The organism is Streptomyces sp. NPDC005752 (assembly GCF_040630715.1).
In the GTDB taxonomy this organism is placed as follows: domain Bacteria; phylum Actinomycetota; class Actinomycetes; order Streptomycetales; family Streptomycetaceae; genus Streptomyces.
Genome location: NZ_JBEXYB010000016.1, coordinates 113,131 through 158,927, shown reverse-complemented (window position 1 = coordinate 158,927; position 45,797 = coordinate 113,131). Strand labels below are relative to the sequence as shown.

The following is a 45,797-nucleotide window of genomic DNA, read 5'->3' as shown; positions in this document are numbered from 1 at the left end:
ACCCCGCCTGGCTCCACACCTACAATCACCACCGCGGACACACCGCACTCAAGGGCCAACCACCCGCCAGCCGCGTCCCCAACCTCACAGGGCAGAACACCTAGTGCCCGCCGAGCGGCGGCCCGCGAATCACGGGCCGAAGGTGGCTGCCCGCAACAGGGACGCTCTGATCGCCGCCGCGCGGGAGATCTACGCGGCCCACGGGCTGGATGCTCCGCTGTCCGCGATCGCGCGTCGCGCGGGGGTCGGGCAAGGCGTCCTGTACCGGCACTTCCCCGACCGTGCGGCCGTGGCGATCGCCGTCCTGGAGGAGAACGTGCGGCAGATCGAGCAGGCGGCCGCGGCCGAAGGCGCGTCGTTCGACGACGTCCTCGGCGTGCTGACCTGGCACCTGACGGGGTCGGCCGCGTTCCTGGGCCTGTTGCACACCAACGGGGCCACCGGCCACGCGGACGCCCTCGCCCACGCCCTGGTCCTGTCGGGCAGGGTCGAGGCCGCTGTGCGGCAACACCTGCCGAAGGGGCACCGGCTGAGTGCCTCGACCGACCTCATGCTCGCCGTCGCCATGGTCTCCGGCGCCGTCAGCGGCCCCACACGCGAGGTGCGGGAACGCCGTGCGGTGGCGGCCTGGCGGATGCTCGGCGTCGAGGTGGGGCCGGTGCGGCCCTTCGAGGGGTGAGGAAGCGGCGCCGGAGTGGGGTGTCAGCCGCCGTTGGACTGCCGTACACCCTTCGCCAGCGCGTCGAAGGTGTACAGGAATCCGCCGGCCGGCCCGCTGACGGTCATGTACGCCCTGGTCCCGCCGGGCGTGATCGCCACGTTCGTCGCCGACTCGAGCCCCTTGGCGCGGGCGGGGACCTCGATGGTCGCAAGGCGCTCGCCGTGCCGGTCGTACACGACCATGGCCGCCCGGCCGTGCAGCGCCTGATAGATGTTTCCGGCCGCGTCCACGGCGATCGAGTCGGTCTGGGCGATCCCGCCGTCCACGCGTACGGCGGTGTGCTTGGAAGCCACGCCACCCTTGCCGTCGAGGCGGAGGTAGGAAATCCGATTCTGCGTGAGCTCGCTGATCCACAACCCCTCGTAGTCGGCGTCGAAGGAGACACCGTTCGTCGAGGCCAGCCCCTCGGCCAGAACGGTCGACTCCTTGCCGTCCCGCTCGATCCGCACCACACGCCCGTGCGCGTCGCCCGTGGACAGGCCGCGTGAGTCGCTGACGTACAGGTTGCCCTCCTCGTCGAAGGCGATGTCGTCGGGGTTCATCCGCGCTCCGTCGACGTCCCCGGAGAAGAAGGTCCGCGGGTCGCTTCCGTCCGGGGCCAGGCTGACGACCTCACCGTGCGCGTAGTCGGTCAGGTAGAGGCGGCCGTCGTACGGGCTGAACTGGGCCGAGGTGTAGGCCCCTCGGGCGTCCGTGTGAACCGCCTGTGACGTCCTCTTCCTCACGTCCACGCGGATGACTTTCGGCTTCCCCGCAGGGGCGGTGACGTCGACGACGAGCAGCTTGCCGGTCCCGTCGAAGGTCGGGCCCTCCAGCAGGGTCATCCCGGTCTCCTCGTGCACCTTCGTCAACTGCATGACCTCGTGGGCGCGGATGGTCCTGTCCGCACCGGCGACTGCGGGTGTGCTGTCGGCGGGGTCACCTGTTTCCGTACCGCATCCGGTGAGGACCAGCGTGCCGACGGTGGCGAGCACCGCGAGGGACCGGACCGGGATTCGTCGCATGGGGGGATCACTCTTCCTGTCTGCGGGGGAGCCCGTCGGCCGAGAGGATCGCGTCGCCCGCACGGGGGCGCGGATGCGCCCTGCACGTCTGTCATGGTTCGTCCGTGCCGCAACCGGACAGCTCTGTCCGGTAGTTGTCACGGTAGCGGACGGCCGCTGGATCCGGGCCGCCGATCGATGGGCTCGATTTCGCGGTGTGACGACAGGTCGGTGCTGCGGCAGGCAGGAGGAACTCGCCGCACCGGGGCTCACCCACGACCGCCGGACGCCCCGAGCGGATCAGCCGCGGACGGCCGGGCTCGTCGATCAGTGGGAGTGCCGCTCGGCGGCCCCGCGTGGAGTCGGCGATCCGTCATCAGTGCGGCGCCGCAACAGATAGGCGCCGGCGCAGGTGACCAGGACGGCCATGCAGGCGATGAAGATCAGCCCCGCGTCCTGGAGGCCGATGTGACTGGACAGGACACCCACCCCGATCACCGGCAGGGAGATGCCCGCGTACGCCACCACGAACAGCGCCGAGATGACCGCCGCCCGCCGGTCCGCGGGTGATGCCGCGGCCACCTGGGACAGGGAGGCCCTGAAGGCCAGCCCCTGGCCCGAGCCGCCGATGAGCGCGCTCAGCACGACCAGGGGCAGCAGCTGCCACCACAGGGCGGCCGCGAGCAGTGCCAGTCCGCCGAGCAGACCCGCGCAGCCCAGTGGCAGCGACCGCCGTTCCCCGATCCTGCCGACCACCGACTGCCCCGCGATCGAGGCGAAAAAGGCCAGTGCGACGATCAGCCCGCTCACCGCGCGGTTGTCCACGTCCAGGAACTGGGAGAGCAACGCCGGGCTGACCGACGTGAACACCCCGAACAGCGCGAACCCCACGAAGGACGCGAGCGCCGCCGGCCTGAACACCGCCCGGACCTCCGGCGGCAGTCCCGGCCGCTGCGGCCGGACGGTGTTCAGAGGCTGCCGCTCGCCCACGGTCTCCCGCAGGCGGAACAGGACGACCGCCGAGACGGACAGCAGCGCCAGGTGCACGACGAACGGCAGGTGCAGCGGCCAGGGCGCGTACTGAGCGAGGACCCCGGCCAGCAGCGGGCCGCAGCCCAGGCCTCCCATGTTGGCCGCCGTCGCCACGAACGAGGCCCTGGGCGAGCCCCTGCCGGGCGCCAGTTCCATGACGTACGCCGTGGCCGCCCCGGTGAACAACCCGGCCGACAGGCCCGACATGAGCCGGCCCGCGTAGAGCCAGCCCAGGGCGCTGGCGCACAGGAAGCAGATGGCGCTCGCCGCCGCGCAGGCCAGGCCCCACAGCAGCACGGGGCGTCTGCCCACCGCGTCGGAGGCGTTTCCCGCCAGCAGCAGCACCCCGATGACACCGAAGGCGTACACGGCGTACACCACGGTCACCGTCAGCTCGGAGAACCCGAGCTCGTCCTGGTAAAGGCTGTAGAGGGGCGTCGGCAGAGTGGTCCCCGCCATGCACACCGCGAACACCGCCCCGCTGAGGTAACAGGGGAGCCAACCTCGGCGATCAGGGCCACCGTCCATGCGCCCGACGCTATCCCGCGGACGCTCCGTGGGACCGGAACGCCTCGCGGCGCGAGTGCCGGACGGCTCCCCGACGGACAGACCCTCCAGGCCACTTCGCGCAGCTTCGCGAGCCTTCTTCTTCGGCGACCGCTTCCCCGGGCACTACGAGGCCGCAGACCGGAGGATCCTCCGCCACCTCACTGTCCGCAGCTGCGCCGGGCCAGGTACCGCGACTCCTGGTGCGCCCGGCGCGGACCGGTGTGCCTCCTCGTGCGCGCGGGCTGCTGGGTTTCGGTGTCGTCCTGGGGGACGTTCAGCAGGAGGGGCCCGAGACCGATGCCCGCCGGAAGGACGTACAGAAGTCCGGCCAGGTGTGCCCGGGTGAGGTCATGAACTGCGGCGGTGCTGTGTGCGGTCGGTGCCGCGCAGTCGCATGACCACGTACGTCGCGACGGCCGCGACCACCAGGACCAGCACGGCCTTGGAGGCGAACCCGACGTAGGTCTCCACCGCCTCCCACCGGTCGCCCAGCCAGTAACCGGCCATCACCAGAACGGAGTTCCAGATCAGGCTGCCGAGCGTGGTCAGCATGACGAAGACGTGCAGAGGCATGCGCTCCACGCCGGCGGGGACGGAGATGAGGCTGCGGAAGATCGGCACCATGCGGCCGAAGAAGACCGCTTTGGTGCCGTGCTTCGCGAACCACTCCTCCGTGCGTACCAGGTCGGAGGCCTTCACCAGCGGCAGCTTCCCCCAGAGGGCGTGCATGCGCTCGCGCCCGAAGGCCATGCCGATCCAGTAGAGGACCACCGCTCCCACGACCGAGCCGAGCGTGGTCCAGAACAACGCCGAAGCCAGGCTGAGGACGCCCTGTCCTGCGGCGAACCCGGTCAGCGGCAGGATCACTTCGCTCGGCAGCGGCGGGAAGAGGTTCTCCAGGGCGATGGCCAGACCGGCTCCGGGGCCGCCCATGGTGTCGACGAGTCCGGTGGCCCAGCCCGCGATGCCGCCCGCGGGTTCCTTCGGCAGAGCCGGGTACGTGAGATGCATGTGAGGCTCCAAGCCGCCGGTCGGTCACTCCGGGGCATGTGCCCCGATCACCCTCCACGTGAGGAACCACGGTTGGGCGGTCGGTACAAGGATGCCCGCCCGGTACGGTGCGGCTTTCCGCGGGCCCGGCCTCCGGGGAACCGCACGTGCGGGGCCGTCGCCCGCGCGGTTCCGGGCTCAGTTGCCCGCGACGTCCTTCACCGAGACCGCCACCGGCTTGCTCCCGCTGATCAGTTCCAGCGTCAGGCCCGCCGTCGCCGGGGTGTCCAGCAGCTCCATCAGCACCGCCGCCACGTCGTCGCGGGGGATCGGGCCACGGCCCGTCGAGGCGGCGAGCAGGACCTGGCCCGTTCCGGCGTCGTTCGTGAGCATCCCGGGGCGCAGGATCGTCCAGTCCAGACCGCTCATGGAGCGTACGTACGCGTCCGCCTCGCCCTTGGCCCGCTGGTAGATGTCGAAGACCTCGTCGCCCGTGTGATCGGGGTCGGCGCCCATGGAGGACACCACGACGTAGCGCCGCACGCCCGCCGCTTCCGCCGCGTCCGCGAAGAGCACGGCCGCTCCGCGGTCCACCGTGTCCTTGCGAGCCGAGCCGCTGTCCGGGCCGGCCCCCGCCGCGAAGACCACGGCGTCCGCCCCTCTCAGGACCTCCGCCGCCTCCTCGACGGACGCCGATTCGAGGTCGAGCACGACGGGTTCGGCACCTGCCGCTCTCAGATCCTCGCCCTGCTGAGGGTTGCGGATGACGCCCACCGCTTCGTCACCGCGCGCGGCGAGCAACCGCTCGAGCCGCAGCGCGATCTGACCATGTCCACCTGCAATGACAATGCGCATGCTTCCGACCGTACGCCGCCGTGCGCGCTCCCGCTCAAGGCCCGCCGCCGGGGCCCGGCCAGGGGCGTGCCTGACGGGGGAGATCGAGAGCGGCCGCGGCGGCTCCGGAATCGCGGTACTCGCGTACGGCGCTGGTCCGCGCCACCACGCGCCCTCGGTGCACCACGATCCTGCTGTACGCGAGGGAGAGTGCCCCGGCCAGACCGTCCCCGCGCACGGCGAGCAGCTCGGCGGGGAAGCCGGCCTCGACGCGTACGCCCGGCAGGCCCAGTGCCGCTCTGGCGGTCCCGGAGACGGCGTCGTAGGCGTGCGCGGGGTCGAGCCCCTCCCGCGAGGCCAGCAGATACGCCGCCTCCAGGGGGTCGCCGCGGCCGACCGGGTTGGAGAGGTCGCGCAGGGCTCCGCCGCCCGCCGCCACCCGCACTCCCGCCGCGCGCAGAAGCCGCACGGGCGGCGTGCCGCGGAGCCGGGCGCCGGAGCACCCGCCCTGGGGGAGGCAGACCACGGTCACGGCGGCGGCGGCGAGCCGGTCGGCCGCACGGGCCGCCTCGTCGCTCGGAAGCCGAGAGAGGCCCGTACAGGGGCCCAGGCAGACGCCGGGGCGGTGTCCGGCGGCCATGGCCGCAAGGCGGGCGAGGCGACCGGGGTCGTCACCGTCCGTGTGCAGGTCGACGGCGAGGCCGTGGGCGGCGGCGAGAGTCAGGACCGCCTCGGTGTGACCGGCCGGATCGGGGTCGAGGTCGGGCGAGCCGCCGATCACGCCCGCCCCCGCCTCCACGGCGTCACGGAGCACGGCGAGGCCGTCCGCGCCCGCGACGCCGGTGAGGAGCCGGGGTACGGCGACCGCGGTCAGGGCGGTGAGCCCCCGCAGGGAACGGCGGGCCGCAAGGACGCCTTCGAGTGGCCCGAGTCCCTGCGCGTCGCCGACGCGTACATGGGCGCGCTGTGCGGTCGCACCATGGCTGAGCTGGAGCAGCGCCGCCTCGGTGGCACGGCGCCGGACGTCCTCGGCCCGGTGGGAGGGCGGGCCCTGGGACGTGCCGGTGAGTGCGGTGTCGGCGTGGGCGTGGGGCTCGGCGGGGGCGGGCAGCAGGAGGTAGCCGCGCAGGTCCAGACGGGTCCCCCGGGCGGTGAGGCTGCCCGCCCTCCCGACGGCCTCGATGCGCGGACCGGCGATCCGCACGTCCACGGTCCGGCCGTCCGTGAGCCGCGCCCCGCTGAGGAGGAGGGCGTGCGGGCCGCCGGGACTTTCGGGCATCGCGCCGCTCCTGGAAGGAATCAAGATCACGCAGGGGCGGCCGAGCCTAGGCGGGGGCTCGCTCCGCTCCGAGGAGGAGGGCATTAGTCATATGAATGTGGCCCTGCGGGGCGGACGGTGGGAGATGGGCCGCGGGGCTCGCTGACGCCCTCGGCGGCAGTGGCGTCCGGGCTGATCAAGGGCCTGATCAGGGGGTCGCCGCAGGGGTCGGCCGGAGGGCGGGAGGGAGGCCGCAGCGGGTGACGGAAACGGATTTGGGCGATCGGCGAGAGACCGTGTAATGTCTTCCTCGCTCGCCCCAATAGCTCAGTCGGTAGAGCGTCTCCATGGTAAGGAGAAGGTCTGCGGTTCGATTCCGCATTGGGGCTCTGGTGATCGGGTAACCCCGCTTCGGCGGGGAAGCCCGGCATCAAAGCGGTGTAGCTCAGTCGGTAGAGCAAGCGGCTCATAATCGCTGTGTCACCGGTTCAAGTCCGGTCACCGCTACTAACGGTAGCCGATTGTGGGGTCGGTCCTTCGATCGGCTACTCTTTTATGCGTTCATCCGTCCATCCGTCCGTCCAAGGAGCACTCACGTGGCTGCCACCGACGTCCGCCCGAAGATCACGCTGGCCTGCGTGGAGTGCAAGGAGCGGAACTACATCACCAAGAAGAACCGGCGTAACAACCCGGACCGTCTTGAGATGAAGAAGCACTGCCCGCGCTGCAACTCGCACACGGCGCACCGCGAAACGCGCTGAATCAGGCTCGTACACGAGGCCGTCCCCACTGGGGGCGGCCTCGTGTCGTTTTATCCGGGGGCTCGGGGTGATCTACTCGCCCCATTCGACTTTCATCAGGAGGTACCGGGCTCATGGCGCTCGACCAGTCCTTCGTGGGGCGGACCTATCCGCCCACCCCGGCGTACGAGGTCGGCCGGGAGAAGATCCGGGAGTTCGCGGAAGCGGTGGGTGACGACAACCCCGCGTACGTGGACCCGGAAGCAGCCAAGGCGCTGGGGCATCAGGATGTGATCGCTCCGCCCACATTCGTGTTCTCGATCACCTTCAGGGCCGCCGGTCAGGTGATCCAGGACCCGCAGCTGGGCCTGGACTACAGCCGTGTGGTCCACGGCGACCAGAAGTTCACCTACGTGCGCCCGGTACGGGCGGGGGACCGGCTGACGGTCACCTCGACCATCGAGGGGATCAAGACGATGGCGGGCAACGACATCGTGGACATCCGCGGCGAGGTGCACGACGAGTCGGGTGAACACGTCGTGACCGCGTGGACGAAGCTGGTGGCACGTGCCGCCGAGGAGGCGTGATGACGGCGAGCATCGCTTACGGGGCGGTCGAGGTCGGTACGGAGCTGCCGACGCAGTCGTTCCCGGTGACCCGGGCGACGCTGGTGCAGTACGCGGGCGCCTCCGGGGACTTCAACCCGATCCACTGGAACGAGAAGTTCGCGCGCGAGGTCGGACTGCCGGACGTGATCGCACACGGCATGTTCACCATGGCCGAGGCGATCCGGGTGGTCACGGACTGGGCCGGTGACCCCGGTGCGGTCGTCGAGTACGGCGTGCGGTTCACCAAGCCGGTCGTCGTCCCGAACGACGACACCGGGGCGCTGGTCGAGGTCAGCGGCAAGGTCGCAGCGAAGCTGGACGACAACCTGGTCCGGGTCGACCTCACGGCGATGAGCGACGGCAAGAAGGTGCTGGGCATGTCCCGCGCCGTCGTCCGCCTCGCCTGAACGTCACCGCCGCACCCGGCTCGTACGTACGGTCCACGCCCCGGTCGCGGGACGTGGACCGTACTCTTGTCCCCGTGCAGGAACTCCACGACGCCCCCCTCGCCCCCCTGACCACCTTCCGCCTCGGCGGCCCGGCCGACCGCCTTCTGACGGCCACCACGGACGCGGAGGTGATCGCGGCCGTGGGCGAAGCCGACGACAGCGGTACCCCTCTGCTGGTCATCGGCGGCGGATCCAACCTGGTCATCGGCGACAAGGGCTTCGACGGAACGGCCCTGCGTATCGCGACCAAGGGCTTCGAGCTCTCCGGCACGTCGCTCGAACTGGCGGCCGGCGAGGTCTGGACCGACGCCGTGGCACGTACGGTCGGGGCGGGGCTGGCCGGGATCGAGTGCCTCGCCGGGATCCCCGGATCCGCCGGTGCCACACCGATCCAGAACGTCGGCGCCTACGGGCAGGAGGTGTCCTCGGTCATCACCGAGGTCGTCGCCTACGACCGGCACACCCGGGAGACGGTCACCCTTCCGAACGAGGCCTGCGCGTTCTCGTACCGCCACAGCCGCTTCAAGGCCGAACCCGACCGCTTCGTCGTGCTCCGCGTGCGGTTCGCCCTGGAGGACGCGGGCGGGCAGTCCGCGCCCCTGCGCTACCCCGAGACCGCGAGGGCCATGGGCGTCGAACAGGGCGACCGCGTCGCCGCTGCCTCGGCCAGTGAAACCGTCCTCCGGCTGAGGGCGGGCAAGGGGATGGTCCTCGACCCGGAGGACCATGACACCTGGTCGGCCGGATCCTTCTTCACCAACCCGGTCCTCGACGAGGCGGAGCACGCGGCCTTCCTCACCCGCGCCGGTGAGCGTCTGGGCACGGGCGTCACGCCCCCCGCCTTCCCCGCCGGCGACGGCCGGGTGAAGACCTCGGCCGCCTGGCTGATCGACAAGGCGGGCTTCACCAAGGGGTACGGCGCGGGCCCCGCACGGATCTCCACCAAGCACACGCTCGCCCTCACCAACCGTGGCGGCGCGACCACCGAGGACCTGCTGGCCCTGGCCCGCGAGGTCGTCGCCGGCGTCCACGATGCCTTCGGCGTCACCCTCGTCAACGAGCCGGTGACGGTAGGCGTCAGCCTGTAGCCGGTCGCGCGCCGCTGCCGAGCGGCGTCAGCCGGCCAGCCACGCGTCGATCCCGCCCAGCAGCCGCTCGCGCACGTCGACGGGCGCGACCGAACCGCGTACGGACTGCCGGGCCAGCTCGGCCAGTTCCTCGTCGGTGAAGGCGTGGTGGCGTCGCACGAGGTCGTACTGCGCCGCCAGCCGGGAACCGAAGAGCAGCGGGTCGTCCGCGCCGAGCGCCATCGGCACCCCGGCGTCGAACAGTGTGCGCAGGGGTACGTCGGTGGGCTTCTCGTAGACGCCGAGCGCCACGTTGGAGGCCGGGCAGACCTCGCAGGTCACCCCCCGCTCCGCGAGCTCGCGCAACAGCCTCGGATCCTCGGCCGCCCGGACGCCGTGCCCGATCCGGGCCGCGTCGAGGTCGTCCAGGCAGTCCCGGACGCTGGAGGGACCGGAGAGTTCGCCGCCGTGCGGAGCGGCGATCAGGCCGCCCTCACGGGCGATGGCGAAGGCGCGGTCGAAGTCGCGGGCCATCCCCCGGCGTTCGTCGTTGGAGAGCCCGAAGCCGATGACGCCCTGATCCGCGTACCGCACGGCGAGCCGGGCCAGCGTCCGGGCGTCCAGCGGATGCTTCATCCGGTTCGCCGCGATGACCACCCGGATCCCCAGCCCGGTGTCGCGGGCCGCTCGGTCCACGGCGTCCAGAATGATCTCGATCGCCGGGATCAGCCCGCCGAGCAGCGGGGCGTACGAGGTCGGGTCGACCTGGATCTCCAGCCAACCGGCGCCGTCCGCGACGTCCTCCATGGCGGTCTCGCGCACGAGCCGCTGGATGTCCTCCGGCTCGCGCAGGCAGGACCGGGCGATGTCGTAGAGGCGCTGGAAGCGGAACCAGCCGCGCTCGTCCGTGGCCCGTAGTTTCGGCGGTTCGCCTCCGGTCAGCGCCTCGGGCAGGCGCACCCCGTACTTGTCCGCCAGTTCGAGCAGGGTGGTGGGCCGCATCGACCCGGTGAAGTGCAGGTGCAGATGGGCCTTGGGCAACCGCCGTACGTCACGCTCCATCGGAAGATCTTGCCGCACGCGAGGGGTATCGCGATAGCGGGATCCCCCTGTGAGTTACGGCCCGAACGAAAAGGCGACCCCCGGCCGGAGCCGGGGGTCGCCTTCTCGGTGCGGTCGCCATCCGTCAGGCGCGGGCCTCGCCCAGCAGCTTCTGGATCCGCGAGATGCCCTCGACCAGGTCGTCGTCGCCCAGTGCGTAGGACAGCCGCAGGTACCCCGGCGTACCGAACGCCTCGCCCGGCACCACGGCGACCTCGGCCTCTTCCAGGATGAGGGCCGCGAGCTCGACGGAGTCCGCAGGGCGCCTTCCGCGGATCTCCTTGCCGAGGAGCTCCTTCACCGACGGGTACGCGTAGAAGGCGCCCTCGGGCTCCGGGCACAGCACGCCGTCGATCTCGTTGAGCATCCGCACGATCGTCCTGCGGCGGCGGTCGAAGGCGGTCCGCATCTCGGCGACCGCGTCCAGCGGCCCGGAGACCGCTGCGAGCGCCGCGGCCTGCGAGACGTTGCTGACGTTGGAGGTGGCGTGGGACTGCAGGTTGGTCGCGGCCTTCACGACGTCCTTGGGACCGATGATCCAGCCCACCCGCCAGCCGGTCATGGCGTACGTCTTGGCCACGCCGTTGACCACGATGCACTTGTCGCGAAGCTCCGGCACGACCGCGGGGAGCGAGGTGAAGGTCGAGTCGCCGTAGACCAGGTGCTCGTAGATCTCGTCCGTCATCACCCACAGCCCGTGCTCGACGGCCCAGCGGCCGATCGCCTCGGTGTCGGCCGCGTCGTAGACGGCGCCCGTCGGGTTGGACGGCGACACGAAGAGGACGACCTTGGTGCGCTCGGTGCGCGCCGCTTCGAGCTGCTCGACCGAGACCCGGTAGCCGGTGGTCTCGTCGGCCACGACCTCCACCGGGACACCGCCGGCGAGACGGATCGACTCGGGGTACGTCGTCCAGTACGGGGCGGGGACGATGACCTCGTCGCCCGGGTCGAGGATCGCGGCGAACGCCTCGTAGATGGCCTGCTTCCCGCCGTTCGTCACCAGGATCTGCGAGGTCTCGACCTCGTAGCCGGAGTCGCGCAGGGTCTTCGCCGCGATGGCGGCCTTGAGCTCGGGGAGCCCGCCCGCAGGGGTGTAGCGGTGGTACTTCGGGTTGCGGCACGCCTCGATGGCGGCGTCCACGATGTAACCGGGCGTCGGGAAGTCGGGCTCGCCGGCGCCGAAACCGATCACCGGACGGCCGGCGGCCTTGAGGGCCTTGGCCTTGGCGTCGACGGCGAGGGTGGCGGACTCGGAGATCGCACCGATGCGGGCCGAGACCCGGCGCTCGGACGGAGAAGTTGCAGCGCTCATGCCCCCATGCTCGCAGACCGGAAAAGCCCTCGGCACAGGGGTTTCAGGGACCGGACAGGACTCGGACAGCATCCGGACAGGACCGGTCGGTTGTTGTCTGTTCGACGCGGCGCCCCCGAGCACGTACACTCACCTGTCGTTGGCCTTCATCAGCCGCACCGTTTTCCCAACCGGACCGCCGGGGAAGATGCGGTAGGTTGGTGGAAACCACAAAGGGTCGTAGCTCAATTGGTAGAGCACTGGTCTCCAAAACCAGCGGTTGGGGGTTCAAGTCCCTCCGGCCCTGCTACACACTCCTTCGCCAGGATGTGTGCGCATGTACGTACTTCAATGCACCGCCGTGCGGCTCCACCGGGCGCGGCACGGCCACGACCCGGAATCAGGTGAGTAGCGTGACGGACGCCGTGGGCTCCATCGACATGCCTGATGCCGAGGACGAAACCCCCGAGTCGAAGAAGAAGGCCCGGAAGGGCGGCAAGCGCGGCAAGAAGGGTCCTCTGGGCCGTCTCGCGCTGTTCTACCGCCAGATCGTCGCCGAGCTCCGCAAGGTCGTATGGCCCACGCGCAGCCAGCTGTCCACGTACACGGCCGTGGTGATCATGTTCGTGGTCGTCATGATCGGTCTCGTCACCGTGATTGACTTCGGATTTGCGCGGGTCATCAAGTACGTCTTCGGCTGATCCCCGCGGAGGGCGCCTCATCGGCGCCCCTTTCGCATGTTCCACCCATTTGTATCCAGGAAGAAGCAGCCATCGTGTCTGACCCGAACCTGAACGACGACGCCGAGCCCACGGCGAGCGCCGTCGAGTCCGCCGAGGACGAGCTCGACATCGTCGAGGCGGCGGACGCCGTGGCCCCGGACCAGGTCGACGCTGCTGACGACGCTGCGGGCGAGCCCGCCGAGCAGGACGCCGTGCGCGCCGAGTCCGACGAGGACACAGAGGACACAGAGGTCGCGGAGGACGAGGAAGCCGCAGAGGACGACGAGGCGGCGGACGAGTCCGACGCCGACGACGAGTCCGCTGAGGAGGCCGAGCCGGCCGCCCCCGTCGACGCCGTCGCCGCCCTGCGCGACGAGCTGCGTGGACTTCCCGGCGAGTGGTACGTCATCCACACGTACGCCGGCTACGAGAAGCGCGTGAAGGCCAACCTGGAGCAGCGCGCCGTCTCGCTCAACGTCGAGGACTTCATCTACCAGGCCGAGGTGCCCGAGGAAGAGATCGTCCAGATCAAGAACGGTGAGCGGAAGAACGTCCGTCAGAACAAGCTCCCGGGATACGTCCTGGTGCGCATGGACCTGACGAACGAGTCCTGGGGTGTTGTCCGCAACACGCCCGGTGTCACCGGCTTCGTGGGCAACGCCTACGACCCGTACCCGCTGACCCTGGACGAGATCGTCAAGATGCTCGCCCCCGAGGCCGAGGAGAAGGCGGCCCGCGAGGCGGCCGAGGCCGAGGGCAAGCCGGCGCCGGCCCGCAAGGTCGAGGTGCAGGTCCTGGACTTCGAGGTGGGCGACTCGGTCACCGTCACCGACGGCCCGTTCGCGACCCTGCAGGCGACGATCAACGAGATCAACGCGGACTCGAAGAAGGTCAAGGGCCTCGTCGAGATCTTCGGTCGCGAGACCCCGGTCGAGCTGAGCTTCGACCAGATCCAGAAGAACTGACGGGCTTTCCGCCAGTCTTCGGACACATGCTTACCGAGCAGGTCAGACAGGCTTCGCAGCCGGTCTGACCTGCTCGGTTTTTGGTCGCGCAGCTATACCCGTTATCGTTGCGCGGTATGCCTCCATCCGGATGACCGGAATGGCGGCGAAACACTCTCACTAGGACCCGGAGAGAGCAATGCCTCCCAAGAAGAAGAAGATCACGGGGCTTATCAAGCTCCAGATCAACGCCGGTGCGGCCAACCCGGCGCCGCCGGTCGGTCCCGCACTGGGCCAGCACGGCGTCAACATCATGGAGTTCTGCAAGGCCTACAACGCCGCGACCGAGTCGCAGCGTGGCATGGTCGTGCCGGTGGAGATCACGGTCTACGAGGACCGCTCCTTCACCTTCATCACCAAGACTCCGCCGGCCGCCAAGCTGATCCTCAAGGCCGCGGGTGTGGACAAGGGCTCCGGCGAGCCGCACAAGACCAAGGTCGCCAAGCTCACGGCCGACCAGGTCCGCGAGATCGCCACGACCAAGCTCCCCGACCTGAACGCCAACGACCTCGACGCCGCGTCGAAGATCATCGCTGGCACCGCCCGTTCCATGGGCATCACGGTCGAAGGCTGAGTCAGCCCCGTAGCCCCACAGTGGTAGGACCAAGCGCTGGTCCGCACCACGACTCCACACTCTGAAAACCACAGGAGTAGATGTGAAGCGCAGCAAGAACCTCCGCGCTGCGGACGCGAAGATCGACCGGGAGCGTACCTACGCCCCGCTCGAGGCCGTCCGTATCGCCAAGGACACCGCCGCCACCAAGTTCGACGGCACCGTCGAGGTCGCGTTCTGCCTGGGTGTCGACCCTCGCAAGGCCGACCAGATGGTCCGTGGCACCGTGAACCTCCCGCACGGCACCGGCAAGACCGCCCGGGTCCTGGTCTTCGCGACCGGTGACCGTGCTGCGGCCGCGGAAGCCGCGGGCGCCGACATCGTCGGCGCCGACGAGCTCATCGACGAGGTGGCGAAGGGCCGTCTGGACTTCGACGCCGTCGTCGCCACGCCGGACCTCATGGGCAAGGTCGGCCGCCTGGGCCGCGTGCTCGGTCCGCGTGGTCTGATGCCGAACCCGAAGACCGGCACCGTCACCCCCGATGTCGTCAAGGCTGTCAACGACATCAAGGGCGGAAAGATCGAGTTCCGCGTCGACAAGCACTCGAACCTGCACTTCATCATCGGAAAGACCTCTTTCGATGACACGAAGCTGGTCGAGAACTACGGCGCGGCCCTCGAGGAGATCCTCCGTCTGAAGCCGTCCGCCGCGAAGGGTCGCTTCATCAAGAAGGCGACCATGAGCACGACGATGGGCCCCGGCATTCCGCTGGACGCCAACCGCGTGCGCAACCTCCTCGTCGAGGAGGACCCGGCCGCCGTCTGAGCCCCCGTGCTCAGCCGGTAGCCGCGTCACGGCACAGGACGGGCCCCGCAGCCTCTTCGGAGGGTGCGGGGCCCGTCCTCGTACGGCCGGCCCTGGGCCGCCCGAGCAGCCCTCAAACCTCTCGCGCCGGTCGAACCGGGACGGATTTGCTCCCGACGGCCCCGGTCGCGTACGCTCACCAGGAAGCCAAAGACCGCTGGTCGTCGCCGCGCTCTCGCGAGAGGGACGGTGACCGAAGGTTCCGCTAGATCGGACGACCTGCGCAGGTGACTGTGTAACGCTCCCGGACTCCGTCCGGTCGAGCCGCGCCCTGGCACTTGTGCTGGGGCGTTTCGTCTTTCCCGGCCCCTTCTGAGCGGTCCTCATCACCCGGAAGGAGGCCGACGCTCATGGCAAGGCCCGACAAGGCTGCCGCGGTAGCCGAGCTGACGGACCAGTTCCGCAGCTCGAACGCCGCCGTGCTGACCGAGTACCGGGGTCTCACCGTGGCGCAGCTCAAGACGCTGCGTCGTTCGCTCGGTGAGAACGCCCAGTACGCCGTGGTGAAGAACACGCTGACCAAGATTGCGGCCAACGAGGCCGGGATCAACACGCTGGACGACCTGTTCGCAGGTCCGACGGCGGTTGCCTTCATCACCGGTGACCCGGTGGAGTCGGCGAAGGGTCTTCGTGACTTCGCCAAGGACAACCCCAACCTCATCATCAAGGGCGGTGTCCTTGACGGTAAGGCGCTGTCCGCCGATGAGATCAAGAAGCTCGCGGACCTCGAGTCCCGCGAGGTTCTGCTCTCCAAGCTGGCCGGTGCTTTCAAGGGCAAGCAGACGCAGACTGCGCAGCTCTTCCAGGCTCTGCCTTCGAAGTTCGTCCGCACCGCGGAAGCGCTTCGTGCCAAGAAGGAAGAGCAGGGCGGTGCCGGTACTCCGGCTCCCGCCGAGGCTGCCGAGTAACCACTCGGTGGTCCAGCGGGCACCACGTACGCCCGCCGACATATACATCCGGCACCTGCCGAATTAGTGGAAGGACGCCATCATGGCGAAGCTCAGCCAGGAAGACCTGCTCGCCCAGTTCGAGGAGCTCACCCTCATCGAGCTCTCCGAGTTCGTTAAGGCGTTCGAGGAGAAGTTCGACGTCACCGCCGCCGCCGCGGTCGCCGTCGCCGGTCCCGCCGCGGGTGGCCCCGCCGCCGAGGCCGAGGCCGAGCAGGACGAGTTCGACGTCATCCTCACGGGTGCCGGCGAGAAGAAGATCCAGGTCATCAAGGTCGTGCGTGAGCTGACCTCGCTGGGTCTCAAGGAGGCCAAGGACCTCGTGGACGGCGCCCCGAAGCCCGTCCTCGAGAAGGTCGCCAAGGAGGCCGCCGAGAAGGCTGCCGAGTCCCTCAAGGGCGCCGGCGCCTCCGTCGAGGTCAAGTGACCCTGCGAGTCATCTGACTCCTCAGGACCGTCCCTGCCGCAAGGCGGAGATGTCACATCGCAAAGGGCGATCACCCATCCGGGTGATCGCCCTTTGGCGTGGCCCAAGAGGCTGCCTTGATCTTCGGCCCCCGGCGAGTAGGGTGATCTTCGCCGTGCGTTTCTCCGGGAGCGCCGGGGGCGTCAACAGGCGTCCTTCGGGCGCAGGTGAAGATCGGTGGACGTCCGCGGGGGCCCCGGGGCCTTGACGAACCGCACGCGGAGCGCGATTCTCAGGACGCGTCGTCATCTCGATCCGTATCCGAGGCATGGATCGTGAGCGAAGAGGGCAGTAAAGAAGAGCGCACACCGCGCGAGGGCTATTCATAGGTGTTGAGAACAGCTGTTGAGAGCAACGTGGGTCTCTGAGAACCCCGACTGGACATCAGTGTGGCGTTTGGCTACACTGACCCTTTGCGCTGCCTGTTAGCTGCCTCCTGCCCGTCACCAGGGGCATGCCCACGCTCAGCACCGATGACCGGATTATCCCTGACCTTGGGTTTCCTGTCTCTGTGTGCGGCTTGGGGCCGGTACGCGCGTAGTGAGTCCGAGCCCTCGGAAGGACCCCCTCTTGGCCGCCTCGCGCAACGCCTCGACCTCGAATACGAACAACGGTGCCAGCACCGCCCCGCTGCGCATCTCTTTTGCAAAGATCAAGGAGCCCCTCGAGGTTCCGAACCTCCTCGCGCTGCAGACCGAGAGCTTCGACTGGCTCCTGGGCAACGCCGCCTGGAAGGCTCGCGTCGAGGCTGCTCTGGACAGTGGACAAGACGTCCCCACCAAGTCCGGCCTGGAGGAAATCTTCGAGGAGATCTCCCCGATCGAGGACTTCTCCGGGTCGATGTCGCTCACGTTCCGCGACCACCGCTTCGAGCCCCCGAAGAACTCGATCGACGAGTGCAAGGAGCGCGACTTCACGTTCGCCGCGCCGCTCTTCGTCACGGCCGAGTTCACCAACAACGAGACCGGCGAGATCAAGTCCCAGACGGTCTTCATGGGCGACTTCCCGCTCATGACCAACAAGGGCACCTTCGTCATCAACGGCACCGAGCGTGTCGTCGTGTCGCAGCTCGTGCGCTCGCCGGGTGTCTACTTCGACTCCTCCATCGACAAGACGTCCGACAAGGACATCTTCTCCGCCAAGATCATCCCGTCCCGGGGTGCCTGGCTGGAGATGGAGATCGACAAGCGCGACATGGTCGGTGTGCGCATCGACCGTAAGCGCAAGCAGTCCGTCACCGTCCTCCTGAAGGCTCTCGGTTGGACCACCGAGCAGATCCTCGAGGAGTTCGGCGAGTACGAGTCCATGCGCGCCACCCTGGAGAAGGACCACACCCAGGGCCAGGACGACGCGCTGCTCGACATCTACCGCAAGCTGCGTCCGGGCGAGCCGCCCACGCGCGAGGCTGCTCAGACGCTGCTCGAGAACCTCTACTTCAACCCGAAGCGTTACGACCTCGCGAAGGTCGGCCGCTACAAGGTGAACAAGAAGCTCGGCGCCGACGAGCCGCTCGACGCCGGTGTTCTCACCAGCGACGACATCATCGCCACCATCAAGTACCTGGTGAAGCTGCACGCCGGTGAGACCGAGACGGTCGGTGAGTCCGGTCGTTCGATCATGGTCGAGACCGACGACATCGACCACTTCGGCAACCGTCGTATCCGTAACGTCGGTGAGCTGATCCAGAACCAGGTCCGTACGGGTCTCGCCCGTATGGAGCGTGTCGTGCGCGAGCGCATGACCACCCAGGACGTCGAGGCGATCACGCCGCAGACCCTGATCAACATCCGGCCGGTCGTCGCCTCCATCAAGGAGTTCTTCGGCACCAGCCAGCTGTCGCAGTTCATGGACCAGAACAACCCGCTGTCGGGGCTGACGCACAAGCGTCGTCTGAACGCCCTCGGCCCGGGTGGTCTGTCCCGTGAGCGGGCCGGCTTCGAGGTCCGTGACGTTCACCCGTCGCACTACGGCCGTATGTGCCCGATCGAGACGCCCGAAGGCCCGAACATCGGTCTGATCGGCTCGCTGGCCTCCTACGGGCGCATCAACCCGTTCGGTTTCATCGAGACGCCGTACCGCAAGGTCGTCGAGGGTGTCGTCACCGACGACGTCGACTACCTGACGGCCGACGAGGAAGACCGCTTCGTGATCGCCCAGGCGAACGCGACGCTGTCCGAGGACATGCGCTTCACCGAGGCCCGCGTCCTGGTCCGCCGTCGTGGCGGAGAGATCGACTACATCCCCGGTGACGACGTCGACTACATGGACGTCTCGCCGCGCCAGATGGTGTCGGTCGCGACCGCGATGATCCCGTTCCTCGAGCACGACGACGCCAACCGCGCCCTCATGGGCGCGAACATGATGCGTCAGGCCGTCCCGCTCATCAAGAGCGAGGCGCCGCTGGTCGGTACCGGCATGGAGTACCGCTGCGCCACCGACGCCGGCGACGTGCTCAAGGCGGAGAAGGCGGGTGTGGTTCAGGAGGTCTCCGCGGACTACATCACCGTGACGAACGACGACGGCACGTACACCACGTACCGCATCGCCAAGTTCTCGCGCTCCAACCAGGGCACCTCGGTCAACCAGAAGGTCGTCGTCTCCGAGGGCGACCGTGTGATCGAGAGCCAGGTCCTCGCCGACGGGCCCGCCACCGAGAACGGTGAGATGGCGCTCGGCAAGAACCTGCTCGTGGCGTTCATGCCGTGGGAGGGTCACAACTACGAGGACGCGATCATCCTGTCGCAGCGCCTCGTGCAGGACGACGTCCTCTCCTCGATCCACATCGAGGAGCACGAGGTCGACGCCCGTGACACCAAGCTCGGCCCGGAGGAGATCACCCGGGACATCCCGAACGTCTCCGAAGAGGTCCTCGCGGACCTCGACGAGCGCGGCATCATCCGTATCGGTGCCGAGGTCGTCGCCGGCGACATCCTCGTCGGCAAGGTCACGCCCAAGGGTGAGACCGAGCTGACCCCGGAGGAGCGTCTGCTCCGTGCCATCTTCGGCGAGAAGGCGCGCGAGGTGCGCGACACCTCGCTCAAGGTCCCGCACGGCGAGATCGGCAAGGTCATCGGCGTCCGCGTCTTCGACCGCGAAGAGGGCGACGAGCTGCCGCCGGGCGTGAACCAGCTGGTCCGCGTCTACGTCGCGCAGAAGCGCAAGATCACCGATGGTGACAAGCTCGCCGGCCGTCACGGCAACAAGGGCGTCATCTCGAAGATCCTCCCGATCGAGGACATGCCGTTCCTTGAGGACGGCACCCCGGTCGACATCATCCTCAACCCGCTGGGTGTCCCGTCCCGAATGAACCCGGGACAGGTCCTGGAGATCCACCTCGGCTGGCTCGCCAGCCGCGGCTGGGACGTCTCCGGCCTCGGTGACGAGTGGGCCCAGCGCCTGCAGGCCATCGGCGCCGACCAGGTCGCCCCCGGCACCAACGTCGCCACGCCCGTCTTCGACGGTGCGCGCGAGGACGAGATCACCGGCCTCTTCCAGGCCACGATCCCGAACCGCGACGGCGACCGGCTGGTCCAGCCCTCGGGCAAGGCCAACCTGTACGACGGCCGCTCCGGTGAGCCGTTCCCCGAGCCGGTCTCGATCGGCTACATGTACATCCTCAAGCTGCACCACCTGGTCGACGACAAGCTCCACGCGCGCTCGACCGGCCCGTACTCCATGATCACGCAGCAGCCGCTGGGTGGTAAGGCGCAGTTCGGTGGTCAGCGATTCGGTGAGATGGAGGTGTGGGCCCTTGAGGCTTACGGCGCCGCATACGCCCTCCAGGAACTCCTGACGATCAAGTCCGACGACGTCACCGGCCGCGTCAAGGTCTACGAGGCGATCGTCAAGGGCGAGAACATCCCCGAGCCCGGCATTCCCGAGTCCTTCAAGGTGCTCATCAAGGAGATGCAGTCGCTCTGCCTCAACGTGGAGGTGCTGTCCTCGGACGGCATGTCCATCGAGATGCGCGACACGGACGAGGACGTCTTCCGCGCGGCGGAGGAGCTCGGTATCGACCTGTCCCGGCGAGAGCCGAGCAGCGTCGAAGAGGTCTGACGGGTTGGCCGGCCGGATCCCAGTGATCCGGCCGGCTCTCCCCGGACCCGTTCAGACCATTGCTGAAGTGCCCCGATTTCTCGCTCAGGCGAGGGGGCTCGAACCCCCGAAAGAGGGATTGACGACAAGTGCTCGACGTCAACTTCTTCGACGAGCTGCGGATCGGCCTTGCCACCGCGGACGACATCCGGACCTGGTCCCACGGCGAAGTGAAGAAGCCGGAGACCATCAACTACCGCACGCTCAAGCCCGAGAAGGACGGACTCTTCTGCGAGAAGATCTTCGGTCCGACCCGGGACTGGGAGTGCTACTGCGGCAAGTACAAGCGTGTCCGCTTCAAGGGCATCATCTGTGAGCGCTGTGGCGTAGAGGTCACGCGCGCCAAGGTGCGCCGTGAGCGCATGGGTCACATCGAGCTTGCCGCTCCCGTCACCCACATCTGGTACTTCAAGGGCGTCCCGTCGCGCCTGGGCTACCTGCTGGACCTCGCGCCGAAGGACCTCGAGAAGGTCATCTACTTCGCCGCGTACATGATCACGTTCGTCGACGAGGAGCGCCGCACGCGCGACCTCCCGTCGCTGGAGGCACACGTCTCCGTCGAGCGCCAGCAGGTCGAGAACCGTCGCGACTCGGACCTCGAGAACCGCGCCAAGAAGCTCGAGACCGACCTGGCCGAGCTCGAGGCCGAGGGTGCCAAGGCCGACGTGCGCCGCAAGGTGCGCGAAGGTGCCGAGCGTGAGATGAAGCAGCTGCGCGACCGTGCGCAGCGCGAGATCGACCGTCTCGACGAGGTGTGGAGCCGCTTCAAGAACCTCAAGGTCCAGGACCTCGAGGGCGACGAGCTGCTCTACCGCGAGCTGCGTGACCGCTTCGGCACGTACTTCGACGGCTGCATGGGCGCCGCCGCGCTGCAGAAGCGCCTGGAGTCCTTCGACCTCGACGAGGAGGCCGAGCGCCTCCGCGAGATCATCCGTACCGGCAAGGGCCAGAAGAAGACCCGTGCGCTCAAGCGCCTCAAGGTCGTCTCCGCGTTCCTGCAGACCAGCAACAAGCCCAAGGGCATGGTGCTCGACTGCGTACCGGTCATCCCGCCGGACCTGCGTCCGATGGTGCAGCTGGACGGTGGCCGCTTCGCGACCTCCGACCTGAACGACCTGTACCGCCGTGTGATCAACCGCAACAACCGCCTCAAGCGTCTCCTTGACCTCGGTGCCCCCGAGATCATCGTGAACAACGAGAAGCGGATGCTGCAGGAGGCCGTCGACGCGCTGTTCGACAACGGCCGCCGTGGTCGCCCGGTCACCGGTCCCGGTAACCGCCCCCTGAAGTCCCTCAGCGACATGCTGAAGGGCAAGCAGGGCCGTTTCCGTCAGAACCTCCTCGGCAAGCGCGTGGACTACTCCGCGCGTTCCGTGATCGTCGTCGGTCCGCAGCTCAAGCTGCACCAGTGCGGTCTGCCGAAGGCGATGGCGCTGGAGCTCTTCAAGCCGTTCGTGATGAAGCGCCTGGTGGACCTGAACCACGCGCAGAACATCAAGTCGGCCAAGCGCATGGTCGAGCGCGGCCGCACCGTGGTGTACGACGTCCTCGAAGAGGTCATCGCCGAGCACCCGGTGCTGCTGAACCGTGCGCCCACCCTGCACCGCCTCGGCATCCAGGCCTTCGAGCCGCAGCTGGTCGAGGGCAAGGCCATCCAGATCCACCCGCTCGTCTGCACCGCGTTCAACGCGGACTTCGACGGTGACCAGATGGCCGTGCACCTGCCGCTCTCCGCGGAGGCGCAGGCCGAGGCCCGCATCCTGATGCTGTCCTCGAACAACATTCTGAAGCCGGCCGACGGTCGTCCCGTCACCATGCCGACCCAGGACATGGTGCTGGGTCTCTTCTTCCTCACCACGGACGAAGAGGGCCGCAACGTCAAGGGCACGGACCGCGCGTTCGGCTCCACGGCCGAGGCCACCATGGCCTTCGACGCCCGCGAGCTGTCGCTCCAGGCGAAGGTCGACATCCGCTTCCCGGTGGGCACCATGCCCCCGCGTGGCTGGGTGCCGCCGGTCGCCGAGGAGGGCGAGCCCGAGTACCAGCCGGGTGACACCTTCCGGCTGCGTACGAGCCTGGGCCGCGCGCTCTTCAACGAGCTGCTGCCCGAGGACTACCCGTTCGTCGACTACTCGGTGGGTAAGAAGCAGCTCTCCGAGATCGTCAACGACCTGGCCGAGCGCTACCCCAAGGTCATCGTGGCGGCGACGCTCGACAACCTGAAGGCGGCCGGTTTCCACTGGGCCACCCGCTCCGGTGTGACCGTGGCCATCTCCGACGTCGTCGTGCCCGAGGCCAAGAAGGCCATCGTCAAGGGCTACGAGGAGCAGGACGAGAAGGTCCAGAAGCAGTACGAGCGCGGTCTGATCACCAAGGACGAGCGCACGCAGGAGCTCATCGCGATCTGGACCAAGGCGACCAACGAGGTTGCCGAGGCGATGAACGCGAACTTCCCGAAGACGAACCCCATCTTCATGATGGTCGACTCGGGTGCCCGAGGAAACATGATGCAGATGCGTCAGATCGCGGGTATGCGTGGTCTGGTGTCGAACGCCAAGAACGAGACGATCCCGCGTCCCATCAAGGCGTCCTTCCGTGAGGGCCTCACCGTTCTGGAGTACTTCATCTCCACGCACGGTGCCCGTAAGGGTCTGGCGGACACCGCCCTGCGTACCGCCGACTCGGGTTACCTGACCCGTCGTCTGGTGGACGTCTCGCAGGACGTCATCATCCGCGAGGAGGACTGCGGCACCGACCGTGGCCTCAAGCTGAAGATCGCCGTGAAGGGCGCCGACGGTGTCCTGCGCAAGACGGACGACGTCGAGACCTCGGTCTACGCCCGCATGCTCGCCGAGGACGTCGTCGTCGACGGCAAGGTCATCGCGCCTGCCAACGTCGACCTCGGTGACGTCCTGATCGACGCCCTGGTGGGCGCCGGCGTCGAGGAGGTCAAGACCCGCTCGGTCCTGACCTGTGAGTCCGCGGTCGGCACCTGTGCCTTCTGCTACGGACGCTCGCTCGCCACCGGCAAGCTGGTCGACATCGGTGAGGCGGTCGGCATCATCGCCGCCCAGTCCATCGGTGAGCCCGGTACCCAGCTGACGATGCGTACCTTCCACACCGGTGGTGTGGCCGGTGACGACATCACGCAGGGTCTGCCCCGTGTCGTCGAGCTCTTCGAGGCGCGTACCCCCAAGGGTGTCGCCCCGATCTCGGAGGCCAAGGGCCGTGTCCGGATCGAGGAGACCGAGAAGACCAAGAAGCTCGTCGTCACGCCGGACGACGGCAGCGAGGAGACGCCGTTCCCGATCTCCAAGCGTGCCCGTCTGCTGGTCGGCGAGGGCGACGCGGTCGAGGTGGGCCAGAAGCTCACCGTCGGTGCCACGAACCCGCACGACGTGCTGCGGATCCTCGGTCAGCGCGCGGTCCAGGTCCACCTGGTCGGCGAAGTCCAGAAGGTCTACAACTCGCAGGGCGTGTCGATCCACGACAAGCACATCGAGATCATCATCCGGCAGATGCTGCGCCGCGTGACGATCATCGAGTCCGGCGACGCGGAGCTGCTGCCGGGCGAGCTCGTCGAGCGGTCGAAGTTCGAGGTCGAGAACCGTCGTGTGGTCACCGAGGGCGGTCACCCCGCCTCCGGCCGTCCGCAGCTGATGGGTATCACCAAGGCCTCGCTCGCCACCGAGTCGTGGCTGTCGGCGGCGTCCTTCCAGGAGACGACCAGGGTCCTGACCGACGCGGCGATCAACGCCAAGTCGGACTCCCTGATCGGCCTCAAGGAGAACGTCATCATCGGTAAGCTCATCCCGGCGGGTACGGGTCTGTCCCGCTACCGCAACATCCGGGTCGAGCCGACCGAGGAGGCCAAGGCCGCGATGTACTCGGCCGTCGGCTACGACGACATCGACTACTCGCCGTTCGGCACGGGCTCCGGCCAGGCCGTTCCGCTGGAGGACTACGACTACGGTCCGTACAACCAGTAGGTGTGAGTGAGAAGGGCGCCCATCCCGTCTTGTACGGGGTGGGCGCCCTTCTGCGTGTCCGGCAGACGCAGTGAGGTCGGTCACCCGCGGTGACGGATGCAGGTGTCGCCGACCGCGCGCTGGAGGCGGCACCCTGCCACAGTCCCGTCGTTTATGCTGGTGAGGAGCGCTGTGCCGGGTGATCCGACCCTGCGGGGGCGTGGGTGGCATGCCCGGCCGCACGGTCCGGGGGCCGGGGTGGACATCATTTGTTTTGACCCAGCTCCGTGAGGTAGGTACGCTCAAGCCTTGTGCCTGGGGTGTGCCTGGGCTCGGGTGCGTGTCCTCAACCGCATGGCGAGTCCGTAAGTGGCCACCGCAATCTGCTTCTCCGCTGTTTCACCGCAGGGGCGTGCAGTATTCGACACACCCGACCGCGTGGGTCGGCGAGTGTTCCAGGTTAGTTTCACGAACGGCACACAGAAACCGGAGAAGTAGTGCCTACGATCCAGCAGCTGGTCCGGAAGGGCCGGCAGGACAAGGTCGAGAAGAACAAGACGCCCGCGCTCGAGGGTTCGCCCCAGCGTCGTGGTGTCTGCACGCGTGTGTTCACGACCACCCCGAAGAAGCCGAACTCGGCGCTCCGTAAGGTCGCGCGTGTGCGTCTGACCTCCGGCATCGAGGTCACGGCCTACATCCCGGGTGAGGGACACAACCTGCAGGAGCACTCGATCGTGCTCGTGCGTGGCGGCCGTGTGAAGGACCTGCCGGGTGTTCGTTACAAGATCATCCGTGGTTCGCTCGACACCCAGGGTGTCAAGAACCGCAAGCAGGCCCGCAGCCGCTACGGCGCCAAGAAGGAGAAGTAAGAATGCCTCGTAAGGGCCCCGCCCCGAAGCGCCCGGTCATCATCGACCCGGTCTACAGCTCTCCTCTTGTCACCTCGCTGATCAACAAGATCCTCCTCGACGGCAAGCGTTCCACCGCCGAGCGGATCGTGTACGGCGCCATGGAAGGCCTCCGCGAGAAGACCGGTGCTGACCCGGTCATCACGCTGAAGCGCGCGCTTGAGAACGTCAAGCCCTCGCTCGAGGTCAAGTCCCGCCGTGTCGGTGGCGCCACCTACCAGGTGCCGATCGAGGTCAAGCCCGGTCGCGCCGCCACGCTCTCGCTGCGCTGGATCGTGGGTTACTCCCGCGCCCGTCGTGAGAAGACCATGACCGAGCGCCTCATGAACGAGCTGCTCGACGCCTCCAACGGTCTTGGCGCTGCCGTCAAGAAGCGCGAGGACACCCACAAGATGGCCGAGTCCAACAAGGCCTTCGCGCACTACCGCTGGTAGTCGCTACCCCCATCGAGACCGAGAGAAGATTGAGCCTTATGGCCACCACTTCGCTTGACCTGGCCAAGGTCCGCAACATCGGGATCATGGCCCACATCGACGCGGGCAAGACGACCACCACTGAGCGGATCCTCTTCTACACCGGCGTTTCGTACAAGATCGGTGAAGTCCACGACGGCGCAGCCACGATGGACTGGATGGAGCAGGAGCAGGAGCGCGGCATCACGATCACGTCCGCCGCGACGACCTGTCACTGGCCGCTCAATGATGTTGACCACACCATCAACATCATCGACACCCCGGGTCACGTCGACTTCACCGTCGAGGTGGAGCGTTCGCTCCGCGTCCTCGACGGTGCCGTCACCGTGTTCGACGGTGTGGCCGGCGTCGAGCCGCAGTCCGAGACCGTCTGGCGTCAGGCGGACCGCTACGGCGTCCCGCGCATCTGCTTCGTCAACAAGCTCGACCGCACCGGCGCCGAGTTCCACCGCTGCGTCGACATGATCGTCGACCGCCTCGGTGCGGTTCCGCTCGTCATGCAGCTCCCCATCGGTGCCGAAGCCGACTTCAAGGGCGTCGTCGACCTCGTGTCGATGAAGGCCTTCGTGTGGTCGGAAGAGGCCGCCAAGGGCGAGATGTACGACACGGTCGACATCCCCGACACGCACACGGAGGCTGCCGAGGAATGGCGCGGCAAGCTCCTTGAGGCCGTCGCGGAGAACGACGACCAGATGATGGAGCTGTACCTCGAGGGCGTCGAGCCCACCGAGGACCAGCTGCACGAGGCGATCCGTCGGATCACCCTCGCGTCGAAGGGCACGGCCGACTCCGTCACCGTGACCCCCGTCTTCTGTGGCACGGCGTTCAAGAACAAGGGCGTCCAGCCCCTGCTCGACGCGGTCGTCCGCTACCTGCCTTCCCCCCTGGACGTCGAGGCCATCGAGGGCCACGACGTCAAGGACCCGGAGCTGGTCGTCAAGCGCAGGCCTTCGGACGACGAGCCGTTCTCCGGCCTCGCGTTCAAGATCGCGAGCGACCCGCACCTCGGCAAGCTCACCTTCGTCCGGATCTACTCCGGTCGCCTCGAGGCCGGCACCGCGGTGCTGAACTCGGTCAAGGGCAAGAAGGAGCGCATCGGCAAGATCTACCGCATGCACGCGAACAAGCGTGAGGAGATCGCGTCGGTGGGCGCCGGTGACATCGTCGCCGTCATGGGCCTGAAGCAGACCACCACGGGTGAGACGCTGTCCGACGACAAGAACCCGGTGATCCTGGAGTCCATGGACTTCCCGGCTCCGGTCATTCAGGTCGCCATCGAGCCCAAGTCCAAGGGTGACCAGGAGAAGCTGGGTGTCGCCATCCAGCGCCTCTCGGAGGAGGACCCCTCCTTCCAGGTGCACTCCGACGAGGAGACCGGCCAGACCATCATCGGTGGTATGGGCGAGCTTCACCTCGAGGTGCTCGTCGACCGCATGAAGCGCGAGTTCCGCGTCGAGGCGAACGTCGGCAAGCCCCAGGTCGCTTACCGCGAGACGATCCGCAAGACCGTCGAGCGCATCGACTACACGCACAAGAAGCAGACTGGTGGTACCGGCCAGTTCGCGAAGGTGCAGATCGCCCTCGAGCCCATCGAGGGTGGCGACGCCTCCTACGAGTTCGTCAACAAGGTCACCGGTGGCCGCATCCCCCGTGAGTACATTCCCTCGGTGGACGCGGGTGCTCAGGAAGCCATGCAGTTCGGCATCCTGGCCGGTTACGAGATGGTCGGCGTCCGCGTCACCCTTCTCGACGGTGGTTACCACGAGGTCGACTCCTCGGAGCTCGCCTTCAAGATCGCCGGTTCGCAGGCGTTCAAGGAGGGTGCCCGCAAGGCGTCCCCCGTGCTCCTCGAGCCGATGATGGCCGTCGAGGTCACCACGCCCGAGGACTACATGGGCGATGTCATCGGCGACCTCAACTCCCGCCGTGGCCAGATCCAGGCCATGGAGGAGCGCAGCGGCGCTCGCGTCGTGAAGGGCCTCGTGCCCCTCTCGGAGATGTTCGGCTACGTCGGAGACCTCCGCAGCAAGACCTCGGGTCGCGCAAGCTACTCGATGCAGTTCGACTCCTACGCCGAGGTTCCGCGGAACGTCGCCGAGGAGATCATCGCGAAGGCCAAGGGCGAGTAACTCTTCCGAGCTCACGCTTTAGGCTTGTCACCGGAGCCTGGTCGGGCATTCGTCGCAGTGCGCAAGCAGTACGGCGAATGCCTCCGGCACCGGCATTCCAGCAAAGATCACCTGGCGCCGATGAAGCAAGGCGTACAGAACCACTCAGGAGGACCCCAGTGGCGAAGGCAAAGTTCGAGCGGACTAAGCCGCACGTCAACATCGGCACCATCGGTCACATTGACCACGGTAAGACGACCCTCACGGCCGCCATTACCAAGGTGCTGCACGACGCGTACCCGGACCTGAACGAGGCCTCGGCCTTCGACCAGATCGACAAGGCTCCTGAGGAGCGTCAGCGCGGTATCACGATCTCGATCGCGCACGTCGAGTACCAGACGGAGTCGCGTCACTACGCGCACGTCGACTGCCCGGGTCACGCCGACTACATCAAGAACATGATCACGGGTGCGGCGCAGATGGACGGCGCCATCCTCGTGGTCGCGGCCACCGACGGCCCGATGCCGCAGACCAAGGAGCACGTGCTCCTGGCCCGCCAGGTAGGCGTGCCGTACATCGTCGTCGCGCTGAACAAGGCCGACATGGTGGACGACGAGGAGATCCTGGAGCTCGTCGAGCTCGAGGTTCGTGAGCTCCTCTCCGAGTACGAGTTCCCGGGCGACGACCTTCCGGTCGTCAAGGTCTCGGCGCTCAAGGCCCTCGAGGGCGACGCCGAGTGGGGCAAGACCGTTCTCGACCTGATGAAGGCCGTGGACGAGAACATCCCGCAGCCCGAGCGTGACGTCGAGAAGCCGTTCCTCATGCCGATCGAGGACGTCTTCACGATCACCGGTCGCGGTACGGTCGTCACCGGCCGCATCGAGCGTGGTGTCCTCAAGGTCAACGAGACCGTTGACATCGTGGGCATCAAGCAGGAGAAGACCACCACCACGGTCACCGGCATCGAGATGTTCCGCAAGCTGCTCGACGAGGGCCAGGCCGGTGAGAACGTCGGTCTGCTCCTCCGTGGCATCAAGCGCGAGGACGTCGAGCGCGGCCAGGTCATCATCAAGCCGGGTTCGGTCACGCCGCACACCGAGTTCCAGGCCCAGGCCTACATCCTGTCGAAGGACGAGGGTGGCCGTCACACCCCCTTCTTCAACAACTACCGCCCGCAGTTCTACTTCCGTACCACGGACGTGACGGGCGTTGTGACCCTTCCCGAGGGCACCGAGATGGTCATGCCGGGTGACAACACCCTCATGGACGTCGCGCTGATCCAGCCGGTCGCCATGGAAGAGGGCCTGAAGTTCGCCATCCGTGAGGGTGGCCGGACCGTGGGCGCCGGCCAGGTCACCAAGATCGTCAAGTAATCACCTGACTGTCTGACCTGGTTGCTCCTCACTGAGCACCAAGAAGGGCCCCGCACCTCGCGAGAGGTGCGGGGCCCTTCGGCATGTGCGGCGCGTGTCCGCGGAGATGGCGGACGTCATCCGCGGGGTCGCCGGGGGAGGGCGGGTGACCGACCCCAGGATGCGGGACGCCCTGTGCCGGAGCCAGCCCGCTCAACGACGGCGAGGAGGCACTGCGGCTGACCGCCTCCGGTTCCCATGCGCGAGAGATCGCCGCCGACCTCCTCCTGAGCCTGGGTACCGTACGCAACCGGCTGTCCCCCGTCGTCGGCCAACTGCCCGATCGCATCCTGGTCGACGCGGTCCGGATCGCCGAGCCACGGCCGGCTGCAGCCGCGCCGACGAGTCCGCCCGGGTGCCCTTCTACGGCCGCCAGGCGAAGGGCAGCGCGTCCGAGCCCAGGCCCACCACCACCGGACGCCCGTCGTCGCCGAGCCGGAGCGTGGCCCCGTCCAGTGCGACGGGCCCCTGCGAGCGCCGGGACAACCGCGCGCCCGTCAGGACCTGGAGCAGTCCCTCGGCGGTGCGGCCGAGGAGGGTGGGGCCGGCGGCGGCCAGCTCTCCGTACCCGTCGAAGCCGGCGAGGTCCGAGGCCACCCCGTCCCGTACAGCCGTCGTCACCGCCCGCGCCTGCGCCCGGTAGAACAGGTACACGGAACCGTCGGCCGCGGGCAGCCCGGCGGGTGCGTCACCCGGCACGGGTCCGGCACCGATCTGCGTCCTGGCGGTGAGCTCCGAGCCCGGCGCTTCCTGGGTCCAGTGGTGCACGGCGTGATGACCGGCCGCGTGGACGTGGACGCGGCCGGCGCGGTCCACCACGGCGCTCAGGCCGTCCTGCACCTCCCCGCCGCCCATGTCGCGCCACTCGCCCCACGTCCTGTCCGCTTCACGCACCCGGGTGCTGACGCCCTTCCCCGCGTTGCGCACGAAGAGGTGGATCCTGCCGTCCGGTGCCGTCACGGCGACGGGTACACCGATGCGGCGTCCGTCGTCCCGGCCCGGGGAGGGGTTGCCGAGACCCCGCCAGGCGAGGAAGCCGCCGCCGGGAGCGGTCTGTTCCAGCAGCACGATCTCGCGCTCGTTGTCCGACCCGTGCCCACGGAGTGCCGCGAAACGCAGCCCGAACAGCAGCAGGGTGCCGTCGCCCGCGGTGGCCGACCCCAGCGCCGGGGCGAGCGGACCGCCCCCGAGGTCGACCGGCGGGCCCCACACCCCGCCCGCCGGCTCGGTCTCGCGCCACCGGACCAGGCGGAGCCCCACCACGGCATAGGCGTCGAGCCGGCCGCCGGGCCCGGCGGTGACGACGGTGCGGTCGCCCGGATAACGGTGGCGGGTGGAGCGGACCCAGCCCTTCCTGTTGGTCAGCGGCCGTTCACCGCCCACGTTGTAGTCCCCGCAGCCCGACCGGTTGCCACAGTCCCAGCCGGGCGAACCGCCGTAGGGGACAAGATGGGCGGCCTTCTCCGCGAGCACGGCCGTCGGGAGGTTCTTGGGCCAGTGCCGGTTGTAGTACCCGCGGAACGAGGTGACCGCGAAGCCCGGCACCTGGCCGCCGTCACGCGTGCTCCTTGCGACCCAGCGGATCATCGCCGCCCAGGCGAAGCAGGCGGCGGCCGTGTGGTCCGCGTGGTCCGAGTAGCCGGGCTGTTCGCTGTCCTGGCGCCGGACGGCCTCGGTGCTGTGCTGGACGTCCGGATCGGGGTCCAGGGTGTGTACGACGGTCGGCCGGTTGCGCTCCAGCAGCCCGACGAGGACGTCGACGAGACCGTCGTACGTGTACGTGCCCGGGCGGTCCAGGGGGGAGCCCTCGGCGACGACCGTGCGGAGGGTCAGCCGTCGGTCGTGCCACAGGCTGGGCAGCCCGAGGCGGTGACGGGTGGTGTGCATAGCCGTGTTGACGAAGACCAGCTCGACCCTGCGGCCCCCGGCGCCCAGGGTGTTGACCTCGGCCCGGTGCCCGTCGGCGAGCTGGGCGACGGATATCTCCCAGGGGGTGAACTTGTCCAGGCCGAGTAGCGTCGCGTAGGCCTGCCGCAGCCCCTGGTGGCGCGCGGACGAGTATGCCGCCTTGTCCGGTGCGGGGCGGGGGCGGCCGGGGATCTTGTTGAGGCCGTCGGCCTCGCCCGCTGTGAGGTACACGCAGACCAGCGGTGCTCCGGCGTCGAGGGCGCGCCGGGTGTCCGGGTTCATGAAGTACAGGTCGTCGTCCGGGTGCGCGAGTATCTGCATCAGCAGCGCCCGCCGCGCGGTGCTGATGGGCATGCCGGGTGCGGGATTCGGTGCGGGGTCCGACCGCCGGGGCGCCGGGACCGAGCAGGCGCTGAGCGTCATCCCGGCGACGGCCGTGGTGACGACGGTGCGTCGTAGCACGCCGTTTCCGGGCAGGGCAGATTGATCCGTCACGCCACGCACTCCGTCCGCGTCCCCCGCAGCGGGCGGGCCGGTGCCCTGAGCTGCGTACTGTCGGTCATCGCAGGTCAGGGTTGTGCGCCTGCTCCTGCGGAGGGATAGACGGGGATCCGGGCGGACGGGTTGCCCGGCCCGCGCGGCGCTCAGGCGGTGGTCCCCGGAGGGGCCGGGTCCGGTTGCCTGGGCCGGCCGGTCGGCGCGCCGGTCAGGCTACGAGCCGGGTGAGCGTGCCGCGACGCCGGACCGCGCGGAGGTTGAGGGTGTCGGCGATGGCGGTGGTCGGGTCGCCGTCCACCAGGAGCAGGTCTGCGCGGAGCGCCTCGGCGATGCGGCCGCGGTCCGACAGGCCGAAACGGCGTGCCGGGGTGAGAGTGGCAGCGCGCAGGGTCTCGTTCCACGCGGGGGTCAGACGTGAGCCGACGCGCGGGTCGTCGGCGAGGTCTGAACCGCTGATGCCCGTCATCGAGGCGTTCAGGACGACACAGGGGGCGACGAACGCGCCGGGAGGCGGCGATGAGGCCGATGATCTCGTCGGTGTGCGGCTGGTCCATGAACAGGTGACTGCATCACCCTTCTCGGCCACTTCCGCCGTCCAGCAGCGGCAGGCCTCCGAGCACATCACCCGTGACTGGCCCACGGCCGAACGCGTCGAATGCGCACGCCTGCTCCTGAAGTACCCCGACGCCACGGTCCAACGCCCCACGCCGGGCAGCGAGGACGGCCCCGTCGCCGCGCCGCGCCGCGCCGTGACGTACGTGCCGTGACTTCTTCCCCTTCGGCCGCTCCTGCCGCGAGCTGTTCAGGGCGTGTGGCATCACATGATCGTCACTGTTCGCTTCGCACTCTTGTTTGAACACCGCCCGGCAGCGTGAACTGGTGGTGGCAGAGTCGCGTGGGGGAGTGGAACAGAACAGTGAGCACCAGAACGCCGGCAGGAGAACCGTCGGACCACCCGGACGAGGGGGGCCTTGTCTCCGACGAACAGTGGGCGGAACTCGTCCGGCAGGCCGAGAGCGGCGCAGGTGACGCGCCGAAGGAGCCCTCGGCCCGTGCCCGGATGGTCACCGCGCGCCTGCGCGCGCTGGACGAGGAGGCCGCCGCGAGCGGGCGGCGCTTCGGCCGGAAGCGCAAGACCGCCGAGCCGTGGCAGCCGGACGGGTGGCGCACCGGCCCGGCCTGGCAGGAGATGAACGGCCGTTCCCGGAAGCGGCGGCGTCTCGCCGGTTTCCTCGGGTTCGTCCTGGTCATGGGGGTCCTGGCGGTCGCCATGCGGCCGAGCCTGCTGACCGACCACCTCCCCGGAGGCGCCGGCTCCGTGGACATCTCGCCGCTGCCGGCCGAGACCGCGCCGCCGACCGCCGCACCGGACGACGAGTCCGGTCGGGACCGGCCGACCACGGCACAGCCCTTCCGGGGTTCGCCCGCCGTCCGCTGGGCGGACGGGGCAGCGGGGATCGAGGTCCCGGAGGCCGAGGCGGTCGGGGGGATGAGCAAGGACGAGGTCGAACAGGCCCTGAGGGCGACCCGGCAGTTCCTCGTCGCGGCCAATCTCGATCCGGCCACCCTGCGCGGGGAGACGCCCGAGGAGGCGCTGGACCTGCTCGACCCCTTGCAGGAGGGGGAGCGGAAGCGACTGGAAGAGTCCCTGGCGGAACCCGGTGAGGAACGGGACCCCTTGATGATGTTCAGCCGGTTCGACCCGGACGAGATCCGGCTGGTGGGAGATGTCGTCAAGACCCGTGGGCGGATGAGCTTCGAAGCGGGCCCCACGGGCTCCGTGGAGGTCAAGGCCGATTACACCTTCGTCTACCCGCTCGTGAGGGTGGGCGAGGACGAGGTGGCGCGCACCATCGTGAGGCGCGAGCTGACGGTGGCGCTGCACGACCCGGAGAAGTTCGTGGCGACGTCCGGCAAGCTCTCCGTGGTCAATTCCCAGCAGAACTTCGGCAACACCGCCTGCGAGCGCAACGACGGCTTCCTCCACCCGTCCTTCCCGGACGACGGCCCGGGCCCCAGCTCCAACGGGCCTGATGTGGACCCCTACAACCGCAGCGAGTGGCAGCCCGACGGGGAGTGCGGCACGGTCACCCGTACGTGAGGGGTCAGACGGCTCCCGCCCGTCACGTCAGCGCTCGGTGAAGATCTTTTCGACCGAGGGAGGCGGTGACGGCACGGCTGGGCCACCGGCCCGGGAGCTCCGTGTCGCCGTAGCCGGTGACCTTCTCGCGGGCCTCGGCGGGGACGTCGACACCGCGCAGCGTGATTGTCGCGGCGACCATGTGCCGACGGCTCACCACACGAGGTCGAGTCCGGCTCCTGCGCCCGGGGTCAGGACCCGGTACGGGGCAGGCGGACCATGAAGACGTCCACCGGGTCCTCCCGCTCCAGGGTGAAGCCGTGCCGCTCGTACAGGCTGCGGGCGGCGCTGCCCTGCAGGACGTTGAGCCGGACAGGCACGCCCTCGGCATCGGTGCGGGCCAGGAGGCCGGCCAGGACGGCCGTGCCGATGCCCCTGCCGTGGAGCTCCGGCGCGAGGTGGAAGTGCTCCAGCCACCAGCCGTCCTCGGAGGGCCGCAGTGCGACGCATCCCACGACGTGTCCGTCCGCCTCCACCACGGAGGTGTGCTCGGGGACGTAGGCGTCACGCAGCCGCTGCCGCACCCGGTGCTCGTCGTACCGGCCCAGGCGCTCCAGGTCGGGGCGCATCGCCATGGCCCGGATCTCGGCCATGGGCTCGATGTCCTCGAAGGTGGCCGGCCGCAGGCTCCAGCCCTGGAGGGTGCTCGTGGACATGGCCGGATTCTGTCAGGCGTCCGCGAACAGTTCCTCGGCCGTTTCCGCGGTGAGTGCCCGCGCCAGCCAGCGGGCCAGAGTGTCGGTGTCCGTGCACGCGTCGATTCGGGCCCTGACGCCGTCCGCGACGGCGATACCGCGCTGTTCCAGTACCTGGACCACCGCCTCCGCCTTGCCTTCCGCCTTGCCTTCCGCCCGCAGTCGCTGTGAGGACTCCGAGCGGAAGAACGAGAGGTCGATGGCCATGAGGTTCCTCCAGATCTGGGCGGCCGGGGTGTTGCCCAGCCCGAGTTCGGTGAGCTCGCTGAAGATGATCGCGGTCTCTTCGTCGACGGTCTTCAGAGCGGTGGCCAGCGCTTCGAGTATGGCAGCCGCATTCGGATCCTTACCATGTGTAATCGCCGAGAAAGCGGCGAGTGGGACATCCTGTGCCGCCACTGATGGATCGGTCACGGCCGGGACGTTGTGGGGACCCAGCGCCAGGGGGCGCACGGTGAGCGACGGCCATTCCGGAGGGCCGATCCGGATGGGGCGGGCGGCCCACCGAGCCGTCGACTCGTCCTGGCAGACGACGAGCAGTACGGGATCGATGCCGTACTTGGCATGGAGGTGGGCGAGGTAGTACGTCCAACTGCTGGACTTGGCCGGGTCCTTCCGGCCTTGGGACTCGACGGCCAGGAGATAGGGCCTGCCGTCGGCGGTCTCCACTCTCAGCAGGGTGTCGAGGCGGCGTTCCAGCGGCTGGGTCTCGGTCAGGTCGGTGGTCAGCACCGACACCTCGACGGTCCCGGGGAACGGGATGCCCAAGGTTCTGAATGTCCGTGTGAAGATGCCCGGCTCTTCCTGGAAGATCCGGTGCATCGCTTCGTGCGACGAATTGACCATGGCCCGGACGCTAGGGCCGGCATCCCCCTGGCATATGCCGTGGACTGAAACCTCACCCCATCCACGGATACGTCGAACAGGCTCGCGACCCCGGTCCGGAGGAAGATCGCGGACCGTCGCGCGGGCGCCTGCGTTTGACCGGTCCCTCGCAGGGGGTAAGATCCCGGACCCGATTGGCCAGGCCCCGGAGCCGTATGGCACACTGGCCAGGTTGCTCGGTTGAGTGTCAATGCTGCGCGCCTCCCGCCGGGAGGACCGGAAGCGAGTCCCACAGTACTCGTCGACCCCCAGGGTCGGACGTACGGGAATCTTCCGGGAAGTGTCAGTGGGGTACTGACCAGGCACCCGGTGGGGTTTCGCCCCCGGCAGCGCGGTTTCGGCCCGCACCCCCTTGGTTGGGAAATCCTTCGGGAGATCTTCGTAGAGGGGATGCGACACGCCCGACCGCGTGGGTCGGAGGCGGAGGTTACGAGAACTCCCGGGTTCCAGAGCGTTATGAGAGACAGGACTACTAGTAGCCATGGCGGGACAGAAGATCCGCATCCGGCTCAAGGCCTACGACCACGAGGTCATCGACTCCTCGGCGAAGAAGATCGTCGAGACGGTGACCCGCACTGGTGCGTCGGTCGCAGGCCCGGTGCCGCTGCCCACTGAGAAGAACGTGTACTGCGTCATCAAGTCGCCGCACAAGTACAAGGACTCTCGCGAGCACTTCGAGATGCGCACGCACAAGCGCCTCATCGACATTCTCGACCCCACCCCGAAGACGGTTGACTCGCTGATGCGTCTCGACCTGCCGGCTGGCGTCGACATCGAGATCAAGCTCTGAAGGGACGGGCCGAGATGAGCAAGAACATCAAGGGCGTCCTGGGCGAGAAGCTCGGCATGACCCAGGTCTGGGACGAGAACAACCGGGTTGTCCCGGTGACCGTCGTCAAGGCTGGTCCGTGCGTCGTGACGCAGGTCCGTACGAACGACAGCGACGGCTACGAGTCGGTCCAGATCGCCTTCGGCGAGATCGACCCGCGCAAGGTGAACAAGCCCCTCAAGGGCCACTTCGCCAAGGCTGACGTGACCCCGCGCCGCCACCTGGTGGAGCTCCGCACCCCTGACGCCAGCGAGTACACGCTGGGCCAGGAGGTCACTGCCGAGGTGTTCGAGTCCGGCGTCAAGGTTGACGTCACGGGCAAGAGCAAGGGCAAGGGCTTCGCCGGTGTCATGAAGCGTCACAACTTCAAGGGCCTCGGCGCCGGCCACGGCGTCCAGCGCAAGCACCGTTCCCCCGGTTCGATCGGTGGCTGCGCCACCCCTGGGCGTGTCTTCAAGGGCATGCGCATGGCCGGTCGTATGGGTAACGAGCGCGTCACCACCCAGAACCTGACCATCCACGCGGTTGACGCGGAGAAGGGTCTGCTGCTCATCAAGGGCGCAGTCCCCGGTCCGAACGGCGGCCTCGTCCTGGTCCGTACCGCGGCCAAGGGGGCTTGAGGTAATGAGCACCATTGACATCCTTTCGCCGGCAGGCGACAAGGCCGGTACCGTCGAGCTCCCCGCGGAGATCTTCGACGCGAAGACCAGCGTTCCGCTGATCCACCAGGTCGTTGTCGCACAGCTGGCAGCTGCCCGTCAGGGCACGCACAAGACCAAGCGTCGTGGCGAAGTCCGTGGTGGTGGCCGCAAGCCGTACCGCCAGAAGGGCACCGGCCGCGCCCGCCAGGGTTCGACCCGCGCACCGCAGTTCGTCGGCGGTGGCGTCGTCCACGGCCCGCAGCCGCGTGACTACTCGCAGCGCACCCCGAAGAAGATGAAGGCCGCCGCTCTGCGCGGTGCCCTCTCGGACCGGGCACGTCACTCCCGCATCCACGTCGTCACCGGCGTGGTCGAGGGTGGGGTCTCCACCAAGGCCGCCAAGTCGCTGTTCGGCAAGATCTCGGAGCGCAGCAACCTGCTCCTGGTCGTCGACCGCGCCGACGAGGCCGCGTGGCTGTCCGCGCGCAACCTGCCCCAGGTGCACATCCTGGAGCCGGGCCAGCTGAACACGTACGACGTGATCGTCTCTGACGACGTGGTCTTCACCCAGGCCGCTTTCGAGTCCTTCGTGTCTGGCCCCCAGACCGCTGAGACCGAAGGGAGCGCCGCCTGATGAGTGAGGCGACCGTTACCAGCAAGACCTACTCGGACCCGCGTGACGTTCTCGTCAAGCCGGTTGTCTCCGAGAAGAGCTACGCGCTGCTCGACGAGAACAAGTACACCTTCATCGTCGCGCCCGGCTCCAACAAGACCCAGATCAAGCAGGCCGTGGAAGCGGTCTTCTCGGTCAAGGTCACCGGGGTCAACACGATCAACCGGCAGGGTAAGCGCAAGCGCACCAAGACCGGTTTCGGCAAGCGCGCCGACACGAAGCGCGCCATCGTGACCCTCGCCGAGGGCGACCGTATCGACATCTTCGGCGGCCCGACCTCCTGACGGAGGTCGAGACGTCCAGGATCCGGAATTCTTCCGAGGACTGAGAGACAATGGGTATCCGCAAGTACAAGCCGACGACCCCGGGCCGTCGTGGCTCCAGCGTCGCCGACTTTGTCGAGATCACGCGGTCCACGCCGGAGAAGTCGCTGGTCCGCCCCCTGCACAGCAAGGGCGGCCGTAACAACGCCGGTCGTGTGACCGTTCGCCACCAGGGCGGTGGCCACAAGCGCGCCTACCGAGTGATCGACTTCCGTCGTCACGACAAGGACGGCGTGCCGGCCAAGGTCGCGCACATCGAGTACGACCCGAACCGCACCGCGCGCATCGCGCTGCTGCACTACGCGGACGGCGAGAAGCGTTACATCGTCGCCCCCCGTGGTCTGTCGCAGGGTGACCGCGTCGAGAACGGTCCGACCGCAGACATCAAGCCGGGCAACAACCTGGCGCTGCGCAACATCCCGGTCGGTACGACCCTCCACGCCATCGAGCTGCGGCCCGGCGGCGGCGCGAAGTTCGCCCGTTCCGCGGGTGCCTCCGTGCAGCTGCTGGCGAAGGAGGGCACGATGGCCCACCTTCGTATGCCGTCCGGAGAGATCCGGCTGGTCGACGCCCGCTGCCGCGCCACGATCGGCGAGGTCGGCAACGCCGAGCAGTCGAACATCAACTGGGGCAAGGCCGGCCGTATGCGCTGGAAGGGCGTTCGCCCGACCGTCCGCGGTGTCGCGATGAACCCGGTTGACCACCCGCACGGTGGTGGTGAAGGCAAGACCTCCGGTGGACGTCACCCGGTCTCGCCGTGGGGTCAGAAGGAGGGTCGTACTCGCTCGCCGAAGAAGGCATCGAGCAAGTACATCGTCCGCCGCCGCAAGACGAACAAGAAGCGCTAGGAGCGGGTTTAGATGCCGCGCAGTCTCAAGAAGGGGCCCTTCGTCGACGGCCACCTCATCAAGAAGGTGGACGTACAGAACGAGGCAGGCACCAAGAACGTCATCAAGACCTGGTCCCGTCGCTCGATGATCATCCCGGCCATGCTGGGTCACACCATCGCGGTGCACAACGGCAAGATCCACGTCCCGGTGTTCGTCACCGAGTCGATGGTCGGCCACAAGCTCGGCGAGTTCTCGCCGACTCGCACCTTCCGCGGCCACGTCAAGGACGACCGGAAGTCGAAGCGCCGCTAGCGCGGGGTGGAAACGACTATGACTTACACCGAAGGGACAACCATGGAAGCCAGGGCCCAGGCGCGGTACATCCGCGTCACGCCCATGAAGGCCCGCCGAGTGGTGGACCTCATCCGTGGCATGGATGCCACGGAGGCTCAGGCGGTCCTGCGTTTCGCCCCGCAGGCCGCGAGCGTGCCGGTTGGCAAGGTGCTTGACAGCGCCATCGCCAACGCTGCACACAACTACGACCACCCTGACGCCTCTTCGCTGGTCATCAGCGAGGCGTACGTGGACGAGGGCCCGACCCTGAAGCGGTTCCGTCCGCGTGCTCAGGGCCGTGCCTACCGGATCCGTAAGCGGACCAGCCACATCACCGTGGTCGTCAGCAGCAAGGAAGGAACCCGGTAATGGGCCAGAAGGTAAACCCGCACGGGTTCCGGCTCGGCATTACCACGGACTTCAAGTCCCGTTGGTACGCCGACAAGCTGTACAAGGACTACGTCAAGGAAGACGTCGCCATTCGTCGCATGATGACGAAGGGCATGGAGCGGGCCGGCATCTCGAAGGTCGAGATCGAGCGCACCCGCGACCGCGTCCGCGTTGACATCCACACCGCCCGCCCGGGCATCGTCATCGGCCGCCGTGGCGCCGAGGCCGACCGCATCCGTGGCGAGCTGGAGAAGCTGACCGGCAAGCAGGTCCAGCTGAACATCCTCGAGGTCAAGAACCCCGAGGTGGACGCTCAGCTGGTGGCCCAGGCCGTCGCCGAGCAGCTCTCCTCCCGCGTCTCCTTCCGTCGTGCCATGCGTAAGAGCATGCAGAGCACGATGAAGGCCGGCGCCAAGGGCATCAAGATCCAGTGCGGTGGCCGCCTCGGCGGCGCCGAGATGTCCCGCTCGGAGTTCTACCGCGAGGGCCGCGTGCCCCTGCACACGCTCCGTGCGAACGTCGACTACGGCTTCTTCGAGGCCAAGACGACCTTCGGCCGCATCGGCGTGAAGGTCTGGATCTACAAGGGCGACGTCAAGAACATCGCCGAGGTCCGCGCCGAGAACGCAGCGGCTCGCGCCGGCAACCGTCCGGCCCGTGGCGGCGCTGACCGCCCGGCCGGCCGTGGTGGCCGTGGTGGCGAGCGTGGCGGTCGCGGCGGCCGCAAGCCGCAGCAGTCCGCGCCGGCAGCCGAGGCCCCCAAGGCCGACGCTCCCGCCGCCGCTGCTCCGGCTGAGAGCACCGGAACGGAGGCCTGACCGAAATGCTGATCCCCCGTAGGGTCAAGCACCGCAAGCAGCACCACCCGAAGCGCAGCGGTATGTCCAAGGGTGGCACGCAGGTTGCGTTCGGCGAGTACGGCATCCAGGCGCTGTCCCCGGCGTACGTGACGAACCGCCAGATCGAGGCAGCTCGTATCGCGATGACCCGCCACATCAAGCGTGGCGGCAAGGTCTGGATCAACATCTACCCGGACCGCCCCCTGACGAAGAAGCCTGCCGAGACCCGCATGGGTTCCGGTAAGGGTTCTCCCGAGTGGTGGATCGCGAACGTCAAGCCCGGTCGGGTGATGTTCGAGCTGTCCTACCCGAACGAGAAGATTGCTCGTGAGGCGCTCACCCGCGCTGCTCACAAGCTTCCGATGAAGTGCCGGATCGTTCGGCGCGAGGCAGGTGAGTCGTGATGTCGGCCGGTACCAAGGCGTCCGAGCTGCGCGAGCTGGGCAACGAGGAGCTCCTCAACAAGCTCCGCGAGGCCAAGGAAGAGCTGTTCAACCTCCGCTTCCAGGCGGCGACCGGACAGCTCGAGAACCACGGTCGGCTCAAGTCCGTCCGTAAGGACATCGCCCGGGTCTACACCCTGATGCGCGAGCGCGAGCTGGGCATCGAGACGGTGGAGAGCGTCTGATGAGCGAGAAGACTGTGACTGAGACCAAGACTGACCGCGGTTTCCGCAAGACCCGTGAGGGTCTCGTCGTCAGCGACAAGATGGACAAGACCGTCGTCGTCGCTGTCGAGGACCGCGTCAAGCACGCGCTGTACGGCAAGGTCATCCGCCGTACGAACAAGCTCAAGGCCCACGACGAGCAGAACGCTGCAGGCGTCGGCGACCGCGTTGTCATCATGGAGACGCGTCCGCTGTCCGCCACGAAGCGCTGGCGCATCGTCGAGATCCTCGAGAAGGCCAAGTAATCCCTGAGGGAATCTCCCTTCAGGACAGTTCCGCCAGGCTCGGCGGGGGCTCCTTCACCGGAGCCCCCGCCGGGAACCGGCAGACGATCAGGAGATAGACGTGATCCAGCAGGAGTCGCGACTGCGCGTCGCCGACAACACGGGTGCGAAGGAAATTCTCACCATCCGTGTTCTCGGTGGCTCGGGTCGCCGCTACGCGGGTATCGGTGACGTCATCGTCGCCACCGTCAAGGACGCGATCCCCGGTGGCAACGTGAAGAAGGGTGACGTCGTCAAGGCCGTCATCGTTCGCACCGTCAAGGAGCGTCGTCGTCAGGATGGCTCGTACATCCGCTTCGACGAGAACGCCGCTGTCATTCTCAAGAACGACGGCGACCCCCGCGGCACCCGCATCTTCGGCCCGGTGGGCCGAGAGCTGCGCGAGAAGAAGTTCATGAAGATCATCTCGCTCGCGCCGGAGGTGCTGTAAGCATGAAGATCAAGAAGGGCGACCTGGTTCAGGTCATCACCGGTAAGGACAAGGGCAAGCAGGGCAAGGTCATCGTTGCCTTCCCCGCTCAGGACCGCGTCCTCGTCGAGGGTGTCAACCGGGTCAAGAAGCACACCAAGGCCGGTCAGACGGCTCGCGGTTCGCAGACGGGTGGCATTGTCACCACCGAGGCCCCGATCCACGTCAGCAATGTTCAGCTGGTTGTGGAGAAGGACGGCAACAAGGTCGTCACCCGCGTCGGCTACCGCTTCGACGACGAGGGCAAGAAGATCCGCGTTGCCAAGCGGACCGGTGAGGACATCTGATGACGACCACCACTGCGCCGCGTCTCAAGACGCGCTACCGCGAGGAAATCGCCGGCAAGCTGCGTGAGGAGTTCTCGTACGAGAACGTCATGCAGGTCCCCGGTCTGGTCAAGATCGTGGTCAACATGGGTGTGGGCGACGCCGCCCGCGACTCCAAGCTGATCGACGGTGCCGTCAGGGACCTCACCACGATCACGGGCCAGAAGCCGGCCGTCACGAAGGCCCGCAAGTCGATCGCGCAGTTCAAGCTGCGCGAGGGGCAGCCGATCGGCTGCCACGTCACCCTCCGTGGTGACCGCATGTGGGAGTTCCTGGACCGTACGCTGTCGCTCGCGCTTCCGCGTATCCGTGACTTCCGTGGCCTGTCGCCGAAGCAGTTCGACGGCCGTGGCAACTACACCTTCGGTCTCACGGAGCAGGTCATGTTCCACGAGATCGACCAGGACAAGATCGACCGGGTCCGGGGCATGGACATCACCGTGGTCACCACGGCGACCAACGACGACGAGGGTCGTGCCCTGCTTCGTCACCTCGGCTTCCCGTTCAAGGAGAACTGACCGTGGCGAAGAAGGCTCTGATCGCTAAGGCCGCCCGTAAGCCGAAGTTCGGCGTGCGCGGGTACACCCGCTGCCAGCGCTGCGGCCGGCCCCACTCCGTCTACCGCAAGTTCGGCCTGTGCCGCGTGTGCCTTCGTGAGATGGCTCACCGTGGCGAGCTGCCGGGCGTGACCAAGAGCTCCTGGTAGTTCTCCTCCGCCTCCGGGCGAAGGGAAACCAGAAGCTCTCGGTAAGTATCCGGTCGGCAGGAGCCCCGCTCTTCATGCCGTAGGCTAGAAGGGTTGGGCGCCTGCCGCCCTGACCGACTTACTACGCCGTAGGTCCCCGCACCGCACCCGTCCCGCCACTGAGTGGGGAGAGGGATGGCGCATACAGGAAACCCCGGCGAGAGAGGCCGAAGGCCAACTCATGACCATGACTGACCCCATCGCAGACATGCTCACGCGTCTGCGTAACGCGAACTCGGCGTATCACGACGAAGTCGCAATGCCGCACAGCAAGATCAAGTCGCACATCGCGGAGATCCTCCAGCAGGAGGGCTTCATCACCGGCTGGAAGGTCGAGGACGCCGAGGTCGGCAAGAGCCTCGTTCTCGACCTGAAGTTCGGTCCGAACCGCGAGCGTTCGATCGCCGGCATCAAGCGAATCTCGAAGCCGGGTCTGCGTGTATACGCAAAGTCCACCAATCTGCCGAAGGTTCTCGGCGGCCTGGGCGTGGCGATCATCTCCACGTCCCACGGTCTCCTGACCGGCCAGCAGGCCAGCAAGAAGGGCGTAGGTGGGGAAGTCCTCGCCTACGTCTGGTAGTCGGGAACGGAGGAACAGCTCATGTCGCGAATCGGCAAGCTCCCCATCCAGGTTCCCGCCGGTGTGGACGTCACCATCGATGGCCGCACGGTCGCGGTGAAGGGCCCCAAGGGTTCCCTCTCGCACACCGTCGCAGCGCCGATCGAGGTCACCAAGGGCGAGGACGGCGTGCTCAGCGTCGTCCGTCCTAACGACGAGCGTCAGAACAAGGCCCTTCACGGCCTGTCCCGCACGCTGGTGGCGAACATGATCACCGGCGTGACCCAGGGATACACCAAGGCGCTCGAGATCAGCGGTGTCGGTTACCGCGTCCAGGCGAAGGGCTCCAACCTGGAGTTCGCCCTGGGCTACAGCCACCCGATCCTCATCGAGGCTCCCGAAGGCATCACCTTCAAGGTCGAGTCGCCCACGAAGTTCAGTGTCGAGGGCATCGACAAGCAGAAGGTCGGCGAGGTTTCGGCGAAGATCCGTAAGCTGCGGAAGCCCGACCCGTACAAGGCCAAGGGCGTCAAGTACGCCGGCGAGGTTATCCGCCGCAAGGTCGGAAAGGCGGGTAAGTAAGCCATGGCATACGGTGTAAAGATTGCCAAGGGCGACGCCTACAAGCGTGCCGCCCTCAAGCGCCGTCACATCCGCGTCCGGAAGCACATCTCCGGTTCGCCCGAGCGTCCGCGCTTGGTTGTGACGCGTTCCAACCGCCACATGGTCGCTCAGGTCATCGACGACGTCGCGGGCCACACGCTCGCGTCGGCGTCGACCCTGGATGCTTCCATCCGCAGCGCGGACGGTGACAAGAGCGCCCTGGCCAAGCAGGTCGGGGCCCTGGTCGCCGAGCGCGCCAAGGCCGCAGGCGTCGAGGCCGTCGTGTTTGACCGCGGTGGTAACCAGTACGCCGGGCGGATTGCCGCTCTGGCTGACGCCGCCCGTGAAGCCGGACTGAAGTTCTAAGTTCCGGTTCCTACGCACAGCGGACGTAACAGAGAGAGGTAAATCCAATGGCTGGACCCCAGCGCCGCGGAAGCGGTGCCGGTGGCGGCGAGCGGCGGGACCGGAAGGGCCGTGACGGCGGCGCAGCCGAGAAGACCGCGTACGTCGAGCGTGTCGTCGCGATCAACCGCGTCGCCAAGGTTGTGAAGGGTGGTCGTCGCTTCAGCTTCACCGCGCTGGTCGTGGTGGGCGATGGTGACGGCAGCGTCGGTGTCGGATACGGCAAGGCCAAGGAAGTTCCCGCGGCCATCGCCAAGGGCGTCGAAGAGGCCAAGAAGAGCTTCTTCAAGGTCCCGCGTATCCAGGGCACCATCCCTCACCCGATCCAGGGCGAGAAGGCTGCGGGCGTCGTTCTGCTCAAGCCTGCTTCCCCCGGTACCGGTGTGATCGCGGGTGGCCCGGTGCGCGCCGTTCTGGAGTGCGCCGGCGTTCACGACATCCTGTCGAAGTCGCTCGGTTCTTCGAACCCGATCAACATCGTGCATGCGACCGTGGCGGCCCTTCAGGGCCTGCAGCGTCCCGAGGAGATCGCGGCCCGCCGCGGTCTGCCCCTCGAGGACGTCGCCCCCGCGGCTCTGCTTCGTGCACGTGCGGGAGCGGGTGCGTAATGGCTCGCCTCAAGATCACGCAGACGAAGTCGTACATCGGCAGCAAGCAGAACCACCGCGACACCCTGCGTTCGCTCGGGCTCAAGCGCCTGAACGACTCGGTTGTCAAGGAGGACCGCCCCGAGTTCCGCGGAATGGTGCAGACCGTCCGCCACCTCGTGACGGTTGAGGAGGTTGACTGACATGGCGGAGAACAGCCCGCTGAAGGCCCACAACCTCCGGCCTGCCCCGGGCGCCAAGACCGCCAAGACCCGTGTGGGTCGTGGTGAGGCGTCCAAGGGTAAGACCGCAGGCCGTGGTACCAAGGGTACGAAGGCTCGTTACCAGGTTCCGGAGCGCTTCGAGGGTGGCCAGATGCCCCTCCACATGCGTCTCCCGAAGCTCAAGGGCTTCAAGAACCCGTTCCGCACCGAGTACCAGGTCGTGAACCTGGACAAGCTCGCGACGCTCTACCCCGAGGGTGGAGAGGTCACGGTGGCCGACCTGGTCGCCAAGGGCGCTGTGCGTAACAACCAGCTCGTCAAGGTCCTCGGACAGGGCGAGATCTCCGTGGCGCTGCAGGTTTCGGTTGACGCCGTCTCCGGCTCCGCCAAGGAGAAGATCGCCGCCGCGGGCGGCACCGTCACCGAACTCGTCTGAGACAACTCGGACAGGACAGTGGCCTGAACACCCGACCGGGGATGCCTCTCATTTGGGGCATCCCCGGTTGGTCGTTCCTAGGGGGGCATGTCCGCCGGTAAGGTGGCGTGCGTTGTTGATGTGGTAAGCCCCGGGCAAGAGCCCGGGTTCCTTTGACTGTTACGTAACCGTCGATCCTCAAGACCGTCACCTCACGCTTTTGCGCGGGGGTCGCAGGAGGCACCGTGCTCACCGCGTTCGCCCGGGCGTTCAAGACGCCCGACCTGCGCAAGAAGCTGCTCTTCACGCTCGGCATCATCGTGCTCTATCGTCTCGGAGCGCACATTCCCGTACCGGGGGTGAGCTACGAGAACGTCCAGACCTG

52 protein-coding genes, 3 tRNA genes and 2 pseudogenes (1 of these 57 running past the window's edge) are annotated in these 45,797 nt (G+C 67.9%); 45 read left to right on the top strand and 12 right to left on the bottom strand.

Going from position 1 to position 45,797, the window contains the following annotated elements:
- Both ABZ441_RS16225 and ABZ441_RS16220 read left to right on the top strand, forming a co-directional pair.
- Positions 1–104 (top strand): annotated as a pseudogene (locus ABZ441_RS16225) (IS481 family transposase); the annotation flags it as partial.
- A gap of 38 nt (positions 105–142) precedes the next feature.
- On the top strand, positions 143–679 hold the full coding sequence (locus ABZ441_RS16220) for a helix-turn-helix domain-containing protein (protein ID WP_358973596.1): 537 nt from the start codon (positions 143–145) through the stop codon (positions 677–679).
- Positions 680–702: 23 nt separating this feature from the next.
- Here the strand turns inward: ABZ441_RS16220 and ABZ441_RS16215 are convergent, their stop codons facing one another.
- From ABZ441_RS16215 to ABZ441_RS16195, 5 genes are all read right to left on the bottom strand, one after another.
- A complete protein-coding gene (locus tag ABZ441_RS16215; protein WP_358973593.1) occupies positions 703–1,725 on the bottom strand; it encodes an SMP-30/gluconolactonase/LRE family protein in 1,023 nt (340 codons plus the stop codon).
- A 306-nt stretch (positions 1,726–2,031) separates the two neighbouring features.
- Positions 2,032–3,264 carry an MFS transporter gene (locus ABZ441_RS16210; protein WP_358973590.1) on the bottom strand — a complete coding sequence of 411 codons (1,233 nt, stop codon included), beginning with the start codon at positions 3,262–3,264 and terminating at the stop codon, positions 2,032–2,034.
- 369 nt (positions 3,265–3,633) lie between these two features.
- Complete coding sequence (locus ABZ441_RS16205) at positions 3,634–4,296, bottom strand: DedA family protein (protein WP_358973586.1); 663 nt, start codon at positions 4,294–4,296, stop codon at positions 3,634–3,636.
- Between the two features lie 177 nt (positions 4,297–4,473).
- Positions 4,474–5,130 carry an SDR family oxidoreductase gene (locus tag ABZ441_RS16200; protein ID WP_358973583.1) on the bottom strand — a complete coding sequence of 219 codons (657 nt, stop codon included), beginning with the start codon at positions 5,128–5,130 and terminating at the stop codon, positions 4,474–4,476.
- Between the two features lie 34 nt (positions 5,131–5,164).
- A complete protein-coding gene (locus ABZ441_RS16195) occupies positions 5,165–6,388 on the bottom strand; it encodes a hydrolase (RefSeq protein WP_358973580.1) in 1,224 nt (407 codons plus the stop codon).
- A gap of 295 nt (positions 6,389–6,683) precedes the next feature.
- On the opposite strand from ABZ441_RS16195, the gene ABZ441_RS16190 reads away from it, so the two are divergent.
- The 6 genes from ABZ441_RS16190 to ABZ441_RS16165 all read left to right on the top strand — a co-directional run bounded on the left by ABZ441_RS16190 (position 6,684) and on the right by ABZ441_RS16165 (position 9,252).
- Positions 6,684–6,756: transfer RNA gene (locus ABZ441_RS16190), tRNA-Thr, on the top strand.
- A gap of 45 nt (positions 6,757–6,801) precedes the next feature.
- Positions 6,802–6,874, top strand: a tRNA-Met gene (locus tag ABZ441_RS16185).
- Positions 6,875–6,963: 89 nt separating this feature from the next.
- Positions 6,964–7,128: a 50S ribosomal protein L33 gene (gene rpmG / locus ABZ441_RS16180; protein WP_003956487.1), complete on the top strand. Its 165-nt coding sequence runs from the start codon at positions 6,964–6,966 to the stop codon at positions 7,126–7,128.
- A gap of 113 nt (positions 7,129–7,241) precedes the next feature.
- Positions 7,242–7,694: a MaoC family dehydratase N-terminal domain-containing protein gene (locus ABZ441_RS16175; protein ID WP_358973577.1), complete on the top strand. Its 453-nt coding sequence runs from the start codon at positions 7,242–7,244 to the stop codon at positions 7,692–7,694.
- On the top strand, positions 7,694–8,122 hold the full coding sequence (locus tag ABZ441_RS16170) for a MaoC family dehydratase (RefSeq protein WP_358973574.1): 429 nt from the start codon (positions 7,694–7,696) through the stop codon (positions 8,120–8,122). Before ABZ441_RS16175 ends, ABZ441_RS16170 begins: the two co-directional genes overlap by 1 nt.
- Before the next feature lie 74 nt (positions 8,123–8,196).
- Positions 8,197–9,252 (top strand): UDP-N-acetylmuramate dehydrogenase, encoded by a 1,056-nt coding sequence (locus ABZ441_RS16165; protein WP_358973571.1) that lies wholly within the window; start codon positions 8,197–8,199, stop codon positions 9,250–9,252.
- 27 nt (positions 9,253–9,279) lie between these two features.
- Here the strand turns inward: ABZ441_RS16165 and ABZ441_RS16160 are convergent, their stop codons facing one another.
- Both ABZ441_RS16160 and ABZ441_RS16155 read right to left on the bottom strand, forming a co-directional pair.
- Positions 9,280–10,293, bottom strand: a complete 1,014-nt coding sequence (locus ABZ441_RS16160; protein WP_205018336.1) for an adenosine deaminase — start codon at positions 10,291–10,293, stop codon at positions 9,280–9,282.
- A gap of 124 nt (positions 10,294–10,417) precedes the next feature.
- Complete coding sequence (locus ABZ441_RS16155; protein WP_358973566.1) at positions 10,418–11,644, bottom strand: pyridoxal phosphate-dependent aminotransferase; 1,227 nt, start codon at positions 11,642–11,644, stop codon at positions 10,418–10,420.
- 213 nt (positions 11,645–11,857) lie between these two features.
- Between ABZ441_RS16155 and ABZ441_RS16150 the strand changes: the two genes are divergently transcribed.
- The 13 genes from ABZ441_RS16150 to tuf all read left to right on the top strand — a co-directional run bounded on the left by ABZ441_RS16150 (position 11,858) and on the right by tuf (position 29,105).
- Positions 11,858–11,930 (top strand) — tRNA-Trp (locus ABZ441_RS16150).
- Positions 11,931–12,036: 106 nt separating this feature from the next.
- Positions 12,037–12,324, top strand: a complete 288-nt coding sequence (secE, locus tag ABZ441_RS16145; protein ID WP_358973563.1) for a preprotein translocase subunit SecE — start codon at positions 12,037–12,039, stop codon at positions 12,322–12,324.
- 74 nt (positions 12,325–12,398) lie between these two features.
- Positions 12,399–13,310: a transcription termination/antitermination protein NusG gene (nusG, locus tag ABZ441_RS16140; RefSeq protein WP_358973560.1), complete on the top strand. Its 912-nt coding sequence runs from the start codon at positions 12,399–12,401 to the stop codon at positions 13,308–13,310.
- A 178-nt stretch (positions 13,311–13,488) separates the two neighbouring features.
- Positions 13,489–13,923 (top strand): 50S ribosomal protein L11, encoded by a 435-nt coding sequence (gene rplK / locus ABZ441_RS16135; protein ID WP_205018340.1) that lies wholly within the window; start codon positions 13,489–13,491, stop codon positions 13,921–13,923.
- 82 nt (positions 13,924–14,005) lie between these two features.
- Positions 14,006–14,728, top strand: a complete 723-nt coding sequence (gene rplA, locus ABZ441_RS16130) for a 50S ribosomal protein L1 (protein ID WP_103517762.1) — start codon at positions 14,006–14,008, stop codon at positions 14,726–14,728.
- Positions 14,729–15,117: 389 nt separating this feature from the next.
- The gene (gene rplJ / locus ABZ441_RS16125) at positions 15,118–15,675 is read left to right on the top strand and encodes a 50S ribosomal protein L10 (protein ID WP_358973555.1); all 558 of its coding nucleotides are present in this window, start codon (positions 15,118–15,120) and stop codon (positions 15,673–15,675) included.
- A gap of 82 nt (positions 15,676–15,757) precedes the next feature.
- A complete protein-coding gene (gene rplL / locus ABZ441_RS16120; protein ID WP_103517760.1) occupies positions 15,758–16,141 on the top strand; it encodes a 50S ribosomal protein L7/L12 in 384 nt (127 codons plus the stop codon).
- A 609-nt stretch (positions 16,142–16,750) separates the two neighbouring features.
- Positions 16,751–20,236, top strand: coding sequence for a DNA-directed RNA polymerase subunit beta (gene rpoB, locus ABZ441_RS16115; protein WP_358973551.1), 3,486 nt, complete (start codon positions 16,751–16,753; stop codon positions 20,234–20,236).
- A 128-nt stretch (positions 20,237–20,364) separates the two neighbouring features.
- Entirely contained in the window at positions 20,365–24,264 is a 3,900-nt protein-coding gene (locus ABZ441_RS16110; protein WP_031096337.1) for a DNA-directed RNA polymerase subunit beta', read from the top strand.
- A 476-nt stretch (positions 24,265–24,740) separates the two neighbouring features.
- Complete coding sequence (rpsL, locus tag ABZ441_RS16105) at positions 24,741–25,112, top strand: 30S ribosomal protein S12 (RefSeq protein ID WP_003948652.1); 372 nt, start codon at positions 24,741–24,743, stop codon at positions 25,110–25,112.
- 2 nt (positions 25,113–25,114) lie between these two features.
- Complete coding sequence (rpsG, locus tag ABZ441_RS16100) at positions 25,115–25,585, top strand: 30S ribosomal protein S7 (RefSeq protein WP_014154599.1); 471 nt, start codon at positions 25,115–25,117, stop codon at positions 25,583–25,585.
- Between the two features lie 38 nt (positions 25,586–25,623).
- A complete protein-coding gene (gene fusA, locus ABZ441_RS16095; protein ID WP_358973546.1) occupies positions 25,624–27,753 on the top strand; it encodes an elongation factor G in 2,130 nt (709 codons plus the stop codon).
- Between the two features lie 158 nt (positions 27,754–27,911).
- A complete protein-coding gene (gene tuf, locus ABZ441_RS16090) occupies positions 27,912–29,105 on the top strand; it encodes an elongation factor Tu (protein ID WP_014154597.1) in 1,194 nt (397 codons plus the stop codon).
- 402 nt (positions 29,106–29,507) lie between these two features.
- On the opposite strand, the gene ABZ441_RS16085 is transcribed toward tuf, so the two are convergent.
- Together ABZ441_RS16085 and ABZ441_RS16080 are read right to left on the bottom strand one after the other, a co-directional pair.
- Entirely contained in the window at positions 29,508–31,475 is a 1,968-nt protein-coding gene (locus ABZ441_RS16085; RefSeq protein ID WP_358973609.1) for a PIG-L family deacetylase, read from the bottom strand.
- Positions 31,476–31,758: 283 nt separating this feature from the next.
- Positions 31,759–32,116 (bottom strand): annotated as a pseudogene (locus ABZ441_RS16080) (amidohydrolase family protein); the annotation flags it as partial.
- Here ABZ441_RS16080 and ABZ441_RS16075 point away from each other — a divergent pair.
- A complete protein-coding gene (locus tag ABZ441_RS16075) occupies positions 32,111–32,317 on the top strand; it encodes a hypothetical protein (RefSeq protein WP_358973543.1) in 207 nt (68 codons plus the stop codon). The pseudogene ABZ441_RS16080 and the gene ABZ441_RS16075 overlap by 6 nt on opposite strands.
- 149 nt (positions 32,318–32,466) lie before the next feature.
- A complete protein-coding gene (locus ABZ441_RS16070; RefSeq protein ID WP_358973540.1) occupies positions 32,467–33,651 on the top strand; it encodes a hypothetical protein in 1,185 nt (394 codons plus the stop codon).
- Positions 33,652–33,673: 22 nt separating this feature from the next.
- Here the strand turns inward: ABZ441_RS16070 and ABZ441_RS16065 are convergent, their stop codons facing one another.
- The 3 genes from ABZ441_RS16065 to ABZ441_RS16055 are packed head-to-tail and all read right to left on the bottom strand — an operon-like array spanning position 33,674 to position 35,231.
- A complete protein-coding gene (locus ABZ441_RS16065; protein WP_358973538.1) occupies positions 33,674–33,832 on the bottom strand; it encodes a hypothetical protein in 159 nt (52 codons plus the stop codon).
- Between the two features lie 49 nt (positions 33,833–33,881).
- Positions 33,882–34,346: a GNAT family N-acetyltransferase gene (locus ABZ441_RS16060; RefSeq protein ID WP_358973535.1), complete on the bottom strand. Its 465-nt coding sequence runs from the start codon at positions 34,344–34,346 to the stop codon at positions 33,882–33,884.
- A gap of 12 nt (positions 34,347–34,358) precedes the next feature.
- Positions 34,359–35,231 carry a hypothetical protein gene (locus ABZ441_RS16055; protein WP_358973531.1) on the bottom strand — a complete coding sequence of 291 codons (873 nt, stop codon included), beginning with the start codon at positions 35,229–35,231 and terminating at the stop codon, positions 34,359–34,361.
- 520 nt (positions 35,232–35,751) lie between these two features.
- On the opposite strand from ABZ441_RS16055, the gene rpsJ reads away from it, so the two are divergent.
- The 22 genes from rpsJ to secY form a co-directional block, all read left to right on the top strand.
- Positions 35,752–36,060 carry a 30S ribosomal protein S10 gene (gene rpsJ / locus ABZ441_RS16050; RefSeq protein WP_003948644.1) on the top strand — a complete coding sequence of 103 codons (309 nt, stop codon included), beginning with the start codon at positions 35,752–35,754 and terminating at the stop codon, positions 36,058–36,060.
- 14 nt (positions 36,061–36,074) lie between these two features.
- On the top strand, positions 36,075–36,719 hold the full coding sequence (rplC, locus tag ABZ441_RS16045; protein WP_014154591.1) for a 50S ribosomal protein L3: 645 nt from the start codon (positions 36,075–36,077) through the stop codon (positions 36,717–36,719).
- Positions 36,720–36,723: 4 nt separating this feature from the next.
- Entirely contained in the window at positions 36,724–37,374 is a 651-nt protein-coding gene (rplD, locus tag ABZ441_RS16040) for a 50S ribosomal protein L4 (RefSeq protein WP_358973526.1), read from the top strand.
- Positions 37,374–37,697, top strand: coding sequence for a 50S ribosomal protein L23 (gene rplW / locus ABZ441_RS16035; protein WP_014154589.1), 324 nt, complete (start codon positions 37,374–37,376; stop codon positions 37,695–37,697). The genes rplD and rplW overlap by 1 nt, the downstream gene beginning before the upstream one ends.
- A gap of 50 nt (positions 37,698–37,747) precedes the next feature.
- Complete coding sequence (rplB, locus tag ABZ441_RS16030; protein WP_358973522.1) at positions 37,748–38,584, top strand: 50S ribosomal protein L2; 837 nt, start codon at positions 37,748–37,750, stop codon at positions 38,582–38,584.
- A gap of 12 nt (positions 38,585–38,596) precedes the next feature.
- Positions 38,597–38,878: a 30S ribosomal protein S19 gene (gene rpsS, locus ABZ441_RS16025; protein ID WP_023539342.1), complete on the top strand. Its 282-nt coding sequence runs from the start codon at positions 38,597–38,599 to the stop codon at positions 38,876–38,878.
- A 42-nt stretch (positions 38,879–38,920) separates the two neighbouring features.
- The gene (gene rplV, locus ABZ441_RS16020; protein WP_026290933.1) at positions 38,921–39,268 is read left to right on the top strand and encodes a 50S ribosomal protein L22; all 348 of its coding nucleotides are present in this window, start codon (positions 38,921–38,923) and stop codon (positions 39,266–39,268) included.
- Positions 39,268–40,107, top strand: coding sequence for a 30S ribosomal protein S3 (gene rpsC / locus ABZ441_RS16015; protein WP_358973519.1), 840 nt, complete (start codon positions 39,268–39,270; stop codon positions 40,105–40,107). The genes rplV and rpsC overlap by 1 nt, the downstream gene beginning before the upstream one ends.
- A gap of 5 nt (positions 40,108–40,112) precedes the next feature.
- On the top strand, positions 40,113–40,532 hold the full coding sequence (rplP, locus tag ABZ441_RS16010; RefSeq protein WP_014154587.1) for a 50S ribosomal protein L16: 420 nt from the start codon (positions 40,113–40,115) through the stop codon (positions 40,530–40,532).
- Positions 40,532–40,756, top strand: coding sequence for a 50S ribosomal protein L29 (gene rpmC / locus ABZ441_RS16005; protein ID WP_031096372.1), 225 nt, complete (start codon positions 40,532–40,534; stop codon positions 40,754–40,756). Before rplP ends, rpmC begins: the two co-directional genes overlap by 1 nt.
- Positions 40,756–41,040 carry a 30S ribosomal protein S17 gene (rpsQ, locus tag ABZ441_RS16000; protein ID WP_205018351.1) on the top strand — a complete coding sequence of 95 codons (285 nt, stop codon included), beginning with the start codon at positions 40,756–40,758 and terminating at the stop codon, positions 41,038–41,040. Before rpmC ends, rpsQ begins: the two co-directional genes overlap by 1 nt.
- A 100-nt stretch (positions 41,041–41,140) precedes the next feature.
- Complete coding sequence (gene rplN / locus ABZ441_RS15995; protein WP_003966950.1) at positions 41,141–41,509, top strand: 50S ribosomal protein L14; 369 nt, start codon at positions 41,141–41,143, stop codon at positions 41,507–41,509.
- A gap of 2 nt (positions 41,510–41,511) precedes the next feature.
- The gene (gene rplX, locus ABZ441_RS15990; protein ID WP_014047788.1) at positions 41,512–41,835 is read left to right on the top strand and encodes a 50S ribosomal protein L24; all 324 of its coding nucleotides are present in this window, start codon (positions 41,512–41,514) and stop codon (positions 41,833–41,835) included.
- Positions 41,835–42,392, top strand: coding sequence for a 50S ribosomal protein L5 (rplE, locus tag ABZ441_RS15985; protein ID WP_014047789.1), 558 nt, complete (start codon positions 41,835–41,837; stop codon positions 42,390–42,392). Before rplX ends, rplE begins: the two co-directional genes overlap by 1 nt.
- A 2-nt stretch (positions 42,393–42,394) precedes the next feature.
- Positions 42,395–42,580, top strand: coding sequence for a type Z 30S ribosomal protein S14 (locus ABZ441_RS15980; protein ID WP_003948630.1), 186 nt, complete (start codon positions 42,395–42,397; stop codon positions 42,578–42,580).
- Between the two features lie 220 nt (positions 42,581–42,800).
- Entirely contained in the window at positions 42,801–43,199 is a 399-nt protein-coding gene (gene rpsH / locus ABZ441_RS15975) for a 30S ribosomal protein S8 (RefSeq protein ID WP_031096381.1), read from the top strand.
- Positions 43,200–43,220: 21 nt separating this feature from the next.
- On the top strand, positions 43,221–43,760 hold the full coding sequence (gene rplF, locus ABZ441_RS15970) for a 50S ribosomal protein L6 (protein WP_031096383.1): 540 nt from the start codon (positions 43,221–43,223) through the stop codon (positions 43,758–43,760).
- A gap of 3 nt (positions 43,761–43,763) precedes the next feature.
- Positions 43,764–44,147, top strand: a complete 384-nt coding sequence (gene rplR / locus ABZ441_RS15965) for a 50S ribosomal protein L18 (RefSeq protein WP_356532941.1) — start codon at positions 43,764–43,766, stop codon at positions 44,145–44,147.
- Positions 44,148–44,194: 47 nt separating this feature from the next.
- Positions 44,195–44,794: a 30S ribosomal protein S5 gene (gene rpsE, locus ABZ441_RS15960; RefSeq protein ID WP_031096387.1), complete on the top strand. Its 600-nt coding sequence runs from the start codon at positions 44,195–44,197 to the stop codon at positions 44,792–44,794.
- Positions 44,794–44,976: a 50S ribosomal protein L30 gene (rpmD, locus tag ABZ441_RS15955; protein ID WP_006126892.1), complete on the top strand. Its 183-nt coding sequence runs from the start codon at positions 44,794–44,796 to the stop codon at positions 44,974–44,976. The genes rpsE and rpmD overlap by 1 nt, the downstream gene beginning before the upstream one ends.
- A 1-nt stretch (position 44,977) precedes the next feature.
- Entirely contained in the window at positions 44,978–45,433 is a 456-nt protein-coding gene (gene rplO, locus ABZ441_RS15950) for a 50S ribosomal protein L15 (protein WP_358973508.1), read from the top strand.
- Positions 45,434–45,657: 224 nt separating this feature from the next.
- A protein-coding gene (gene secY / locus ABZ441_RS15945; protein ID WP_205018352.1) for a preprotein translocase subunit SecY crosses the window boundary here: on the top strand, positions 45,658–45,797 show its beginning. Its footprint extends 1,180 nt past the window's final position; the window shows 140 of its 1,320 coding nt (coding positions 1–140); its start codon is at positions 45,658–45,660; its stop codon lies beyond the right edge, outside the window.

What these genes read in the sequence shown, in the direction of transcription:
- rplB (WP_358973522.1), top strand. Translation starts at nt 37,748, where the DNA reads ATGGGTATCCGCAAGTACAAGCCGACGACCCCGGGCCGTCGTGGCTCC.
- ABZ441_RS16065 (WP_358973538.1), bottom strand. Translation starts at nt 33,832, where the DNA reads ATGGTCGCCGCGACAATCACGCTGCGCGGTGTCGACGTCCCCGCCGAG.
- ABZ441_RS16055 (WP_358973531.1), bottom strand. Translation starts at nt 35,231, where the DNA reads ATGGTCAATTCGTCGCACGAAGCGATGCACCGGATCTTCCAGGAAGAG.
- rplJ (WP_358973555.1), top strand. Translation starts at nt 15,118, where the DNA reads ATGGCAAGGCCCGACAAGGCTGCCGCGGTAGCCGAGCTGACGGACCAG.
- rplO (WP_358973508.1), top strand. Translation starts at nt 44,978, where the DNA reads ATGGCGGAGAACAGCCCGCTGAAGGCCCACAACCTCCGGCCTGCCCCG.
- rpsQ (WP_205018351.1), top strand. Translation starts at nt 40,756, where the DNA reads ATGAGCGAGAAGACTGTGACTGAGACCAAGACTGACCGCGGTTTCCGC.
- ABZ441_RS16215 (WP_358973593.1), bottom strand. Translation starts at nt 1,725, where the DNA reads ATGCGACGAATCCCGGTCCGGTCCCTCGCGGTGCTCGCCACCGTCGGC.
- ABZ441_RS16195 (WP_358973580.1), bottom strand. Translation starts at nt 6,388, where the DNA reads ATGCCCGAAAGTCCCGGCGGCCCGCACGCCCTCCTCCTCAGCGGGGCG.
- rpmC (WP_031096372.1), top strand. Translation starts at nt 40,532, where the DNA reads ATGTCGGCCGGTACCAAGGCGTCCGAGCTGCGCGAGCTGGGCAACGAG.
- ABZ441_RS16200 (WP_358973583.1), bottom strand. Translation starts at nt 5,130, where the DNA reads ATGCGCATTGTCATTGCAGGTGGACATGGTCAGATCGCGCTGCGGCTC.
- rplP (WP_014154587.1), top strand. Translation starts at nt 40,113, where the DNA reads ATGCTGATCCCCCGTAGGGTCAAGCACCGCAAGCAGCACCACCCGAAG.
- ABZ441_RS16210 (WP_358973590.1), bottom strand. Translation starts at nt 3,264, where the DNA reads ATGGACGGTGGCCCTGATCGCCGAGGTTGGCTCCCCTGTTACCTCAGC.
- rplW (WP_014154589.1), top strand. Translation starts at nt 37,374, where the DNA reads ATGAGTGAGGCGACCGTTACCAGCAAGACCTACTCGGACCCGCGTGAC.
- rplR (WP_356532941.1), top strand. Translation starts at nt 43,764, where the DNA reads ATGGCATACGGTGTAAAGATTGCCAAGGGCGACGCCTACAAGCGTGCC.
- rplX (WP_014047788.1), top strand. Translation starts at nt 41,512, where the DNA reads ATGAAGATCAAGAAGGGCGACCTGGTTCAGGTCATCACCGGTAAGGAC.
- rpsH (WP_031096381.1), top strand. Translation starts at nt 42,801, where the DNA reads ATGACCATGACTGACCCCATCGCAGACATGCTCACGCGTCTGCGTAAC.
- ABZ441_RS16175 (WP_358973577.1), top strand. Translation starts at nt 7,242, where the DNA reads ATGGCGCTCGACCAGTCCTTCGTGGGGCGGACCTATCCGCCCACCCCG.
- rplL (WP_103517760.1), top strand. Translation starts at nt 15,758, where the DNA reads ATGGCGAAGCTCAGCCAGGAAGACCTGCTCGCCCAGTTCGAGGAGCTC.
- rplC (WP_014154591.1), top strand. Translation starts at nt 36,075, where the DNA reads ATGAGCAAGAACATCAAGGGCGTCCTGGGCGAGAAGCTCGGCATGACC.
- ABZ441_RS16160 (WP_205018336.1), bottom strand. Translation starts at nt 10,293, where the DNA reads ATGGAGCGTGACGTACGGCGGTTGCCCAAGGCCCATCTGCACCTGCAC.
- rpsJ (WP_003948644.1), top strand. Translation starts at nt 35,752, where the DNA reads ATGGCGGGACAGAAGATCCGCATCCGGCTCAAGGCCTACGACCACGAG.
- ABZ441_RS16205 (WP_358973586.1), bottom strand. Translation starts at nt 4,296, where the DNA reads ATGCATCTCACGTACCCGGCTCTGCCGAAGGAACCCGCGGGCGGCATC.
- rplE (WP_014047789.1), top strand. Translation starts at nt 41,835, where the DNA reads ATGACGACCACCACTGCGCCGCGTCTCAAGACGCGCTACCGCGAGGAA.
- fusA (WP_358973546.1), top strand. Translation starts at nt 25,624, where the DNA reads ATGGCCACCACTTCGCTTGACCTGGCCAAGGTCCGCAACATCGGGATC.
- ABZ441_RS16060 (WP_358973535.1), bottom strand. Translation starts at nt 34,346, where the DNA reads ATGTCCACGAGCACCCTCCAGGGCTGGAGCCTGCGGCCGGCCACCTTC.
- rpsG (WP_014154599.1), top strand. Translation starts at nt 25,115, where the DNA reads ATGCCTCGTAAGGGCCCCGCCCCGAAGCGCCCGGTCATCATCGACCCG.
- rplV (WP_026290933.1), top strand. Translation starts at nt 38,921, where the DNA reads ATGGAAGCCAGGGCCCAGGCGCGGTACATCCGCGTCACGCCCATGAAG.
- rpsE (WP_031096387.1), top strand. Translation starts at nt 44,195, where the DNA reads ATGGCTGGACCCCAGCGCCGCGGAAGCGGTGCCGGTGGCGGCGAGCGG.
- rpsC (WP_358973519.1), top strand. Translation starts at nt 39,268, where the DNA reads ATGGGCCAGAAGGTAAACCCGCACGGGTTCCGGCTCGGCATTACCACG.
- ABZ441_RS16155 (WP_358973566.1), bottom strand. Translation starts at nt 11,644, where the DNA reads ATGAGCGCTGCAACTTCTCCGTCCGAGCGCCGGGTCTCGGCCCGCATC.
- rplF (WP_031096383.1), top strand. Translation starts at nt 43,221, where the DNA reads ATGTCGCGAATCGGCAAGCTCCCCATCCAGGTTCCCGCCGGTGTGGAC.
- rpmD (WP_006126892.1), top strand. Translation starts at nt 44,794, where the DNA reads ATGGCTCGCCTCAAGATCACGCAGACGAAGTCGTACATCGGCAGCAAG.
- ABZ441_RS16085 (WP_358973609.1), bottom strand. Translation starts at nt 31,475, where the DNA reads ATGACGCTCAGCGCCTGCTCGGTCCCGGCGCCCCGGCGGTCGGACCCC.
- rplD (WP_358973526.1), top strand. Translation starts at nt 36,724, where the DNA reads ATGAGCACCATTGACATCCTTTCGCCGGCAGGCGACAAGGCCGGTACC.
- rpsS (WP_023539342.1), top strand. Translation starts at nt 38,597, where the DNA reads ATGCCGCGCAGTCTCAAGAAGGGGCCCTTCGTCGACGGCCACCTCATC.
- ABZ441_RS16170 (WP_358973574.1), top strand. Translation starts at nt 7,694, where the DNA reads ATGACGGCGAGCATCGCTTACGGGGCGGTCGAGGTCGGTACGGAGCTG.
- rplK (WP_205018340.1), top strand. Translation starts at nt 13,489, where the DNA reads ATGCCTCCCAAGAAGAAGAAGATCACGGGGCTTATCAAGCTCCAGATC.